The sequence below is a fragment of the Acidovorax sp. GW821-FHT10E04 genome (genome assembly GCF_059415185.1).
The window spans coordinates 859,733-916,851 of sequence record NZ_JBWKMT010000002.1 but is presented as its reverse complement, the minus strand read 5'-3'; the positions used below and the strand labels follow the sequence as shown (position 1 = coordinate 916,851).

The 57,119-nt window shown below is 64.1% G+C and carries 50 protein-coding genes and 5 pseudogenes (1 of these 55 cut by a window edge); 40 read left to right on the top strand and 15 right to left on the bottom strand.

The features are described from left to right. The 6 genes from AC07OC_RS09320 to AC07OC_RS09295 all read left to right on the top strand — a co-directional run. On the top strand, nucleotides 1-473 hold the 3' portion of the coding sequence (locus tag AC07OC_RS09320) for a response regulator transcription factor (protein WP_494600982.1). It extends 205 nt beyond the left edge of the window; the window shows 473 of its 678 coding nt (coding positions 206-678); its start codon lies beyond the left edge, outside the window; its stop codon occupies nucleotides 471-473. Between the two features lie 11 nt (nucleotides 474-484). Next, entirely contained in the window at nucleotides 485-2,461 is a 1,977-nt protein-coding gene (locus tag AC07OC_RS09315; RefSeq protein ID WP_494600980.1) for a sensor histidine kinase, read from the top strand. A 107-nt stretch (nucleotides 2,462-2,568) separates the two neighbouring features. Then, complete coding sequence (locus AC07OC_RS09310) at nucleotides 2,569-3,246, top strand: hypothetical protein (RefSeq protein WP_494600978.1); 678 nt, start codon at nucleotides 2,569-2,571, stop codon at nucleotides 3,244-3,246. Continuing rightward, a complete protein-coding gene (locus AC07OC_RS09305) occupies nucleotides 3,243-3,791 on the top strand; it encodes a hypothetical protein (RefSeq protein ID WP_494600976.1) in 549 nt (182 codons plus the stop codon). The genes AC07OC_RS09310 and AC07OC_RS09305 overlap by 4 nt, the downstream gene beginning before the upstream one ends. Then, nucleotides 3,788-4,114: a DUF7716 domain-containing protein gene (locus AC07OC_RS09300; RefSeq protein ID WP_494600974.1), complete on the top strand. Its 327-nt coding sequence runs from the start codon at nucleotides 3,788-3,790 to the stop codon at nucleotides 4,112-4,114. Before AC07OC_RS09305 ends, AC07OC_RS09300 begins: the two co-directional genes overlap by 4 nt. After that, nucleotides 4,111-5,127, top strand: a complete 1,017-nt coding sequence (locus AC07OC_RS09295) for a hypothetical protein (RefSeq protein ID WP_369643929.1) — start codon at nucleotides 4,111-4,113, stop codon at nucleotides 5,125-5,127. Before AC07OC_RS09300 ends, AC07OC_RS09295 begins: the two co-directional genes overlap by 4 nt. 98 nt (nucleotides 5,128-5,225) lie before the next feature. Here the strand turns inward: AC07OC_RS09295 and AC07OC_RS09290 are convergent, their stop codons facing one another. Next, complete coding sequence (locus tag AC07OC_RS09290) at nucleotides 5,226-6,248, bottom strand: hypothetical protein (protein ID WP_369643930.1); 1,023 nt, start codon at nucleotides 6,246-6,248, stop codon at nucleotides 5,226-5,228. 97 nt (nucleotides 6,249-6,345) lie between these two features. Then, nucleotides 6,346-6,801 carry a hypothetical protein gene (locus AC07OC_RS09285; protein WP_494600971.1) on the bottom strand — a complete coding sequence of 152 codons (456 nt, stop codon included), beginning with the start codon at nucleotides 6,799-6,801 and terminating at the stop codon, nucleotides 6,346-6,348. A gap of 251 nt (nucleotides 6,802-7,052) precedes the next feature. Between AC07OC_RS09285 and AC07OC_RS09280 the strand changes: the two genes are divergently transcribed. From AC07OC_RS09280 to AC07OC_RS09240, 9 genes are all read left to right on the top strand, one after another. Continuing rightward, nucleotides 7,053-7,787: a hypothetical protein gene (locus AC07OC_RS09280; protein ID WP_494598427.1), complete on the top strand. Its 735-nt coding sequence runs from the start codon at nucleotides 7,053-7,055 to the stop codon at nucleotides 7,785-7,787. 57 nt (nucleotides 7,788-7,844) lie between these two features. Further along, nucleotides 7,845-8,441, top strand: coding sequence for a hypothetical protein (locus tag AC07OC_RS09275; RefSeq protein WP_369643933.1), 597 nt, complete (start codon nucleotides 7,845-7,847; stop codon nucleotides 8,439-8,441). A gap of 36 nt (nucleotides 8,442-8,477) precedes the next feature. After that, a complete protein-coding gene (locus AC07OC_RS09270) occupies nucleotides 8,478-9,464 on the top strand; it encodes a hypothetical protein (protein ID WP_494600969.1) in 987 nt (328 codons plus the stop codon). A 15-nt stretch (nucleotides 9,465-9,479) separates the two neighbouring features. Beyond that, the gene (locus tag AC07OC_RS09265; RefSeq protein ID WP_494598429.1) at nucleotides 9,480-10,028 is read left to right on the top strand and encodes a DUF4303 domain-containing protein; all 549 of its coding nucleotides are present in this window, start codon (nucleotides 9,480-9,482) and stop codon (nucleotides 10,026-10,028) included. A 40-nt stretch (nucleotides 10,029-10,068) separates the two neighbouring features. Continuing rightward, nucleotides 10,069-10,560: a hypothetical protein gene (locus AC07OC_RS09260; RefSeq protein ID WP_494600967.1), complete on the top strand. Its 492-nt coding sequence runs from the start codon at nucleotides 10,069-10,071 to the stop codon at nucleotides 10,558-10,560. Next, nucleotides 10,557-11,510 (top strand): SMI1/KNR4 family protein, encoded by a 954-nt coding sequence (locus tag AC07OC_RS09255; RefSeq protein WP_369643937.1) that lies wholly within the window; start codon nucleotides 10,557-10,559, stop codon nucleotides 11,508-11,510. Before AC07OC_RS09260 ends, AC07OC_RS09255 begins: the two co-directional genes overlap by 4 nt. Before the next feature lie 61 nt (nucleotides 11,511-11,571). Continuing rightward, on the top strand, nucleotides 11,572-12,240 hold the full coding sequence (locus tag AC07OC_RS09250; RefSeq protein ID WP_494600965.1) for a hypothetical protein: 669 nt from the start codon (nucleotides 11,572-11,574) through the stop codon (nucleotides 12,238-12,240). A gap of 44 nt (nucleotides 12,241-12,284) precedes the next feature. Then, a complete protein-coding gene (locus tag AC07OC_RS09245) occupies nucleotides 12,285-12,605 on the top strand; it encodes a hypothetical protein (protein WP_494600963.1) in 321 nt (106 codons plus the stop codon). After that, nucleotides 12,602-13,060 carry a hypothetical protein gene (locus tag AC07OC_RS09240; RefSeq protein ID WP_494600961.1) on the top strand — a complete coding sequence of 153 codons (459 nt, stop codon included), beginning with the start codon at nucleotides 12,602-12,604 and terminating at the stop codon, nucleotides 13,058-13,060. Before AC07OC_RS09245 ends, AC07OC_RS09240 begins: the two co-directional genes overlap by 4 nt. A gap of 224 nt (nucleotides 13,061-13,284) precedes the next feature. Here the strand turns inward: AC07OC_RS09240 and AC07OC_RS09235 are convergent, their stop codons facing one another. Beyond that, a complete protein-coding gene (locus AC07OC_RS09235; RefSeq protein WP_494600959.1) occupies nucleotides 13,285-13,767 on the bottom strand; it encodes a hypothetical protein in 483 nt (160 codons plus the stop codon). Nucleotides 13,768-13,796: 29 nt separating this feature from the next. On the opposite strand from AC07OC_RS09235, the gene AC07OC_RS09230 reads away from it, so the two are divergent. From AC07OC_RS09230 to AC07OC_RS09215, 4 genes are all read left to right on the top strand, one after another. Further along, nucleotides 13,797-14,624: a YwqG family protein gene (locus tag AC07OC_RS09230; protein WP_494600957.1), complete on the top strand. Its 828-nt coding sequence runs from the start codon at nucleotides 13,797-13,799 to the stop codon at nucleotides 14,622-14,624. Between the two features lie 327 nt (nucleotides 14,625-14,951). Further along, nucleotides 14,952-15,173, top strand: a complete 222-nt coding sequence (locus AC07OC_RS09225) for a hypothetical protein (RefSeq protein ID WP_494598436.1) — start codon at nucleotides 14,952-14,954, stop codon at nucleotides 15,171-15,173. Nucleotides 15,174-15,210: 37 nt separating this feature from the next. Beyond that, entirely contained in the window at nucleotides 15,211-15,774 is a 564-nt protein-coding gene (locus AC07OC_RS09220) for a hypothetical protein (protein WP_494598437.1), read from the top strand. A 58-nt stretch (nucleotides 15,775-15,832) separates the two neighbouring features. Further along, nucleotides 15,833-17,077 carry a DMP19 family protein gene (locus AC07OC_RS09215; RefSeq protein WP_494598438.1) on the top strand — a complete coding sequence of 415 codons (1,245 nt, stop codon included), beginning with the start codon at nucleotides 15,833-15,835 and terminating at the stop codon, nucleotides 17,075-17,077. Nucleotides 17,078-17,160: 83 nt separating this feature from the next. Here AC07OC_RS09215 and AC07OC_RS09210 read toward each other — a convergent pair whose 3' ends face one another. Next, on the bottom strand, nucleotides 17,161-21,936 hold the full coding sequence (locus tag AC07OC_RS09210; RefSeq protein ID WP_494598439.1) for a beta strand repeat-containing protein: 4,776 nt from the start codon (nucleotides 21,934-21,936) through the stop codon (nucleotides 17,161-17,163). A gap of 539 nt (nucleotides 21,937-22,475) precedes the next feature. Here AC07OC_RS09210 and AC07OC_RS09205 point away from each other — a divergent pair. From AC07OC_RS09205 to AC07OC_RS09185, 5 genes and pseudogenes are all read left to right on the top strand, one after another. After that, a pseudogene (locus tag AC07OC_RS09205) lies at nucleotides 22,476-22,720 on the top strand (IS3 family transposase); the annotation flags it as partial. 22 nt (nucleotides 22,721-22,742) lie between these two features. Further along, nucleotides 22,743-22,874, top strand: a complete 132-nt coding sequence (locus tag AC07OC_RS09200; protein ID WP_494598440.1) for a hypothetical protein — start codon at nucleotides 22,743-22,745, stop codon at nucleotides 22,872-22,874. Between the two features lie 279 nt (nucleotides 22,875-23,153). Further along, nucleotides 23,154-23,367 (top strand): annotated as a pseudogene (locus tag AC07OC_RS09195) (transposase domain-containing protein); the annotation flags it as partial. A gap of 340 nt (nucleotides 23,368-23,707) precedes the next feature. Next, nucleotides 23,708-24,196, top strand: a complete 489-nt coding sequence (locus AC07OC_RS09190) for an ASCH domain-containing protein (RefSeq protein WP_369643947.1) — start codon at nucleotides 23,708-23,710, stop codon at nucleotides 24,194-24,196. A 91-nt stretch (nucleotides 24,197-24,287) separates the two neighbouring features. Beyond that, nucleotides 24,288-25,436 (top strand): annotated as a pseudogene (locus tag AC07OC_RS09185) (IS3 family transposase). A gap of 38 nt (nucleotides 25,437-25,474) precedes the next feature. On the opposite strand, the gene AC07OC_RS09180 reads toward AC07OC_RS09185, so the two are convergent. Then, nucleotides 25,475-26,464: a helix-turn-helix domain-containing protein gene (locus AC07OC_RS09180; RefSeq protein WP_494597050.1), complete on the bottom strand. Its 990-nt coding sequence runs from the start codon at nucleotides 26,462-26,464 to the stop codon at nucleotides 25,475-25,477. 225 nt (nucleotides 26,465-26,689) lie between these two features. Here AC07OC_RS09180 and AC07OC_RS09175 point away from each other — a divergent pair, with 225 nt between their 5' ends. The 5 genes and pseudogenes from AC07OC_RS09175 to AC07OC_RS09155 form a co-directional block, all read left to right on the top strand. Next, complete coding sequence (locus AC07OC_RS09175; protein ID WP_494600955.1) at nucleotides 26,690-28,672, top strand: IPTL-CTERM sorting domain-containing protein; 1,983 nt, start codon at nucleotides 26,690-26,692, stop codon at nucleotides 28,670-28,672. A 58-nt stretch (nucleotides 28,673-28,730) separates the two neighbouring features. Beyond that, entirely contained in the window at nucleotides 28,731-30,380 is a 1,650-nt protein-coding gene (locus AC07OC_RS09170) for an IPTL-CTERM sorting domain-containing protein (protein ID WP_494597054.1), read from the top strand. Nucleotides 30,381-30,507: 127 nt separating this feature from the next. Beyond that, on the top strand, nucleotides 30,508-30,750 hold the full coding sequence (locus tag AC07OC_RS09165; protein ID WP_369643951.1) for a hypothetical protein: 243 nt from the start codon (nucleotides 30,508-30,510) through the stop codon (nucleotides 30,748-30,750). Nucleotides 30,751-30,753: 3 nt separating this feature from the next. Continuing rightward, entirely contained in the window at nucleotides 30,754-31,662 is a 909-nt protein-coding gene (locus AC07OC_RS09160; RefSeq protein ID WP_494601009.1) for an Lcl C-terminal domain-containing protein, read from the top strand. 335 nt (nucleotides 31,663-31,997) lie between these two features. Further along, nucleotides 31,998-32,194, top strand: a pseudogene (locus AC07OC_RS09155) (IS3 family transposase); the annotation flags it as partial. A gap of 142 nt (nucleotides 32,195-32,336) precedes the next feature. Here AC07OC_RS09155 and AC07OC_RS09150 read toward each other — a convergent pair. Next, nucleotides 32,337-33,380 (bottom strand): GlxA family transcriptional regulator, encoded by a 1,044-nt coding sequence (locus tag AC07OC_RS09150; protein WP_494600953.1) that lies wholly within the window; start codon nucleotides 33,378-33,380, stop codon nucleotides 32,337-32,339. A gap of 693 nt (nucleotides 33,381-34,073) precedes the next feature. Between AC07OC_RS09150 and AC07OC_RS09145 the strand changes: the two genes are divergently transcribed. Further along, nucleotides 34,074-35,825 (top strand): methyl-accepting chemotaxis protein, encoded by a 1,752-nt coding sequence (locus AC07OC_RS09145; RefSeq protein WP_494600951.1) that lies wholly within the window; start codon nucleotides 34,074-34,076, stop codon nucleotides 35,823-35,825. Nucleotides 35,826-36,098: 273 nt separating this feature from the next. On the opposite strand, the gene AC07OC_RS09140 is transcribed toward AC07OC_RS09145, so the two are convergent. After that, on the bottom strand, nucleotides 36,099-37,007 hold the full coding sequence (locus tag AC07OC_RS09140) for a bestrophin family protein (protein ID WP_494600949.1): 909 nt from the start codon (nucleotides 37,005-37,007) through the stop codon (nucleotides 36,099-36,101). Nucleotides 37,008-37,337: 330 nt separating this feature from the next. Here AC07OC_RS09140 and AC07OC_RS09135 point away from each other — a divergent pair, with 330 nt between their 5' ends. Together AC07OC_RS09135 and AC07OC_RS09130 are read left to right on the top strand one after the other, a co-directional pair. Continuing rightward, a complete protein-coding gene (locus AC07OC_RS09135) occupies nucleotides 37,338-37,973 on the top strand; it encodes an FABP family protein (RefSeq protein ID WP_494600948.1) in 636 nt (211 codons plus the stop codon). A 373-nt stretch (nucleotides 37,974-38,346) separates the two neighbouring features. Continuing rightward, nucleotides 38,347-38,591, top strand: a pseudogene (locus AC07OC_RS09130) (DUF3363 domain-containing protein); the annotation flags it as partial. Between the two features lie 177 nt (nucleotides 38,592-38,768). Here AC07OC_RS09130 and AC07OC_RS09125 read toward each other — a convergent pair. From AC07OC_RS09125 to AC07OC_RS09090, 8 genes are all read right to left on the bottom strand, one after another. Further along, entirely contained in the window at nucleotides 38,769-39,686 is a 918-nt protein-coding gene (locus AC07OC_RS09125) for a leucine-rich repeat domain-containing protein (protein WP_494600946.1), read from the bottom strand. A 70-nt stretch (nucleotides 39,687-39,756) separates the two neighbouring features. After that, the gene (locus AC07OC_RS09120; protein WP_494600944.1) at nucleotides 39,757-40,677 is read right to left on the bottom strand and encodes an IPTL-CTERM sorting domain-containing protein; all 921 of its coding nucleotides are present in this window, start codon (nucleotides 40,675-40,677) and stop codon (nucleotides 39,757-39,759) included. Between the two features lie 151 nt (nucleotides 40,678-40,828). Then, a complete protein-coding gene (locus AC07OC_RS09115) occupies nucleotides 40,829-41,809 on the bottom strand; it encodes a helix-turn-helix transcriptional regulator (protein WP_494600942.1) in 981 nt (326 codons plus the stop codon). Between the two features lie 340 nt (nucleotides 41,810-42,149). Further along, the gene (locus AC07OC_RS09110) at nucleotides 42,150-42,788 is read right to left on the bottom strand and encodes a response regulator (RefSeq protein ID WP_369643960.1); all 639 of its coding nucleotides are present in this window, start codon (nucleotides 42,786-42,788) and stop codon (nucleotides 42,150-42,152) included. Next, complete coding sequence (locus AC07OC_RS09105) at nucleotides 42,785-43,846, bottom strand: PAS domain-containing sensor histidine kinase (protein WP_494600940.1); 1,062 nt, start codon at nucleotides 43,844-43,846, stop codon at nucleotides 42,785-42,787. The genes AC07OC_RS09110 and AC07OC_RS09105 overlap by 4 nt, the downstream gene beginning before the upstream one ends. Nucleotides 43,847-43,902: 56 nt before the next feature. Next, entirely contained in the window at nucleotides 43,903-45,408 is a 1,506-nt protein-coding gene (locus AC07OC_RS09100) for a methyl-accepting chemotaxis protein (RefSeq protein ID WP_494597070.1), read from the bottom strand. Nucleotides 45,409-45,459: 51 nt separating this feature from the next. Continuing rightward, nucleotides 45,460-46,419: a porin gene (locus AC07OC_RS09095; RefSeq protein WP_494600938.1), complete on the bottom strand. Its 960-nt coding sequence runs from the start codon at nucleotides 46,417-46,419 to the stop codon at nucleotides 45,460-45,462. 131 nt (nucleotides 46,420-46,550) lie between these two features. Next, complete coding sequence (locus AC07OC_RS09090; protein WP_494600936.1) at nucleotides 46,551-48,221, bottom strand: long-chain-fatty-acid--CoA ligase; 1,671 nt, start codon at nucleotides 48,219-48,221, stop codon at nucleotides 46,551-46,553. Nucleotides 48,222-48,433: 212 nt separating this feature from the next. Here AC07OC_RS09090 and AC07OC_RS09085 point away from each other — a divergent pair, with 212 nt between their 5' ends. The 8 genes from AC07OC_RS09085 to AC07OC_RS09050 all read left to right on the top strand — a co-directional run bounded on the left by AC07OC_RS09085 (nucleotide 48,434) and on the right by AC07OC_RS09050 (nucleotide 57,038). Then, on the top strand, nucleotides 48,434-49,573 hold the full coding sequence (locus AC07OC_RS09085; RefSeq protein WP_494597075.1) for an ABC transporter substrate-binding protein: 1,140 nt from the start codon (nucleotides 48,434-48,436) through the stop codon (nucleotides 49,571-49,573). A gap of 231 nt (nucleotides 49,574-49,804) precedes the next feature. Next, on the top strand, nucleotides 49,805-50,689 hold the full coding sequence (locus tag AC07OC_RS09080) for an alpha/beta fold hydrolase (RefSeq protein ID WP_494600934.1): 885 nt from the start codon (nucleotides 49,805-49,807) through the stop codon (nucleotides 50,687-50,689). Nucleotides 50,690-50,832: 143 nt separating this feature from the next. Then, nucleotides 50,833-51,918, top strand: coding sequence for an ABC transporter substrate-binding protein (locus AC07OC_RS09075; RefSeq protein WP_494600932.1), 1,086 nt, complete (start codon nucleotides 50,833-50,835; stop codon nucleotides 51,916-51,918). 15 nt (nucleotides 51,919-51,933) lie between these two features. Further along, the gene (locus tag AC07OC_RS09070) at nucleotides 51,934-53,463 is read left to right on the top strand and encodes a sugar ABC transporter ATP-binding protein (protein ID WP_494600930.1); all 1,530 of its coding nucleotides are present in this window, start codon (nucleotides 51,934-51,936) and stop codon (nucleotides 53,461-53,463) included. After that, the gene (locus AC07OC_RS09065; protein ID WP_494600928.1) at nucleotides 53,460-54,386 is read left to right on the top strand and encodes an ABC transporter permease; all 927 of its coding nucleotides are present in this window, start codon (nucleotides 53,460-53,462) and stop codon (nucleotides 54,384-54,386) included. The genes AC07OC_RS09070 and AC07OC_RS09065 overlap by 4 nt, the downstream gene beginning before the upstream one ends. Nucleotides 54,387-54,406: 20 nt before the next feature. Then, nucleotides 54,407-55,384: an ABC transporter permease gene (locus tag AC07OC_RS09060; protein ID WP_494600926.1), complete on the top strand. Its 978-nt coding sequence runs from the start codon at nucleotides 54,407-54,409 to the stop codon at nucleotides 55,382-55,384. After that, entirely contained in the window at nucleotides 55,354-56,238 is an 885-nt protein-coding gene (locus AC07OC_RS09055) for an SDR family oxidoreductase (RefSeq protein WP_494600924.1), read from the top strand. Before AC07OC_RS09060 ends, AC07OC_RS09055 begins: the two co-directional genes overlap by 31 nt. 470 nt (nucleotides 56,239-56,708) lie before the next feature. Further along, on the top strand, nucleotides 56,709-57,038 hold the full coding sequence (locus AC07OC_RS09050; RefSeq protein ID WP_494597088.1) for a hypothetical protein: 330 nt from the start codon (nucleotides 56,709-56,711) through the stop codon (nucleotides 57,036-57,038). Nucleotides 57,039-57,119 lie beyond the last annotated feature (81 nt).

The following is a 57,119-nucleotide window of genomic DNA, read 5'->3' as shown; positions in this document are numbered from 1 at the left end:
GCCTTGACGTGCTGCCCGCTCTGCAGGCGCGCTGGCCCGCGGCGGCGACCATGGTCAGCACCATGTTCGGCGACGAGGCGCACGTGCTGCACGCCATCGAGGCCGGGGCCATGGGCTACCTGCTCAAGGACCTGCCGCCCCAGGCCGTTCTGGACGAGGTGCGCAGCCTGCACGCGGGCGGCAGCCCCATCAACCCGCTGGTGGCGCGCAAGCTGCTGGTACGCCAGCGCCTCCACGCCCTGCCCTCCCTGCCGCCGCCCGCCCCGGCGCAGATCGACGCCGCCCCCTCCGCGCGCGAGGTCGAACTGCTGCGCCTGGTGGCGCACGGTCACTCGGTGGACGAAGTGGCCCAGGCCATGGGCGTGTCGCGAAACACGGTGCGCACCTTCGTGCGGCGCGTGTACGTCAAGCTGCAGGTGACGACCCGCGCCGAAGCCGTCACCACCGCGCTGCGTCAAGGTTGGCTGGAGTGACCCGCCAATCCATGAAAAATCGGGCCCTGGCGCTTATCCAGAAAGCGCTGGCAGCTCTCTTTTTGATAGTTTTCTGCCACCTGGCCCAGGCCGCCACCTCCGCCCACCTGGCGGCAGCGCAGACTTGGCAGTCGCCCAGTGCCGCCTGGGCGCCGCCGCCCTCGCTGCACGCGGCAGACGACGCGGTGCTGGCCTCCGGCACGCCCTGGCAGGCGGTCAACCTGCCACACGCAGTGCCGCGATCCCTGCGCGTGCTCGATCCGGCGCTGGCCAGCGGCGCGCCCGTGGTGCAGTGGTGGCGCCTGTCGCTGCCCGCCAGCGCGCTCGCCGCCACGGCGCAGGGCACACGCCTGTACATCCCGCGCTGGCAGACCATCGGGACGCTGGCGGTGTACGTGCAGGGGCGCTTGGTCTGGCAGTCGCGCGGCGACCGGCCCTGGAACAGCTTCAACGACCCCATCTGGATCAGCCTGAGCGCCCTGCCTCATGAAGCCGCGCACACCGGCGACCTGCAAGTGCACCTGCGCATGGCCAGCCAGCAGGGCGTGGGCGGTGCGCTGTCGTCGTTGTGGGTCGGCCCCACGACGGAACTGCTCACACCCTGGCGCTGGCGCATGTTCTGGCAGACGGGGCTGGTGTCGTACTGGCGCGCCGCCTTCCTGCTGATGAGCCTGTTCGCGCTGGCGCTGTGGTTCAAGTACCGGCGCAGCCAGCAGGGCGAAGTGCGCCTGTTCCTGCTGTTCTTCGCCATGGCGGCCTGCCAGTCGGTGGCCGCGCTGCCCTACTTGGTGGACAGCGAGGGGCTGGACATGGACTTCGCCTGGTTCACCTGGATCGCCATGGCCGCGCAGTTGGCCGCGCTGGGCTGCATGGTGTGCTTCCTGTGCCTGGCTCACGGCCAGCGCTGGCCCCGCGGGGGCCGGGCGCTGGCGCTGTACCTGGCGGCGGCGGCCCTCGCCGCGCTGCCGTCGTGGTGGCCCGCCTACACCGCCACGCTGCCGCTGCTGCGCCTGCTGATGGTGCCGCCCACGCTGCTGCTGCTCACGGTGGCCGCCGTGGGGGCCTGGCGGCTGCGCAGCGCCAGCAACCTGCTGCTGGCCGCCTGGGGCGCCATGGTGGCACCCATCAGCCTGCACGACATGGCCATGCAGAACTACTGGGGCAACATCGAAGGCATCTACCTCACGCCCTATGTCAGCGTGGGCCTGTTCACGCTGTTCCTGGTCCTCGCGTTCTCGCGCTACAGCCACGCGCAAGACCAGGCCGCCCGCGCCCGCGCCACCCTGGCCGAACGCCTGGCCGCGCAGGAGCACGAACTGGGCCGCACCCACGAGCGCCTGCGCACCGCCGAGCGCGAGCAGACCCTGATGCTGGAGCGCCAGCGCCTCATGCGCGAGATGCACGACGGCGTCGGCGCGTCGCTGACCAGCGCGCTGCGCCTGGTGCAGCACGGCCAGGCCCGCCACCAGCCGGTAGACGTGGCCCAGGTCCTCAAGGAGTGCATCGACGACCTGAAGATCTCCATCGACTCGCTCGAACCCGTGGACGCCGACCTGCTGGCCCTGCTGGCGGGCCTGCGCTTTCGGCTGGAGCAGCGCCTGGGCGAGGCCGGCATCACCCTGTACTGGCGCACCAGCGACGTGCCCGCCCTGCCCTGGCTTGATGCACAGAACGCCCTGCACGTGCTGCGCATCCTTCAGGAGGTGCTGACCAACATCGTCAAGCACAGCGGCGCCACGGCCATCACCGTCTCCACGGCCGAGGCCGCCCAAGGAATAGATCCCGGTGTGCCCGGCGTGCAGGTGTGTGTGCACGACAATGGCCGCCCTTTCTTGCCTCCCGACGCCCTGCCCCCCGGCCGCCGGGGCCTGGGCAACGTACGCAGCCGCACGCTGGCCCTGGGAGGGCACTGTGGCTGGCAGCCCCTGCAGCCCTCCGCGCAAGGCACGGTGTTCACTCTATGGCTGCCGCTGCGGCGAGGTGGATGAGCACTGCATGGCAGTAACACGTTGTCATTTTTTTGTACTTTTAGCAATCTGGCGTCTACGGCATCAGCCAGCGGCACTGCTGCCCCAGTTTTCACAAGGAGCCTTGCATGGTCCCCGCCCGTCACCGCCTGATCCCCCTGCACGACGCCATGGCCGAGTTCGGCCTGCAAGCCCTGTTCCATCGTGACGGGGGCTATGACGCGATGGAAGACACGGTGAACCCGCCGGAGTACGGCAGCCCGCCGATGGCCCTGGTGTTCGATGGCGACACGCGCCTGACGGAGACCTTCGATGCCGGGGCGGCGTTCCACAAACGGCAAGGCCTGATGGATGGCCCGATCACCCCGCTGGAAGAACTGCTGGGCCGGGCCTGCACTGTGGTCGTCAACGGCAGCCTGCAGGCGCCACGCATCGACACGCGCGGCTGCCAGGCGCTGTTTGTGTTCGGCAGCGTGCGCTGCGGCGCGATCGAGTTCTGGCAAGGCGACTTTGTCTGGATCGCGGGCGACCTGAACGCCACGCGCGCCGTGCTGGCCACCGCCGGGCATGACGACCCGGATCGGGCGGACTACGTGGGCCGCAGCTACGCCTGCGTGCAGGGCAGCGTGCATGCCCCGCGCGTGCAGACCTGGTTCATGGGCCTGGGCCACCTGAACTGGCGCGAGGGCAGCGGCGCGCAGTTCTGCGAGGGCGTGGAGTACACAGACCAGGATCACCTCTGGAAAACCGACCCGGTCTGGCTGCGCCGCAACGGTATCGACGATGCGCTGGGAGCATGCGCATGAACCAAGAATGCCCCGCCGTCATGGCAAATTGGATTTCCGAGCTTGGCATCAAGACCGAGGCTACCGCCTGGTCGGTCGGCTTCACCCTGTCCACCGCACCCATCGACCACTGGTTCTACAAGCGCAACGCGTTGAAGCCAGAGGACATCCAGCTCAGTCTCATCGTCCCCAGCTACGGGCTGTGGCGTGCCGAACTGAGCAGGTACGACGGCTTGTTCGTAGCCCAATGGCGACCCAATGGAGACTTCCGTATCGACTCACAGCAAATGAAATACCGGCGGCTTGTCAAATGGCCAGCACTGGACTCGTTGTTCGACTTTCCTCATTGGGTGGAACGCATTGAAAAGGCGCTCTCCATCACATTCATTCGCCATGTGAACCTGGGCACCAATGGGTATGTCGATCTCGATGCGTGGGCATCGGAGAGCAGCCCAAAAATCCAACACTGGCTCGGCCCCTGCGCCGACACGATGGGCACGTATCTCAACGCACCAGAAACCGACGATGGCTCATCCTTAGGCCACGCAATGGGCAACACACCATGACCACACCACCGCTACACCCCCTGCGCCAGATCCTTCGCCAACCCGAAGCCCACGCGGGCTGGCTGTACCTGCGGCCGGGCGAATGGACGCTGGACACGCAAGGCTTCTTCTACGACGCCGACCTGGATCTATCGCCCAAAGACGAGGCCGCTGTGCGCGCCGCATTCGAGGCCGCAGGCTGGCAATGCACGCTGAGCCGCGAGGACATCGAGGACGCCATTGCCAACACAGAGGATCAGCCCGGATCACCCACCGAAGCCGAACTGCTGCAAGCCGTGCGCTATTTCTTCGACCACGATGCCTTCATGGAGTGGCCTGAATGAGCGCCCCACAGCAACTGCGCCACTTCGAGATCGTGGATTGCGCCGTGCGCAGCGCCGAGCACTTCTACCTGCTGGGCTCGCACATCCATCAGCTCGACGAAGACTGCGATGACGACGGCGGCGACCTCGCTGCCCCCACGGACCCGGAGCCGGATCTGCGCGAAGCCATGCGCGTGGCGGTGTATTTCCCGCAACGATCGACAGAGAAACAATGGGCCTTCCGCACGGTACGCCACATCGAATTCATGCGCGGCGCGGTGGCGCATGCACCGCAGGCACAGTGGATCAGCGTCAGCATCGACGGCCAGGTCTATGCGCTGGGCGGCGGCGTGTCGGCGATGGAGCAGCGCATTCCCGAGCACCGGTGCGGGCCGTTGCGCGGTTCTGTACGCCAAGTGGTGGAGATCGACGGCCACGCCCATGCAGTGCAGGCCCATCGCGGCCTGTGCCGCCGCCTCGGCCCCGACCACTGGAAGACGCTGTGCGCCGACCTGCCGCCCGGCCCGCTGGACGGCGGCGATGCCGCAGGCTTCCGGTGTGCGGCGGGCAGTTCGGCGTCGGACATCTACGCAGGCGGCGATGGCGGCGACCTGTGGCATTTTGACGGTGTGCGCTGGCGCCAACAGCCCTTCCCCGATGAAGCCATCGACCTGCTGTGCTGCCCAGCGCCCGGTGATGTGGTCGCGGCATGCCGCTCGAGTGCCGTCTATCGCAGCACGGGCAACGGCTGGCGCAAGCTCGGTGCGAGCGGCGTGGGGCCGTACCGCAGCATGGTTTCGTACCAGGGCGCGGTGTGGTGTTCGTCTGATGCGGGCATCTGGCGCATCGACGGGGACCGCATCGGCAGGGTCACGCTGCCCGATGGCATCAGTGCGAATGCGGGGCTGCTGGCGGCGAGGGACGGTGTGCTGCTGGTGGCGGGCAAGCACGGGGCCGCGTACCTGCAAGACGGCATGTGGCGCGAGTTTCTGAGCTTTGGATCCGGTGCCAAGGCCGCAACACCGCGCCGGTAGCACGCGACACGGCAAACCGGCCGACGAGACGCTGCTTCTTCAGGGTGCAGGGGGGCGTTGACATCGACTTTCCTGTACCTGACCGCCAACCAGCGGCATCAAGCCCCCGGATGTTCCTTCTGGCTGCGCTCGGCCATTGCCGCATGGTGGAAAACAAGCTGCCAGCGACCGTCCTGCAGCAGCGCCGCGCCGTGGAAACCAGCCAGCAGGAGAATGCCTGCCCGCGAAGACAGGTGGCCGGCACAAACGGATATTTCCGCTGGCAGCTCGGCCTGGGCGATGCCTTGTTCGCTGACCCACCAGACGCCGTAGTCGCTGGTGGCCCAGACCTTGCCGTCATGCCAGACCAGATCGCGGAACGGCAGCGCCAGCCCGGGCTCGGCGATGCAGCGCCATTCATCACCACGGCCAACGAAGGTGATGCCCTCGTAGCCGCTGATGTACACCTTGCCGTCGCCGGCGCAGCACACGGTGCGAAGCGACTGCTTGCCGGGAAAGCCGATGCGACGCCAGTCCCCTCCACCGTAGTGCCAGACATCGCCTTGGTCACCCACGGCATAGATGTCGTTGGCGCCAAAACCGTCGATGGCGCGGAAACCGACGTTGCCGCTGCCGAACTCATGCGCTGACAGCGGAAAACGGCCCGTCTCCCAGTGCCACTGCCCGATTCCACGGCGTACCCCGACCGTGCGATTGCCGCCGCACAGATAAAGATGCCCATCGATGTTGTGCAGCTGGTTCACGGCGCCGTAGCGGCCCTTGCGCTCGAACGGTATGGCACCTTCGCGCCCCTTCGAGCCGCTGCCGATGGCATAGACCTCGCCCCCGACATCGACGGCGACGAGCTTGTCCTCGGGCTGGCTGGCAAATTCGGCGATGGTGATGTCCATGCCTTTGTTCCAGCTGTGCGTCCAGCGCTTGTCGCCGCTCTGGTCAGGCCGCCAGACCACGACGCGCTGGATTAGCGCACTCGCATCGGGATCATGCCCTTCGGGTTGGTAGCCCGGGCGCTGCGTGTAGTCCTCCTGGGCGATGAAATAGAGGTAGCCCGCACTGCGCACTACGCAGTCAACGATGTTGTAGCCCAGAAAATTCTTGCGAAACTCTGCTGTCGTCAGCATGGCTCACGACCTCCTTCGTATATTTGATTTCATCGTGAAGTAATCTGCAGTTGCATGTGTGCACTGCGCACTGGAAAATCATGCAGCACTACCGTAGCTATGCCCCAAAATGCTTGCGGCGCGCATCCAAAATAGCGAATACCTTGTCGATACTCGCCTGAGATTCCGGAATATCGGCATAAGTGGCCTCGTCAGGAAACAAGTCATCCAGATCGAGGTGGTAACGGTATTCCCAGCCGGGCCTGAGGTATTTGAGCGCGAACGATCGGCCACGCTCGTTGAAGTGGCTCGGCCTTACGCCTTCTCCGAAAAAAGAACGTGCATCCCGGACCATATCGGCGAAGGAAGCATCCACCCGAAGATGGCTATTCGAGAGGCGAACAGAAAGCTCCTCTTCCAGCAATCCGCGCGAGCATGACCACAGCAGAAACAATGCGCCATCTATGCCCGTGGCTGGATGGCCGTTCTCATCGGCAATAAAAATGACCTGCATGTCGTTCATGCCCGACCCATACTCGGCCATCAACTGATTAAGAAGGTTCGACAAATTCATATCTTCAAGCCTTTCAAAATTTCAAAAACGCATAGAACTCAGCCAGCCACAGTCAGCTCGCGCAATTCCTGGGGGTTCATGGGGCTCTGAAAAAACCGCTGAAGCGTTTGATAGCATGGTGCCAGAACCATTCAGGAGCAGCGGCCGATGCGCAAGAACTACGCTCGTCGTCGTCGCACTATGTCGGGAGGCAAACGGTGATTCAACAACTGCTGGCTCTCTGTTGCCTCGCCACTACCGGAGCCCACGCCATGGCCAGCGACTTCCAGCCCATCGCGCGCCTGGACTGCCCGGGCGGCGAATTCATCGCCGATGCTCGCCCCTGGGGCGAGAACGAGGCCGGCGGCTCGCGTGCCGAACTGCGCTACCGCTACCGGGGCGTGGTGCTGGCCGCCATTCGCTACGAGGCGTACTACAAGAACCTCGAACCCTGGCTGCGCCAGGGCAGCCCGCGCATCTACAACCTGGGCCTGAACCTGGATACCAGCGGCGCTAGCAAGACCAGCGGCTACGACCAGGGCGACACACTGTACCTGCCGCCCTCGGCGTTCTCGCAGGCCGAGGTGGAGGGCCTGTTCGACTGCCTACACCGGCACCAGGCCGCGCTGCGCGACAGCTTCGAGCGCACCGAGATCACCAGCAGCACCCTGCTGGGCTTGATGAAGACGCGCACCGGCACAGGCCGCAACGGCGTGGCGCGGCTGGTGCATGCGGATGCGCCGATCACGGCCCTCTACGGCAGCGGCTGGCTGCTGATCGTGGTGGAGCGCGGCGGCCGCGTGCTGGTGCACGCCAACCTGACGGCCAACAACCCGGCCGAATCGGCAGTGTGGGGCGAAGTCATGCCCGGAAAACCGCCTGTGCTGCGCGCCCGGCGCGAACTGCGCTTTGACGGCCAGATGCACGACGGCGCCCTGTTGCTGAACGAGCCTGAGACGAGCACCGGCCGGCGGCTGCGAAACGACTTCCGCGTGGAGTGGCAATAAAAACCGCCTCTAGCACCCGCCCATCTATCGCAAGCAGCTATCAAATTGGAAGCATCGATGCCTGCCCTCGAAGCATTCAAGCAAACCGTTGCCCGCACCGACACCCTTCCCGCAGACCTGGAAATGCTGGCCTTGCACACGCTGCAAGGCGGCGCAGGCCCCTTTCATGGCATTGACCTGCTCGCCCTGATGCCGGGGGAAGAAGACGTGGCCAATGACATCTCCTACCTCAGTGAAGACGAGTTAAAAGACCCCGACCTGCAGAGCAACATCGAAGCCATGCGGGAAGTCACCGCGCTGGCGCGCTTCGTTGCGAAGGATGGCCAAAGCAACCTGTACGGCTACTGGCTGGGCCAGCCCGCGCGCCCGCTGCACGAGGCTGCCATCGTCATGCTCGACAACGAAGGGCAGTTCTCGCTGCGGGCCGGCGGCAGTCTTATCGAGGGGGTCTGCGGGGAGCAGTGCGACAAGAAGACTTTTGAGGCGCTGAAACTACGGTTCGAGGCGCTGGGCATCACGTTCCAGGCCCAGAACTGGAACGACTGGGCCAGATCGTGTGAACACTTGCGGCAAACCAGCGATCACCCGGACGCGCTGCACAAGGTGTTCTACAACCAGCACCGGCAACGGCGCGGGCTGGAGCCCATTGAATGACGTCGCCGACGGAATGTGAAAACGATTCCAAACCACATGGCAAAAATCAGCAACACCCCATTCATCGCGCGCCCGCAGTGGAGAACGCACTACCAAGGCTGGCATATTGTCGATTGCGCCGTGCGCGACAGGAACATCGTCTATCTGCTGGCGCGGCCCGATCTGGATGAGGAAAAGCAGTCCAAAACCTGGGACCACGACATCGGCACGCGCCTGCTGTCGATCTATCTGGACGAGCAGAACCCAGAGAAGCGCCATGGCTGGAGCGAGCTGGACGGCTTCAACCGGCCGCGCTGCGGCGTGTCGCACCAGCCCATCGCACAGGCACTGGTCGTCGCGCGCAACAACGAAGGCAGCGTCTATGCCATTGGCGGCGGCAAGCCCGGCGCCATGGAGAACATCGGCACCGATCTCAACCCGATCACCATGCGGGTCAAGTGCATCGGCGGCTACGCATATTCCGTCGGCCGCAACCGCAAGATCTTCAAGCGCGTGGCGCCGGGGCGCTGGGAGCGCATGGAGGGTCTGCCCAAGCCGGGCGATGAGGACTTCAGCGCCGTCGGCTTCAACGACATGGACGGGCTCAGCGAGCAGGAGCTGTATGCCGTCGGCGCGGGCGGCGATGTCTGGCGCTATGACGGCAAACGATGGACACACTGCGATTTTCCCAGCAAGGAGCAACTGGGCACCGTCACCGTCGGCCAGGATGGCAAGGTGTACATCAGCGGGGAAGGCGGCAATCTCTGGATCGGTGCCAAGGACACCTGGACGCAGGTGCACCAGGGCAACTCCAGTTTGCTGAACAACAGCGCGGTATGGTTCGAGAACCAGTTGTGGTTGTGCTCGGACTACCAACTGCGCGTGTGGGACGGCAGGGAAGTGCGCCGCCTGCGCCACGGCGGCGCGGATGTCGTCCACACCGGCCACATGGACGCGCGCGACGGGCTACTGGTGATCGCGGGCCTGTACGAAGTCCATGCCTATGACGGCAAGACGTGGAAGACGCTGGTGGCACCGTATTGATCACCTTCAGAAAGAATGACGATGAACCGCGAAGATTTAACCAGGGACATCACGGAAGCCGCCCGGCGCTCCTTCTCCGCCCTGCTGGCGCAGCACGGCAACGAGAGCTTCTACGCCTTTGCCCTCTACACCGACGAGGACTGCTACACCGTGGTGCCCGCGGCCAACTCGCTGGAGCGGCACCGCGAGAAGCTCGCGGAGATGGATGACGATGACGACCAGGCCGCCTACTACCAATGGGCCAGCGCCGAGTGGGCCTACGAGGGCTTCGCTGCCGAGCCGTTCAACCCCATCTGCGATCAACTGGCAGCGGCCTGCCAGGCGGTATCCGGCGACGCGGCTGCATTCGCCTCATTCAAGGCCGGCGTCCGCCAGGCCATGACCGATGCCATGCGCCGCCTCGATGAAGAAGGCTTTTTTGGCACGCACCGCGCCAGGGCTGTGCTGTTCATCACTTCGTCCGATTTTGACGAAGCCTCCGGCATGGAGCGCCGCTCGGCCCTCGCGCTGAACCCGCCGGAGTGCTCGGTGGATTTTCTGGCGTGGAACGGGGCAGCGGAGTGAACGCCCAGGGCGGGCTTTCGACCCCCACTAGGAAACAGCCATGACACCCAGCCCGTGGGCCGCATTCCTGGCCATCACCGGTTTTGAAGCGCTGCTGCGCGACCTCACCCAGCACACGCTGACCGAAGCACGCCGCGCCTGGCCGGGCGCGCCTGCCGGCTTTGCCTTCAACTGCAGCGCGGCGTGGAGTGACGTGCATATCAGCCTGGCTTACGACCCGGCGCGCGCCGCCATGGAGCCATCCGACTGGGAACATGAATGCGCCGAGGCCGAGCTGCCCGCAAGCGCCGCACTCTGGCGCGCGCGCTACGAGCCCGTGCGCGAACGCTACGAGGCCGAGCGTGAGCGGCACGCCAATTACCCGAAGCACTTTCTCGACACCCTGCGCCACCTGCTGGCCCGCATGGAACGCGATGGCGCGTTTGCCGATGCACCCGGCATCCGCCTGCTGGTGACCGAGGTGGACGCCGACACGGTCGCCGAAGAAGCCGCGTTGGCGCAGGTGCGACGAAACCATGGAACCCCCACATGAGCCAAGCCCCCATGAACACTCCCCACGGATTTTCCGAAGCCGATATCCACGCCCTGCGCGCGCACGGCATCGAGCTGTTCGCTGGGCGGCTCATCTTCGCCGCCCAGCCTCCGATGGATGAAGACGCCATCGCCGCCGTGCAGGCCCATTGCGCCGGGCCGCTGCCACCCGCGCTGCTGGCGCTGTGGCGGCAAACTGCGGGCGGGCGGCTGGACTACAACCTGAGCGTGGAGGTGACCACCAGCGAAGGCCCGCGCATCGAGGCCGTGAGCTGGTGCGAGCTGTTCTACAACGGCAGCGATTTCTACCGCGACCTGCAGGGCTGGATCGAAAACGAAGAAGAACAAGCCTGGGAGACCGCCGAGGACGCGGGCGAAGAGTGGAGCGGCAAACTGGCCTACCTGCCCATCGGCGGATTTGAATACTGCGACCGCATCTACGCCGTGACTTCGCCCGGCGCCCCCGACGATGGCGGCATGCTGGCCTGGAAGATGGGCCTGCCGCCCGCCTGGGCGCCCGCGCTGACCGAAGACGCCGTGGCCACCTTCGCGCCCAGCCTGCTCGCCGCATTCGCATGCCTGGCGCTGCACGGCGACCCGCTGGCCTCCAACGGCGAATACGGCGCCGGGTCGGAGCTGCTGGCCTACCTGGACACCTGCCGCAGCAATGGCCTGCCCGCGCCGCTGGCCGATGCGCTGCTGGCCTTCTACCTGCGCGCCCGCATCGACTGGCGCGCCCTGCTGCAAGCCGGCACGCTGCCCGCGCACCCCTACGCCGTGCGCGTGGCCCTGCGCCACGCGGTGGAGCAGGACGATGCCGCGCTGCTGCGCCACATCCACGCCAGCGGCGCACGCCTGGACGGACTGGTGGCGGGCGGCGACAACGCCTTGCAGCACGCGCGTTTCCTGAAGAAAACCAGCGCGATCACTGCGCTAGAGGGCTTGATGTGAAAAAAGGCTGTAGCGCCCGTCCATCAAGCGCAAGCAGCTATCCATAGCGAAGCAAATTCTGATGAAGAACACCCTCCTCGCATTCACACTGGCCGCATTCAGCAACCTGCCCAGCGCTGCACAAACCACCGCGCCGACAGCCATCCACGTCGCCGCTTGCGGCCTCGAATTCGATATGCCCGCAGGCTACAAGATCACCCGCCCGCAGCGCCAGGCCGACGCCCGCTACGACCAGAGCTGCGCGTTCGACATTGTCAAAACCAAGCCCGGGCCGCCCCTGCGCGGCGAATGCAAGGACGAGCAGGAGGGCGGCCAGCCGCCCTACCACGTGTGCGACTGGGAGGTCAACGCCGGCCCGCCCACGCCCAGCGTGCGGGTGGCGCGCATACGGCCCGGCACGCACGCGTGGCTGGACTCGTTCACGCGCACGGACGACGGCCGCTGGATGGTGCCCAACGCCCACGCGGGCGACCAGCCCGCCGAGGCCTTCAGCTTCTTCGGCAAACCTGCGTGGAAGGGCGAACACGTCGTGCGCATGTTCTGGTGGCGCACGCGCACCAAGAACTACACCGGCATCTACGCCGGTTCGGGCGGCGCCGACGTCACCCTGGTGCAGCTCGCGCCCGACCTGTTCGTGCAACTGGCCAACCCGCCAGACGATGCCCAAGGCGGCTGCCAGACCTTCTGCGCCAGCCTGCGCCTGGGCGCGCGGGCGCAGGATTTACCATGAACATTGCAAAGAAGCCTTCAATGTCTCAGCAGGAGACCTGAACCATGGAACTGCCCGACGACATCCACGCCTATCTGGCCGCCACCTTCGTACCCGCTGACCGCGAGCAGGCCGCCTTGCTGCTGGCCAGCGCCCGCACCGAGGACGGCAGCGAGCCCACAGCCCGCCTGCTGCGCTGCGCCGCCTTCGCCAGCGACGGCCAATTGGCACGCCTGCGCTACTGGGTGTCGTACATGGCGCTGGACTGGCGCGACGGGGTGGTGGCGGGCGAATGCGTGCAGCAAGACGGCGTGCCCGCCCACGCCAGGGACTTCAACAAGCCGCTCGCTCCGGACGAAAGACGCGCATGCCCGAGTCCTGCATGAACCTGCGTGGCTTGGTGCTGGTGGCCAGTTTCTGGCCCAACCTGGCGGCAGCTGCTGGCCCGCCTACGGCTGCGGACCGAGCCTGTCTGCGGCTGGTCGAAGCGGCCCAGGCCCGGCAACTGGCCGGCGCCGGTAAGAACGCCGGTAGGAGTGCCGGCAAAAGCGGCCAATACGTTTGCGAGCGCCAGCCGCAGGCCTCCGCGCGTTTCGTGTTCGCGCTGCGCTGGCGCAGCAACGGCCTGCCGGCAGCAGGCAGCAACCTGGTCGGCTACTACCTTGTCGATACGGCCAGCGGCCGCATCCATGCCTGGAATCTGGGCGAGGATCAACCTGGTGAAGCCCTGGCCGCTGTTCCTGTGGCGAACCCGCCGCGCGGCCCATCGAGCGATTGCCCCGGCCCCTGCGCTATCCAGGGCTTGCCACCCGCGCCTGCGCGCACGGGCCGCACGCCATGAGCGCGAGCGGGGAAATCCCAAACGGACAGGAAGGCGCCTTGCGCCTGCGCATTCCGCACGATTTCGCCATGCTGGGCGGCGCCAGCGAAGCTTTCGTGGACGGATTCGTGCGGCTGGCCGAGGACGACAAGGGGGTGCTGGTGAGGCTGCTGCGTGACGACGCGCGCAATGCGCAGGCCACGGCGGGCAGCGTGCTCTACGCCGCCCGTCGCGGCGGCGGGCATTCAGGCGCACGCCGCGTAGCGCACCCACCCGCCGCCCAACCCGGTGCGCGGCTCGTAGCCCACCCAGACCTCGCCCCAGCCATAACGGCCCGCAGCCCAGCCGCGCGCGGCCAGCCAGTCGCGCAGGGCCTGGGCGCGCCGCCGCTCCTTGCGCTCCGACCATTCGTTCCAGTCACGGCCATAACGACTATCGTCATCGTGGAACAGAAGGCATTCGGACAACGCGCCCCGGAAGAACGCCAGCTCGATGCCCACGATGAAGCCGCCATCGCTCCAAGGCACGAGCCGGTACCAGGTCCAGTCAGACTCCTGCACCACCGCCCTGGACGCACGCGGCACCACGACCAGCGCCGCGTGGCGGTCCAGCAAGACAGCTTCCTCCAGACCGCATGCAATGCGCAGCCCATCCGGGTGGTGCAGTTCAAAGGCAGGGGTCAGCGACCGAGCGGAGGAGTCTTCGGGATAACGGGGTGTTGTATTCATGGGGTCGGCTCCATCCCGGTTCATTTTGCATGTTGAAATGGCCAGAGCACTGGCCACCAGCCATTCGCAGGAATGACCGGCACGGCGCGCCCCCCGACAAGCCATGTCGCCGCCCCCTCTGCGGCCTGTCTTCCTCAGATAAAGCAAAGGTTGTCCATATGCTGAGTCGCTATCCCCGATTTCGCAACGGCGCATCGCACGGCCTGGTTCATAAGTTGGGCGGCTTGCCCTGGGGCCTGCCCACCCGGTTGTGGCCGGTTTGCGAGGAGTGCGGGCGGCCCATGAGCCATTTGGGGCAGTTCCCGGCCCGTTCTACCGATGCGGATGCACCGGTGTTGCCTTTGGGAGCAGACGAAGTGCTGTTTCTTTTCAAATGCGAATGGGACAGCGTGTGCAGCTTCTGGGAGTCCGATGGCGGGGCAAACCGGGTCTTGTGCCTGCCACGCAGTGAGTTGGGCGACGCGCCGGCCCAGCCGCCCGCCTCGCCCAACGGCGCGCCCGAATTGCTGCCCGAATGGGGCGTGGCGCACTGGCTCGCGCAGGATGATGGCGCACCGGCTGACCTGGAAGATGCCTTCTACGACTATGGGCGCCACACGGACCTGCCCGATGACATCGCCCATCCCCACTACTGGGCTGCCGAATGGCGCACCAAGGTGGGCGGCGTTCCCTATTGGACGGGCAACGGCGCGCAAGGCATACCGCCGGGGCGCCTGCTGCTGCAGATCTACAACTGCGTACCAATAGAGGGTGGCGGTTTTGAAGAAGTCGCCAATTTCTGCTCCGATGGCACGGCGTTTGTCTTTATCGATAGTTCCCAGTCACCGCCAGCCTTCGCAATGATCATCAACCGCTGAACTCTGCAAATGCCCGCGCTGGGCGCGCCCCCCAGACTGTTTCTGCATGAATATTTTACCCATGAAAACATGGCTCCAGCGCTTATCCACCAAGCGCAAGCAGCTATGAAAAATGATTAAAATACCATGAGATACAAAGCCTGGGAATACGCACTGCACCGCCGCGGACGAGGCTGCGCTGGTGAAGAACGTCAACGCCTTCCTCGCCAGCCAGGGCTGGCGCAAGCTCTACCGCAAGGTACCCAGCGGCATCCGCAACCCCGACCGCGCGAGCGAGGAGCCGCAATACAGCCACTACTACTGCCGGTTCCTCAAGCAGCGTCCGAAATGGTATTTCGACCTGTACCCCAACGCCGACGCGTCTGGCCGATCGCGCTTTCCCGCCCCCCCGGGGCGAGCTGGACACTGTTCGTCAACTACCCCGGCCATGAACACGACCGGCCCGAGGACACGGCGCAGCTCGACGCCTTCCGCGAACGCCTCGCCACCGCCACCGGCTTTGCCGCCACGCTGCTGCATGCGTACCAGCCGGGCGAAGATCGCCAGTGAACCCGCCCCTTCTGTGCCGACGATCCCAACAGCTGCCGTGACCGTGATCGTCGATAGATTTGCCGTCGCCACACTTGCAGACCTCCGCGCGCTGGACCGCAGCGCGGCGCTTGCCGTCGTCGCTTCGTTCGTGCTGCGGCAGCAGGGCAGCGTGCGCGCGTTCGACCAGCAGCACCGCACGCGCTTGGGCGACACCTTCCTTGCTTGCGTCGATGTGGCCGGCCGCGTTGCCAGCATGCCTGCGGCCGTGCCGCATGAGCGCATTGCCGCACTCCTGGCGGCCGCCTACGGCGAGGCTCCGGATTCGGACGACTATCCCGGCCTGGTGGCACTGCAAGCCCAGCACGCCATGGCCAGTGCCCACTATCTGCTGCGCTTTTGCATTGACGCCGACTTCGGCCATCTGCGCTGGGCGCTGGAGAAAGCGCTGGAAAGCATCGACGCGGTGCGGGTCGCGCGAAACCCTGGCCAGCCGGAGAGCGCGGCATTCGGGCACGAAGTGCGCGCACTGGAAACGCTGGTGCGCATGGCGCGCAACATGCCCCGAATCGACGCGACGGGTCTTCGCACCTTGCAGGACAACGCCCAGGCCCGGCCATAGGCACTAATTTCCATGGTCAAAATGGCCTCTACCGCTTATCCACCAAGCAAATCCTCCCATGGCGTACACCAACCACCTCCCCTCCATCGACTGGCTCGCACTGCTGCGGCGGGCTCCGTATTTCAGCGCGGCCATCGTGGATGCCCTGTGCGACGCGGACCCGTCAGCGTTCGCGCCCCACCTGCGCGCCGTCTATTGCTTCGACCTGTTCGACGCGCAGGTCTCCAATGGCGGCGTGGATCAGTACTTCGACAACGTGGCCGCGCACCTGGACGATGCAAACGCGGTGCCGGGCCTCATCGCCGCCAACCCCGTCTATGCGCCCGCGCTGCCGCTGATCGAGGAAGCGCATGCGATCTGGAATGCCGTGGCAGATGCCTATCCAGAGGACGAAGACGAAGATGAGGAAGACGAAGACGCCTGGGATGCTTACCAGGATCGTCTCGCCCCGCACGAAGACCGCCTGCAGGCCATCGCCACCGAATTCTTCGCCCTGCACCACGCCATCCGCCAGCGGCTGGAGCAGGACATCGTGCGCGACCCGCACCGCTACTTCGCCATCGCGCCCGTGCCCGGCCTGCGCGGCAGCGGCGTGGAGCACATCGCGCTCGCGGGCGGCGCGCACCGCCTGCGTTTCGAGGATGGCTTTCCCATCGGCCCCAACACCTTCGAGAACGAGGGCGGCGGCTGCGACGTCGTCTGGTTCTCACGCGATCGCATGCTGCTGCAGTGCGAGACAGCGGGCTGGGCCGAGCAGCGCAACCGCCACTGGATCCACTACCCAAGCCAGTCGAGCGGCAGCTGGACTTCTGGTTCTGGCGAAGACGCGACAGTGCGCAACGACCGCTTGGCGCTGGGCCTGGGCCACCACGGCCTGCACGAGACCTTTCTCCCCAGTGGCCAGCGCGAGAGCGCCGCGCTGCACTGGCACGGCAAGGAGTTGTGCAGCGAACATTTCCACCCCGATGGCTCGCCGCTGCTGCGCATCGAGCCGCACGGCAGCGGCCAGCGCTGGCTGCGCTACTGGCCCGGCGGCGCGCTCAACACCGAAAGCCTGCAGGAGCGCGACGGCCGCGACCGTTATCTACGCTGCCTGGACGAGCACGGCACCGATCTGGCGCCGGGCGGCAACGGCCGCCTGCGCGAAGTGCTGGGGCAACTTGGCGAGATCGTGCAGTGGCGCGAAGGCGAACTCGTGAACGGTTTCCTGCACGGCCCCGTGCGGCGCATGGCCTGCCGGCCCGATGGCAGCGGGGAGCGCGAGACTGAGCGCACCTTCTACAAGAGCGGCAAAGCGCAGTAACGCGCCAGCACGGGCAGGCGCTATTTTTTTATAGCTATCAGCGCGTTCTATAAAAGCGCTGGAGGTTAATTTTTCTTGAAACCCTAAAAGCAGGCGGCTGCGCCCGTGGTGAAGCTGGTTGGCGTCGTGGCGGACGTCAGGGCGTTGGTGTTGGCCCCATTCAGGTAATTGACGACATCGACGGGAGTTGTCCCTGCCAGGAAACGCACGCGGAATTGATCTCCCGCGCCGCCCGGCGGAAACATGCGCAGCCGGATGCTTCCGGAAGTGATGTCGTCCCACCACTGGCTGCTGATGTTGTTGCCGGTGATCTCTGCACACAAGGTACTGGCGAAGGCATTCGTGGCCGATTGCATGAAGATCGCATGGCCAACGCGGGTTCCCAAGCCTCCGCCATCAGGCGTGCCAAAAGTATTGTTCGTGGCCACCACCCCCACCTGGTCGCTTCGCTGCACCAACACCTCCATGCCGCGTTGGACGATGTTCTGGAACATGTTGTTTGTCACGGTCATCTGCATGCCGCCGCTGGTGCCATCGTTGGTGATGGACAGGCCATTGGTACCAGCCGCATTCGTACCCGATCCGACCGTTCCATTGCCGACGGTGTTGTTGCTGTACACCCCCTTGTACAGGCCCGTGGCGTTCGCGCCCTTGCGGAAGGTGGTGGGCGTGAAGCCGCTCGTGACCGTGCCGTTCACCGTGATGGTGTTGTTGACGACGCTGGCGTCCATGGTGGCCGCGTTGTCGGTCAGCATCTGCACGGCCCCGGAGTTGTTGGTGAAGGTGTTGCCATTGCCCGCACCCAAAGCACCCAGGTCAATGGCCACCTGGGCGTTGCCAATGCCCTGGCCGGTGAAGGCCGTCGCGAAATTGTTGCGGAACAGCGAGCCGGTGAAGCTGCCGTTCACGACCGCCGTGCCCTGGCCCACGAACAGGACGCCCTGTGCGGAAGTCGATACCTGGGGACCCAGGCCCTCAAAGGTATTGCCGTTCGCGGTCAGGTTCAGCGTGCCCGCGCTGTTCTGCACCTCGAACTGGCGGTGGTAGCTGTTCTTGAACGTGGAGTTGGTGATGGTCACCGTGCCCGTCAGGTTGACGAATTGCACGCCGTCCTCCAGGTTCTCGTTGCCCACGCTGTCCACCGTCACGCCGGTCATGGCCAGCCCGTTCACGTTGTTGCCGTTGATGCCGATCTGCTGGCCACCCGTGACGGTGGTGCCGATGAGCGACACGTTGGTCACGCCCTCCAGGTGAATGCCCGCGCCGCAGTTGGTGTTGGTGCCGTTCAGTGCATCGCCGCAGATGGCGGCCGTTTCCTGGTTGGTACCATTGTTGTTGAACGCCATGTAGTTCAGCGTCAGGTCGCGGGTGTTCTGAAACCAGCCGCCGCGCTGGGTCTTGTTGGCAATGGTGCCGCCGCTGCCCGCCACGGTGCCGACGCCGGTCACGCGCAGGCCGTTGAAATTGCCGGTATCCCTCAGCGTAATGCCGCCAAGCGTGCCGCCCGTGCTGTTCAGGGACTCGAAGGTAAGCCCTGCCGGGCCGATGGTGGTGGCGTTGACGTAGAGCACAGGCCCCGTCCCGGTGGAGATAGTATTGCCGGGGCCCTGCACCGTGACCGTGCCGCCGCTGTTGGCCGAGAAGCCCGCGCCGCTGGTAGTGGTGATAGCCATGCCGCCGCCCACGAAGTCGGCGCTGACGTTGGTGAACACGACGGCATGGTTGCCGCCGGTGTTGAAGTTGACCCCGCTCACCGTGATTCCCGCGGCGCCGGGCACGCCCGACAAGGTGCCCGCCAGCGTGGGCCGGCTGCCCGCCGGGATGGACAGGCCGCCCACCGCCAGCGCGGCCCCCGCGCCCACCAGTTTCTGATTGGCCTGAAGGTTGAACGCCCCAGTCGTCGTGCCTGCGCCGCTGTGCACGTAGACGGTGTGGCCCGGCTGGCCCAGGCTGCTGGGCAGGCTGTTGAGCGGCGCGTGGGAACGGCCATTGCCGCCGCCCGGCGCCGCGCTGTTGACGTACCACACCATGTTGCCCACGTTGAAGGTGATGGTGGCCGTGCGCGACACGCCGCCGGACGCGCCGGTGTAGGTGAACGCATCCGCGCCGGTGAAGCCCACGGGCGGCGTGTAGGTGAATCGGCCCGCCGCATCGATGGTGACCGATCCACCTTGGGTCGTGCCCCCGCTGCCAGCAGCCACGGTGATCGCCACATTCGACGCATCATTGCTCAGCACACCCGCCGCTGCCGAGGTGTAGGGCGTGCCCGGCGCGGAATGCGCCTCCGCCACCAGTTGCGTATTGCCCACCACGGCGTAGCTGTCGTTCACCAGGTTGGGGCCGACCGCAAAGCTCTGCTGCACCTGGGGCGCGGGCAACCAGCCGCCGCCTCCAGGCTGGTTGGCGTTGATGGTGCACGTGCCCGTGCCGCCGAAACTGACTGTGTTGCCCGCAATGGAACACACCGAGGCGCTGGCGGCATCGACGGTGAGTGCCACCGCCATGCCCGAGGTGGCCGTGGCCGTGGCGTTGTAGCTGCCCCCGTAGACCGCCGCCGTGGGCGCGGTGGAGGTAAAGGTTATGGCCTGCGGAGCGAACACGGTGAACGCCTGCTGCACCTGCGGGGCGGCGTTGTAGTTGGCGTTGCCCGCCTGGTTGGCGCTGACGGTGCAGGTGCCCGCCGTGTTGAACGTCACCGTGCCCGTTCCGCTGCAGGCCCCCGAGCCGGTGATCGTGACCGGCAGGCTCGACGTGGCCGTGGCCGCCGCCGCGTAGGTACCGCCCACGGTCCCGCTGGCGGGTGCGGTGGACGTGAAGCTGATCGTCTGGTCGCTCTTGGTCACGCTGAACGACTGCTGCACCTGCGCAGCGGCGGCGTAGTCCGCATTGCCCCCCTGGTCGGCCCGCACGGTGCAGGTGCCCGCCCCGACAAAGCTCACCACGTTGGTCGCCACGGTACATACCGCCGGGGAGCCGCTGCTGAAAGTGACGGGCGCGAGGCCCGAGGATGCGGTGGCGGCCACGATATAGGTGGCGCCGCCCACCTTGGCATCCGCCGGGGCGGTGCTGGTGAAAGCCACGGTCTGGCTGGCTGGGTTCACGGTCAGCGTGAAGTTCTGCGTGGGGGACGAGCCCGCCAGGTTGGTGGCGGTGAATGTCAACGCATGCGTCCCCGCCGCGCCGCTGCCCAGCGGGGGCGTGCCGCTAAGCGTGCCGGTACCGTTGCTGTTGTCCACGAAAGACATGCCGCCTGGCAGCGCAACGCCGCCGCGGGCGATGACCGGGTGCGGGTAGCCGCTGGTGGCCACGGTGAACGAGCAGGCAGCGCCCAGGGTGCAGGCCATGGCGTTGGCGCTGGTGACGGCGGGTGCCTCATTCACGGTGAGGGTGAAGTTCTGCACCGTATTGGGAGTGATGCCGTTGGCCGCCGTGAGGGTGAGCGGGTACGCCCCACCCGTGCCCGGCACTGGCGTCCCCGCTAGCGTGGCAGTGAGTGGCGTGCCGGGGCCGTTGTAGACAAAGCTAACGCCCGTGGGCAGCGTGCCCGTCTGGGCGATACCCGTCGTGGCCGGCGTCGCCGTGGTCTGTACGGTGAAACTGCCCGGGGTACCCGCGGCGAATGCGGTGGTGTTGGCGCTGGTGAACACCGGCGACCCGCCCAGGGTCAGCGTGAAGCTCTGCGTGGTGTCGCCCGCGCTGTTGCTGGCGCGCAGCGGACACACGTAGCTGCCGCTGTCCCCCCCCGCCGGAGTGCCGCTGAAGGTGGCGGTGTTGCTGCCGCTGGTGCCAGCGAAGCTAATACTGGCGGGCAATGCGGGCACACAGGCGCCGCCGTCGATGGTGATGGTGGCGCCGGGCGCGGCCGTGGCTGTTACGGTGAAGGTGCCGGCCTGGCCGGTGAGGAACGTCGTGGCATTGGCGCTGGTGATGGCGGGTGCGAGCTGCACCGTGAGCGACACGGTAGCGGGGGCCGAATCCAGCGTGCCGTCGTTGGCCTTGAACGTGAAGCTGTCTGCGCCACCGTAGCCGGCGTTGGCCGTGTAGGTGACGTTGGGCGGCGAGCCGGAGAGCACCCCATGGGCCGGAGGCGTGATCACAGCGTAGGTGAGTGTGGCGTTTTCATAGTCGCTGCCGCTGAGCGAGAGCACCTTGCCCACACCCGCCACGGCGGTGGCGGACTGCGCTTGGGCGACGGGCGGTGCGTTCAGGGCCACGTCCACACGCAGGAACAGCAAGCCGGGCTCGGAAGTCGCGTAGAGCGCTCTGATGTCGGTACCAGTCCCTCCCACCACGTCACCGGCCGCATCACTGGCGAGTGCAGGCACGCCCGTCCAGTCGGCTACCAGCCCGTCTCGCACGATGGCGGCCAGCAGTTGGCCTGAAATCGCCACCGCCAGCAACGCGACTCCCAGGCGGTGCAGCCCCGCCCAGCCCTGGCGCCGCGCTAGCCATAGCGCGGCTGCCAGCAGCAGGGCCGTAGCCAGCAGCGCGGGCATGCTCATTGTGGGAATGCTCGTAGCTCCGGGTGGTGGGGGAGCAAGCAAGATGGGTCCTAGCAAGGCGTCTTCACCCATGACGCCGCCCGAGCCCGCCGCAAACAGGCCCACCCGCATCTGCGGCCCGACGCCCGGGGGCAGTTGCTCGGACCGAATGTAGGTCTCCACCGCCGCCGTGCCTGCCGCCCCCATGCCAGGCGCGATCGGCGTGGGCGTGTTATCCACCACCTGAGCGGGTCCCAGGCTACCGCCTGCGCATGCCTGCACACTGATGGACTGCGTGTGGTATCCCGTATCGTCCGCTTCCACGACGGTGATCAACACACGTTCGGCCCCGACGAAGCTACCTGCGGTCCTGGTCACAGTGCAGCCGGTCCCTGGATTGTTGTCGGTGTCAAGAAGAAGAGTCAGCGTGGTCGTAGCCGCCATCGTTGGCATAGCCCAGGAGAGGAGCAGGCAGGCCAATGCGGCAATCATCTGCCTGCTCCAGCGAGAGCTAGTGCTTTCCTCATCCCGGCACGCGTGGCTGCGGCTGGTCAACTTCATGAACCGAAGTGAGTTCCACTGTTTAGCCATGAGCATTGCCCCTCCGATAATCGTGTAGTAATTTTTTGGCTCACATGCCGCGACATGAGCAGCATGTGCGAGCCGGCCGATCCCGCGCTGAAGCCGACTGAAGCTCCAGCAGCGCTATTTGCACTAGGCGCCGCAATTTGCACGTCATAGCATTTGAATATTCGGGTCCAAATGCTCAACACCTCGCAGCAGGCCCCTAGGAAAAACCCAATCGTAACCACCTGTTTTAGACGTTGTCAAAAAAAATGCAATGACAAAATAGCCGTAAATTCGGCCTCATTTGGAATGCAAGGCTGATTGAAATCTCACAAAGGGCGTCGAGCACAGTGATGCATGGAAAGGTCGTACGCACCACCACTGGCGATACCAAAGCCCATGCCCTCTAGACCGGGTCAACCGGCAGTTCCGGGTCGAGCGGCCGACCATTGGTGAGTCAGCGACTTCATGTACGTCTCGACTTGGCAAGGCTGGCTGTACGCAGCCTTCGTCATCGGCGTATTTGCCAAGCGCACCGTGAGCTGGCGGGTAAGCATGTCCAATGCACACACACTTCGTTCTTGATGCGCGCGAGTAGGCCCTGTCTGGCAGCCAGCTTGGCCAAGGACAGCACCGTGGCCCATGCGCGGCTCAACGCGTGGGCGGCCGGCAAGAAGCGAGCCGAGGGCAAGGTGACCGCTCCACTCAGCCTCATAAACAATGACCGGCCGGAGTTCGTGCCGGCCTGAGGTCAAGTCCTCAATAAAAATCAGGATCTAACGCCAGTCCATCAATCGCTGGCAGCCATCAAAACAATAGTTAACCAGCCCTGCGGCGGCATGCTGCACCCCAGCCTGCCAGCAGCGTGGAGAGCAAGGCCAGACATGTCCAGTACAGCGTGGGGATGGCGGCAGGCTGTGCGCCGCCGCCAGGTGGCGCCACCACGGACAGCGGTGCCTCGAACGCACCGATGTCGCACGCCGGGCCTATGGGCGCGTCACCCCGCGCTGATTAGAGAATCGTATGGCCCGATTGCGCCAGGATGTTCGAACTGGCTATTCGCCGGCTCACTTCGAGTAGGACTGCGTGCCGCGTTCATCATGACACCTAGTTCACTCCGCGCGACTCAACGGACACGGTCCGTAGGCATACCTGCACGATGTCCTGGAGCGTCTGCCTAGGCAGCCGGCCAGCCGCGTCGATGAGCCCTTACCGCACCGGTGGCGCCGGATCGTCGATTGAATGACCGCTCGCCACCGTTGTGAAAGCAAGCGGCAACGGGCCCGAAGCCGACGCTGGCCCCCATTCCCCTAAGCGGTCATTGATTCGTACCCCAGTTGCTTGCGGCCCAAAAGCGACTGTCGAGAGACCTGCCTTAGCAAATTCGCAGGCTATAGTTGGGCCAGATGAAGCCTGCGGGGTTTGCGGGAATTTCTACACCTGAATGTTTGAGCAGCCCTGCGCTTGCAAACCCAGGCTGCAAGCCGCTTTCAGGAGGAAAAATTGTCCAGAGTATCCCGAACAATCCAGTTTATTCCCCAGGTTTTGCGGTCTAAGTTACGTTAGGCCGCACACTTTCAGCATGATGGTGATCCCCGCAAATGTCCAATCCATGTGGCGCGAGTACTTGGACATCGTTCGTGATGTCGAGGAAAGTCGCTTCTATGAGGCTTTCTCCTTCGGCGACTCTCCTGCAATGGCAGACGAACTCGGACAGTTGGTTCTAAGTCGCATAAAGCGGGCGACCGCCGGCTCCGTCTGGTCGTATGAAGATGCCGGGAAGCCAATTCCGAAGAAAGGCGATCTCAGTGTTGTCACTGACTCCAGCGGAAAGCCGTTATGCATCATCGAAACCATTCAAGTCGATATAGTTCCCTTTGATCGAGTTACATCTGAGTTCGCGTCCATTGAGGGAGAAGGTGATGGTTCTCTCACGTATTGGCGGGACGCGCACAGAGCTTACTTCACGCGGGAATGCGCTTCTTCCATGCGCGTCTTTTCTGACTCTATTCCCTTGGCCTGTGAGCAGTTCAAGGTGGTTTATCCGCTGCCAGCGCAAAGTGCCGGTTAGCTTAAGCGCTAAGCGTTGAGCGTCCGCTTGAATCGCCCCGGGTTTTCTAGACACCTCTGAGCCTCAAACCTGAGGCCCAATAGGAGGTGCCATGAGTAAGCAAAGATACCCCGAAGAATTCAAGACCGAAGCGGTCAAACAGATCACCGAGCGTGGCCACAAGGTGGCCGACGTATCCGCCAGGCTTGGTGTTAGCCAGCACAGCCTGTATCAGTGGATCAAGGCCCATCGAATGCCCGCAGCGCAACATCAAGCGCAGGGGTCACAGGCGGATGAGCTGCGCAAACTGAAGGCCGAGCTCAAACGTGTGACCGAGGAGCGCGACATCCTAAAAAAGGCCGCAGCGTACTTTGCCAAGCAGTCCGGGTGAGGTACGCATTCATCGAGCGGCATGAACACCAGCACAGCGTTCGCCGCATGTGCAAGCTCATGACCGTGCACCCCAGCGGCTACTACGCCTGGAAGTGCGATGCGGTGAGTTCTCGTGGCAAGGACGATCAACGCTTGTGGCCTGCTCAAGCACGCGTGGCTGGAGAGTGGCGGCGTCTATGGCTATCGCAGGCTCACGATGGACATGCTCGACCTGGGAGAGCGCTGCGGCAAGCACCGCGTGGCCCGATTGCTCAAGCTTGAAGGCCTGCGTTCACAAACTGGCTATCGACGCCGACCTGGCCCGCGTGGCGCCAAGCCAGCGGTGGTGGCACCAAACCATCTGCAGCGCCAGTTCAATGTCAGCGAGCCCAATCAGTCATGGGTGACCGACATCACCTACATCCGCACCCATGAAGGCTGGTTGTACCTGAGCGCCGTCATCGACCTGTTCTCCAGGCAGGTGATCGGCTGGTCCATGGGGCACCGCATCGACACTGAGTTAGTGCTCAACGCGCTGCTGATGGCATTGTGGCGCCGGCAACCCAAAGCCGCTGTCACCGTCCACTCTGATCAGGGCAGTCAGTTCACTGGGCATGCATGGCAAGACTTCCTGCGCGCTCACAACCTGGTTTCCAGCATGAGCCGTCGGGGCAATTGCCATGACAACGCCGTGGCCGAAAGCTTCTTCCAACTTTTGAAACGAGAGCGAATCCGCCGCCAGATCTACCCAACCCGCGATCAAGCCAGAGCCGATGTCTTCAATTACATCGAGATGTTTTACAACCCTAAGCGACGCCACGGCACTGCCGGAGATACTTCACCGGTAGAGTTCGAAAGACGCCATTTCCAACGGCTCAAAAGTGTCTAGGGAATCCGGGGCGATTCAGTTAGTGCCCTCAGGCCGACTCACTGCGGCCTCCATCGTGCCTCGCCCGGCGTCACACCGTAGTGCTGCTTGAACGCCCGGCCCAGAGCCGACGCCTCTGAAAACCCACAGGCACATGCAACGACCTCGATGCTCATTCCCGCGTTACGTGGCTCCTTCAGCATGGCATGGGCAGCTTGGAGGCGGGTGTGGCGCAGGGTTTCTTCGTAGCTGGTACCTGCCGATGCCAGCACGCGCTGCAACTGACGTGCCGATATGCCCTGGCGTGCAGCGAGCGATTGCAGACTCAGGCGGCTGGTGGCCAGGTGAGCGGCCATGTCGGCACGTACAGCCCGCAGCCTCACCGCAGCCAGACTATTCTCCTCAGCCCAGGCAGCATAGTCGGGCGACTGGCCCATGGCCACGGCCAGCATGTCCTGCAGCTGGCGCACTACCAACTGCTGGCTGCCGGCCCCTTCCAGGGGCTCTGATTCGATCAGTTTACCGTAGCGCTGCAGCAGGCCCAGCATGGGCGTGGGGCGCAGAGCCAGCATGGGGGCTTCACCTAGGCGCGGCAACATGCGCTCCATCTCGGAATGCGGCACGCGCAGGGCCCACGATGCACCTGCCTGCTCCATCACGATCTGCATAGGCCTCGCCTGCGATAGCAGGGCCGCCTCGCCCGGCCGCACGCGCAGTGCATCACGGCCTGGCTGACCGATGGTCATGCCCACTGAGGGCATCACCAGCATCAAATCGTCCTGCCCGTCCTTGCAAAAGGCCGCCGTGCGCGTGCTGCTTACGGCGCTGGCCTGTGAACTGCCCCAACTGGCACCCGGCAAGGTGCGCAGCCCAGCCTCGTAATGCAGCGGCTGGTTCTGGTGGACGGGGGCAACATCCACCCGCATCAAGCCGGCCAGGTAGTCGCGCATGGCCTTCAAATTCCGGTCGCCGGGCATGCCGGACAGGCGCAGCGTCGCCGTAGGGGCCGCCGCTTCTGCGGTCTGGGGTGAGTCTACAGAGGGGCTCATGCGCCGCTCCTTTCCTGTTGTGTTTCCGGTTCGGATACCTGCACAAATTGTCGCAAATAGGGCGTGTCGTGTGGCGTCATTTCCTTGGCGTTTGCCGTCATTGCCGCAGCCCTGGGGGCACTGAAAAATCTGTGGATTGAGCCCTGTCACATATCAACGGCTATCAAGATAGTTAGCTTGATGCGCATGAATGGCGGGCGCTAGAGCAAGAAAAAAGTACACCTTATGACATGCCGCCCCCTGTCCTCGACGCTGCTGCTCGCCAGCCTGTTCTGCGCCTCTGCGGGGGCCGCCACGGTCATCGTCACCAATGTGGGCGACGCACCGCTGGGCGGCGCGGTGAATTGCAATCCCGGCAGCGCCACTTGTACGCTACGCGCGGCCATCGAGCAGGCGAACGCCAACATCGACGCGGACACCATCGCCTTCAACTTTGGCGGAACGCCCACCACCATCAGTCCCGCCACGCCGCTGCCCGCTATCGCCTCCCAAGTCACCATCGACGGCTACACCAACGGCGGCACCCCCAACAGCGCCGCCACGGGAACGAACGCGGTCATCACCGTGCGCATCGATGGCGCGAATGCCGGCGCCGACACATTCGGCATTCATCTGCGGCCCGGCGCATCCGACTCGGTGGTGCGCGGCCTGGCCATCACACGCTTCGGCCATGCGGGCATGCTGGTCACTTCCAACCAGACCTACGACGTGTACCGGGTGCAGGTTCTTGGCAACTTCATCGGCACCGACGGCAGCGGGTCGCCGGACGACGCGGCCGGCCTGCTCGCCAACCGGCACGGAATCTACGTAGCCAACTACGCCCAGAGCACCTCGGTCGGCGATGGCTCCCCCGCCGGGCGCAACCTGGTCGTGGCCCGCACCGATGGCATAGGCATCGCCGCCTCCGACAGGGTGCTGGGCACCCGTATCCACGACAACCTCATCGGCACCGGGCGCAGCGGCAACCAATTGCGTGGCGACGCGGCCACCGGCGTCCAAGTCTATGGTAGCAACAGCGTCACCATCCGCACCAACGTGATCGGCGCGCGCCAGACGGGCATCGACATCGTCAACGAGAGCGACAGCAACGACATCCAGGCCAACCGCATCGGCGTGGGCGCCGACGGCGCCTCGCCCATCGGCGGCAGCGGCCACGGCGTGTTCATCCGCAATCAGCAAAACATCAACCAATCCTTCCCCTGGCACAACCGCGTGGGTGGCGCGGGCGCGAGCGAGGGCAACACGATCGCCCACTGGGGCGGCAGCGGCATCCGCGTGGAGCACAACCTCTTGCAGGTGAAAAACCCTCAGGGCAATAATTGGCGCGGCAACAGCATCTACAGCAACGGCGCCTTGGGCATCGAGCTGATCGACCCTGCCAACCCAGCCGCCGTGGGCTCCGACCCCGCGCAGCCCCAGCCCATCTGGGCGGTGCGCCAACCCATGATCGCCAGCACCACCGGCAGCGCCGCCGGCACGCAAATCTACGCCACGCTGATGGACAGCCAATCGCCCAGCGCCGTCTACCGCGTGGAGGCCTTCGCCAACACCGCCTGCGATGCCAGCGGCTATGGCGAGGGCCAGGTCTTCCTGGGCGCGGCCGACGTGCAGACCCACCCCAGCGGCGGCTGGGCCGGGACGCTGGCCTTTGCCGCCCTGCCCGCCGGCCACACCCATGTGGCGCTGACGGCCACCCTCATCGGCAAGAACGGCTACGCGGAGAGCTCCGAGTTCTCGCGGTGCGTGGCCGTGCAGGTGCAAGGCGGCGCGGGCGGCGACGCCACGCCGCCCGCAGTGACGCCGGGCAGCGCCAGTGTGCCGGTGAACCAACCCTTCAGCCACACCCTGGCGCAGTACGTGACGGCCACCGACGGCGACGCTCTCCAGCCCTACGCGCTGCTCGGCACGCTACCGCCGGGCGCGGCCTTCAATGCCGCCACAGGCCAGCTCACCGGCACGCCCACCGCGCCTGGCACCTACCCGCTGATGTTGTCCGCCACCGACAAGGACGGCACCGCCAGCGCGGTGTTCACGCTGACAGTGACGGGCACTGGCAATCCAGGCGGGCCGGGTGGGCCAGGCAACCCAGGTGGCGCCGTGGCCGTGCCCACGCTGGGCCACGCCGCCTTGGCGCTGCTCTCTGGCCTGCTGGGCGCTCTGGGCCTGTGCCACCGATTCACTATCAAAAAGAGAGCTATTCGCGTCTGATGGACAAGCGCTAGTACCCAAAAACACTCAAAAAAGGCCTACTGAGGAGGAACCATCCATGCAAACCATCCGCACCCTGTCCGCCGCGCTGCTGCTCGCGTACCTGTTCTGCCCCCCTGCGGGGGCGGCTACCTTCGTTGTCAACGAAGAAGGTGACGGCATCGACACTAGTCTGGGCGACGGCCTGTGCACCACCACGGTCGGCCACTGCTCGCTGCGCGCGGCCCTGCTGGAATCCTCCATGCACGCAGGCCCCCACCGCATCGAATTCAACGTCCCCACCGCGCCCAACACGCCCGCCGTCATTGCGCCCAACTCGCCCCTGCCCGTCATTGCCAGGCTCATCGTGATCGATGGCACCACGCAGCCTGGCTCCAGCGCCAACACGCTGGCGGTGGGCAACAACGCCGTCGTCAACGTGCGGCTGCACGGGGCCAACGCGGGCGCGGCAAACGGCCTGCGGTTCGACGCGGGCGCGTCCAACTCGGTGGTGCGCGGCCTGGCGATCACGGGTTTTCAGAACAACGGCATCGTTCTGAACGGGCTGAACGTGCCGGGCGGCCTGAGCGGGGTGACCATTGCGGGCAACTTCATCGGCACCGACGGCTCGGGCTCCATCGCCGATGCCACGGGCACGCTGGCCAACACGCGGGGCATCTTCATCTACGACGGCGCTGCCAACACCATGGTGGGCGGCAGCGCCCCCGCTGACCGCAACCTGATCGTGAGCGGTTCCCTCAGCTTCGGCATTTCGGTGAGCTCCACCTCCACCGGCACCCAGGTGCGGGGCAACTACATCGGCACCAACCGCGCGGGCCTGCTGCGCGTCGGCACCTATGTGGGGGTGGCCGTTGACGCATCGGGCGGCAGCGGCCTCTATGGCAACGTGATCGGCGCCATCGACACGGGGGTGCTCCTGTATGGCGGCGTCAGTGGCGTTTCCTTGCAGGGCAACGCCATCGGCGTGGGGGCGGACGGCGCGGCCAACATCGCGGGCTCCGGCAGCGGCGTGTACATCACCAACGGCGGAACGGCCTGGAGCCCATCGCTCATCCGCGTGGGCGGCGCCGACCCCGGCGAGGGCAACACCATTGCCCACTGGGGCGGCAACGGCGTGCGCGTGGAGCGCAACGATGCGGGCGCGCCCGACCTGCATTACCACAGCATCCGGGGCAACAGCATCCACAGCAACGCGCTGGCGGGCATCGAGCTGATCGACACCGCTGGCGGCAGCGTCACGGTGAACAGCGGCCAGCCCGCCCCCGCCATCACCAGCACAACGGGCAATGCGCAGGGCACAGTGGTGAACTTCAGCCTTGCCAACGCGGCTGCCAATGCCACACATATCTACGAGGTATTCAGCAACGCCACTTGCACGCCCCAGGGGCGTACCTACCTGGGCGGGCTGCAAGCGGGTACCGACGGCAGCGGCACCTACACCGGCAGCATCAACCTGCCGGCCGTGCCAGCAGGGAGTTTCCTGACCATGACGGCCACGCACAACTTCGGCGGCAACAACCAGTTGGAGACTTCCGAGTTCTCGGGCTGCGTGCAGGTGCAGGCCGGCCCGGGCGGCCCCGGCGGCAATCCGGGCGGTCCCGGTGGCCCCGCCGCCATCCCCACACTGGGCCATGCGGGGCTGGCGCTGCTGTCTGGCCTGCTGGCAGGCGCGGGCGCGCTGCAGCGGCGCAAACGAGGTTGTGAATAGAAAGTGGTTGAAGCGCCTCCTCAGCGGGCGCCAAAAGCTATCAGATCGGTACCTGACCGATCATGTGGGCGGCTCGAAATCTCTGGCGGCCCCAAGCCCCAGCGCGGGCATCCGCAAAAGCATCTGCGTGCCCCTCCGCGACACCGTCGATTCGGTGCAGCATATGGACGCCACGGGCAGACGCGCGCCGGCGCCCGGCCCCGTCAACCCCTGGGGCTTCTTCGGCGCCATCATCTGCTACGTGCCCATCAGCAGCACGTCCACCGGCTTCGACACGTTCACCTACACCGCCATCGATGTCGATGACAACGAGAGCGCGCCCGTCTCGGTGACGATCGAAGTTTTCGAGGTCAAGGTACCACCGATATGAAGTATCCAACCGCCGCCGCCCCGGCCCTGCTGGCCTGCACTGCCCAGGCCGCCCCGCTGCAATGGGACGCCTGCCCCTGGGGCCAGACCTCATCGGGCAGCGCCTGCACCGGCACGCCCGCGCTGCTCACTTGGCAGCAGGCAGCAGGCCAACGCCGCGCTCCACCAAGGCCAAACCGACTGGCGAGTGTCCAACCGCACCGAGCTGGAATCCACCGTGGACTCGGCCGCGCCGGGCGCAGGCACCTTCTGGTCGTCCACCAACTCCCACCCCGCGCCCGCCCAAGCGTGGGGCGTGGATTGTTGCGACAGCGCCTCGCACCCCGCCGCCAAGACCGCCGCCCTGGCCTTGCGCCTTGTTCGCGACGGCACGGCCGCGCAAGCCTTCCAGTCGCCCGGCCCCGCCACCACGCCCGCGCTGCCCCTGCCCAGCCAGCCGGGCCAGACGGCGCAGGCCGTGGTGACGGGTGGCGGGGCGGGCTGCGGCTTTACCCACGCGCAGTTCGTGGCCGCGTCCACCGCGGCCCCGCCCCCTGCCAGCGTGAAGTTGGCGGCTGACCTGTTCGATCTCATCCTCGAAGGCTGCACGCCCAGCCGCACGGTGCAGATCACCATCACCTCCCCGCATGCAATGGCCGCCAACCAGTTCTGGAAGCACGGCCCCACGCCCGGCCAGGGCGCGCACTGGTACGCCTCCCCGCGAGCCACGATCAGCGGCTCTGCGGTGGTGCTGACCCTGACCAACGGCGCGCTGGGCGACGGCGACCTGGACGCGACCAATGGCCGTATCGTGGATGCAAGTGCGCCTGCGATGCCGGTCGCCCCGGCGACCATCCCCACGCTGTCGCTGTGGGGCCTGCTGCTCCTATCGACGCTGTTGGGGCTGGTAACGTGGCGATGGCGACGCGCGTAGATCGCTATATTGTTGATCTCCACGCAAGCCGAACCCAGCGGCGATGCGGAAAAAAAACATGAACTACTAGGAGGTAGTTCACATATTCGTACAGAGACAGAATTCGCGCCAGATAAGCCATACGTCAAATGTTACAACCTTGTCAGGCCAGACCGCCGTCGGCAGGGCTACCCAGAAGGAGGCGGCTGTTGACCACTATCTTTCTCACAATCTCTGCATTGTTGCCACCGTAAGGGCGCAGGGCTACACTGGTCGTAGGATGTTGACTGCATGTAGTTGCGAGACGCTTCCTGAAAGCAGGAAGACCGTGTTGACCGGTAAAGATTCTCTGAGACATAGGGACGCATCGGTACGCGGAGCGCGTCAATATGATGCTCGATGCTTTCATCGAAAAGATGGCAGGCGGCAACAGACGGCCGTGGTGCTCACTATCGCTGGCAGGCTGGCTATCGCGGATCGCAGATGTGAAGCTCATTTGCTCGATGTCACGCAAGGGGTGCTCGCCGGACACGCAGCCTGCGGAGGCCTCTTCTTGCTGACCTCGTGCAGCCTGACGGATTCGTGGACGTTGAGGAACTCACCATGCAGCCTGCCATTGAGTTTCGGTTTTCTCGGTGACCGATCCATTCGGGCTGTTCCCAAGCGAGTCAATGCGCTATAGGCCTCATCTAGGTTCACGATACTACGCTCCGATTCGTGCTGTCCGAGATCAATCCGTCGCTCTTTCGATATTCTCCAGGCGTTACGCCCCAATGCTTTTTAAACCCACGCTGAAGCGTGTCTACCGAATCCAGTCCACACCGATGGGCAATTTGATCAATGCTCCAATCCGTCTCGCGCAGTAGCAATGCGGCATGGCTCAAGCGGGTTGTCAGCACGTACTTCGACGGACTACTCCCGGTAGCCCGCTGAAACAACCGCGTGAGATGCCGCGGACTGAGGGATATATGCTCTGCCATGGTCTCCACGCTCAGGTCGTTGGCCAGGTTCTGGTAAATCCAGGCCAGCAAATCCCTCATTGTGTCGCTGGCTTGCGCCTGGGTGTTCAGGAGCGGACTCATCTGCGGAGACTGGCCAGGGCGCATTCCTGACAGCACCAAGAGACGCGCAATTTGTGATGCGCAGTCCCTACCCAGGTCCTCTTCAACCAACGCAAGCGAAAGATCAATCCCCGTCAGGATTCCGGCGGAGGTCCAGACGTTTCCATCACGCACAAATATCTGGTCGCTGACCACTGTCGTGCCAGGGCACAGACGTTGAAGCAGTCCACAGGCACTCCAATGGGTCGTGCAGCGTCGTTCTTGTAGTACGTTGGAATGCGCAAGCGCAAACGCTCCAGTACACACACTCGTCACTCGGCGAGCACTGGATGCAACTGCCTTTATCCATTCAGAGAGATCACTACGTTGCAGTTCATGGAGCACCACATCCTCATGCCCTCCGGCAATGATGAGCGTATCGATCGATCGAGGATCAATCGCAGCCCAAGGTGCGTCGGGCAGGATCGCAAGTCCAGCATTGGAGTTGACGGCCTTGTCATGCGCCGCGAGCACGCGCAGCGCGTAGCTTCCCGGAAGCCAGACGTTCGCCTTGCTAAAGACGCTCAGGGGACCTGCAATGTCAAGCAATTCCACCCCGTCAAAAACCACCACGGCCACCTGTCTTGCCGACCCAACATTGGCTGATTCTGCGGCAATTTTGTCATTGATATTTCTCATGGCCGACTCTACAAACAAGCTGTTGCTGATGGATTTCTTTGCATAGGACTAGTGCGCATTTCAACACCAAATCGCGTCCTGCCGGTCCAAATCTGATAGATATGAATACGCGTTTTCTGAACGCATTTCCTCCAAGGGGAAAGCAGTGCAAGCGCGATGAGGGTGGTTCAAAATTGGCAGTGCAAACAACGGTTGCACTGCTGTTTCGGAATTCCAAGATATCTACGACAACAGGAAATCCGATGGAAAAACACAGATGTGGGCACGCTGCTGCAAAGGACGGATCGTGCGATGTAGGCAGCCGCCACGGGCAAGAGGCGCGTTGGCACAGCAACTCAATGCCGAACCAAAAAAAGCCAGGCCACTCGTACACACCTCCATGCCGCTGGAAGTGCTGCTCCCCGGCGGTTGCACGTTGGGCACGTATTGGATCGCGCCCGCTCGGCCCGCTACAAGGTTCTGGAAGAAACCTAGGTGCAGATCATCATTTGACACAGAAAAGTCGGTCCGAGGCGCCACCAAAGGCCCTCCCAATCATGCAGTTCAAAGGCAACGGCATGCGAACCAGTGAATCTCCTGCCGGTTTAAGGAGATCGAAGTGCTGGTGAACAGGAACGAGAGTGGACAGGTCAAGGGTGTTCCACCACAGGAACGAATGGCAGCCAAATCCAATAAACAACAATGGAGGGAAGAATGAATCGTCTGAGTATTTCCACTCGGCTTGTGGCAGCTTTCTCAGCCATGGTGCTTCTGCTTATTATTCTGGGGGGCGTTGCATTAGCACGATCAGCAAGCCAACACACAGAGCTCAATGACATCGTCACCAGGCGGATTCCCATTACCAAATCCATGGGCGCGCTGGCGGATGGAGTAAACGTTCAAGCCATCCAGTTTCGGAATCTTGCGCTGTCGACATCCGACACCGTCGTCAAGCCATCTCTGGAACGAGTGGCGGGTGCGCGGGCATCGATTGCAAAGGAACTTCCTACACTCACCGACTTGATCCGATCTGAGAAAGGGAAAGAGATCCTGGCTCGCATGCAGCAGCACCGAACGGGCTTCCTGGGGTTGGGCGACGAGTACATCAGCTTGATTCAGAAGGGAGAGAGGGACGAGGCGTTGAAGTTGCTTCAAGATCGACTTCGGCCTGTGCAACTGGAGTACCAGAAGACGATCCAGGAACAGGTCGACTACCAAGCCCAGGTCACTGCGGCCGCTGGCGAGCGGGCGGAGGCTGCGGCCAGATCCTTGGAACGCGATGTATGGATCACCGGTGCGATAGCAGTTGGATTGGCGATCTTCTTGGCGATCACCATCATCCGCTCCATCATCCGCCCGCTGGCACAGGCAGTGGAAGCGGCGGACCGTGTCGCGAATGGTGACCTCAGCGGCCATATCAGCGTGAAGACAACGGACGAGACGGGTCAGTTGTTGAGCGCGCTACATCGCATGCAGCAGAGTCTGGTGAATACCGTCAGCGCAGTACGGCAAAACGCTGAAGGCGTGGCATCAGCCAGTTCGCAAATAGCCTCGGGCAACAACGATCTTTCAGCCCGGACGGAACAGCAGGCCAGCGCATTGGAAGAAACCGCCGCATCCATGGAAGAACTGGGTTCCACCGTGCGCCAAAACGCGGACAACGCCCGCGAGGCCAACCAGTTGGCAGTGAATGCATCCACCGTGGCGGTGCAGGGTGGCGACGTAGTGGCTGAAGTAGTCGAAACCATGAAGGGCATCAACGACAGCAGCAAACAGATTGCAGACATCATCAGTGTGATTGACGGCATCGCTTTTCAGACGAACATCCTGGCCTTGAACGCTGCGGTGGAAGCAGCCCGGGCGGGCGAACAAGGCCGTGGCTTTGCCGTGGTGGCCGGTGAAGTCCGCAGCTTGGCTGGCCGCAGCGCCGACGCCGCCAAAGAAATAAAAAGCCTTATCACCGCCAGCGTGGAACGGGTCGAGCAAGGCACCCTTCTGGTAGACAAGGCAGGGACAACGATGACCGAAGTGGTCACATCCATCAGGCGGGTCACAGACATCATGGGTGAGATCAGTGCGGCCAGCAGTGAACAAAGCGCAGGCGTCGGCCAGGTGGGAGAAGCCGTCACGCAGATGGACCAGGTAACTCAGCAAAACGCGGCGCTGGTGGAGGAGATGGCCGCAGCAGCCAGCGCACTGAACGCCCAGGCGGGGGAACTGGTCCGTGCTGTAGCGGTGTTTAAGCTGCCAAACAACGGTAGAAGTGACAGTTCCATCAGTTCCCCAACATCCCCTCAACAGAACAAACCTCCAGCGATGCCGCTGCCAGCCCTGCGTGCGGTACCAACCGCTCCTGTGACTAGTCGCGTGGCCGTGCTAAAAACAGGGCAGCGTGCCTCCGCCATTCCACAGGACCAAGCCGTGAAACATCCTTCAGGCAGAAATGAGGAATGGGAGAATTTTTAGAAGGAGACGGATGATGTCGGCAGAGATTTTCTCCGCTTGCTTCTCACGCCACTCTTCATCGCATCCTGCTTGCGCTGGATTTTCACTTTCTTCCCAGAGGACCGTGCGAAAGCATGCAGAGTTCATCGAAACCAGGGGCGTATCGGAAGCGCTGCCTAGACTCAGGAGAGTGAGAACTCCAGGGACGTCGTGCGCCATGCCGGCATGAAGTTGTACAAGGACAAGAAACGACGCAAGGCCCGGGTCTTCAAAAAAATGTCCCGACAAGCCCGATCAAGTCAAGATGATTTCTGCGGCATCGGGCTTCTCGAGCAACTGCTCACCAAGCATCTCACGAAGAGATTCCTCGATCATGCTGGACATTGCATCCAGAGCAAGGTCGTTCGGAGCCATCCCAAATGGCTCCTCGATCTCCGCCGCCACAGCCTCCAAAGCAAAGAAAGTGTATGCAATGAATCCCGCGACAACGGGAGTCATGGCCCCAATGGAGTCAACCAGACCAAAGGGTAGAAGCAGGCAATAGGTAAAGACTGTTCTATGAATCAGTACGGAATATGTGAACGGAATCGGTGTGTTGGCAATCCTTTCACAGCCGCCGAGTGCATCGCAGAGGTGGGTCATAGAGGATTCCATGACCGGGACGAGCACCGGCGACAGTACACCTTCCTGGCGTTTTTCACGAACCCAATGGCTTGCGTGAAGCAGCAGTGCAGCCGGTTTGTAGCGCAAATTCTGCAAGCGGGCACAATCACTGTCCGAGAGCAGGCGCCGAAGATCAGGGGAAGGGTCACTGCCGCGCAACTGATGTCTCAGAGCATGGACAAAGGCAATCAGATACATCGCGAAGTCGCGCGTATGTGATGGATCATCGATGTGTGTAAGGGCTTGCCGAACCAACGAGCGTGTGTCATTCAACAGGACCCCCCACAACATGCGTGCCTCCCAGTAGCGCGCATAGCTTGTACTGTTGCGAAACCCCAAGAATATTGCCAGAGTCAGGCCGATCAGCGAAAACGGCACGAAGGTCAGCTGGATTTTCCACTGAAGAAGTTGCCCGTGGCACATCGTCACGAGCACCGCGAATCCCGTCGCTGCAACCAGTTGAGGGGCGATGTCAGGCAGGACCGACCCTCGTAGCACAAACAGCATACGCAGCCAGTGAGGACGTGGACGGACGATCACGATGAGTAGAAAAATAGAACCTGTGAAGCCACCAGAAGCCTAGCATTCATCGCAAAAGCTTATCTCGTGTTGTGGAGAGGGCATCCCGATCAGCTAACCGGATGCCCCTTACCTCTGGCTTGAGGTTGTCAGTTTGACACTGGAGAAGCATGCTGCCCGCAGCTGATCCTGATATGGGGCACAACTGGCACTCGCATCCCAGCAACAAACGCCCGTTGTACGTCATTGTCCCTCGGATGGTTCGCAGGACGAGAAGGGGCGATTTCGTATCCAGCGATACTCATGCAAGCAACAATTGAACCACCGACGACCTCAACCATTGCCTCACCCATGCCCAATTTTCCCGAAGATATTTACACGGAACCCTCCAATCTGGATGGAGATACCCTCGCCAACCTCGGACCGTTGCGCAGAATGGCGGGCGTTTGGCGTGGCGAGAAAGGCATTGATGTCAAACCCAAGGCACAAGGGCCAAAGACACAGGTCTACGTCGAGCACTATGAGTTGCAACCGATAGACCCTCAAACCAATGGCCCACAGGTCCTGTATGGCCTGAGATACCACACCTACATTCACAAGCCAGGCCTGAAGAAGATGTATCACGACCAAGTGGGCTACTGGTTGTGGGAGCCCGCCACCCAAACTGTCATACATACCCTGGCAATCCCACGGGGCCAAATCGCCATGGCAAGCGGCCAAACGAGCGCAGAGTCAGATAGCTTCGAACTCTCAGCCACGCACGGAAGTCTGGTGAACGGGATCGTGTCCAACCCATTCATTGAGCATGCATTCACTACCATGGAGTGGCGTATCAAGGTCATGTTCAACGCTGATGGGACTTGGTCCTACGATCAAGACACGGTAATGCAAATCAAGGGCTTGGTCGAACCTTTTCACCACACCGATCGCAACACCCTCACGAAAATCGCCGAGGCGACACCGAATCCATTGGCCGTCGGGAACTGATCGGCAGACCTCGGTCTTGAACCGACCCGCAAACTTCGGCGCGATTCGGTCGCCTCAGCAGCAAATGCTCATGAATGGGGTTACGAGACAGCGCTGTGCGATGGATTGCCTCGTGGAGGAACAGGTGCCGACGCTGTACGCCCCCTCCCCTTCTCGCACACCAATGGCGTGGCAGTTCTGCAGATGACATCTCAAAGGGATTGCAGTGGGCGAGGCCAATTGACTGCGCACGCGCGCAAAACCGAATCCGCCCTCTACAAGGACGGACCTGGCGCGATGAAGGGCACGCTGGAGCCCACAGCTACTAGATTCTCAATGGGAGAGTTGCTTCAGATGGCGGTGGGCTCTTTCCGGTTAGGAGCAGCCCCAGGGGCGCGGCCAATGTGTGGTCTTGGTGCGCAACCTACTGGGCACACTGCGCAATCGCGAATTAGCGCAGTCCACCAGGGACATTGCCTCCGAAACTGACTTGGAGTGCCCCCTAGCCGACGGCCAGCGTACAGCTGGCATCTACCGCTGCAGCGTGATGCTCTCCAGTGCCGCTATGCGATGCTCGATGACGGTAAGGCGTTCAGCTTGGTACCCTGGAGGCCCGTGATCGAGCAACGACTGGGCGGGTAATTTGCCGCAACGATGCAAGGCGGCGGAGTCGTATATGGAAAACTGGACACTACGGGGTCCGGAGGATGGTCTGCTCGGAGCCGGCTCGCTGGCCGTGCATCCGCGGGCGCTGCGGGTGGTCCTGTTGCACGCGGTAGTGCAGGATGACGTCGAACTGCTGGAGGCCAAAATGCTTCAAACCCGCTGGCGCCGCAGCGCCACGAAGCCGAGCGTGGCGGCGGCCAGCGACAGCAGCGCCAGCGCCCACTCGCCCAGCGTGGGGACGGGGGTGATGCCCAGGCCGGGCGGCGGCGGGGTGCAGGCGGCGTGCCAGGGCGTCTCGCCCGTGGCCACGTTCCAGTCGTTGCTGACGGAGGGCGTGAGGTGGTTGGGGCAGAGCTGCGAATCGTTGGTGAGCAGCGAATTGGGCGCTGCGGGCACGGGACCGGTGAGCAGGTTGTCGTTCACATACAGGCGCTGCAAACCCGGGGGCAGCGTGGGAATGCTGCCCGTGAGCTGGTTGTAGCCCAGGCCCAGTTGCTCCAGCGCGGGCGCGCCGGCCAGCGAGGGGATGGCCCCCGTGAACTGGTTTTGGCGCAGCCCCACCACCCGCAGCGCCGGCAGGTTCTCGAATGGCGGGAGGCTGCCGCTGAACTGGTTGTTGAGGGCGTAGTACCACTGCAAGTGCTGCAGCCCAGCGGGCGCGGGCAACGCACCTGTGAACTGGTTGTTGCCGATACTAAAGAACTCCAATTGCGCCAGGCCCGCGATGGCCGGCACGGGGCCAGCCAGTTGGTTGTTGTACAGCTCGATGGCCTGCAGGTCCGGCAGAGCCGACCAGTCGGGCAGCGGCGTGTTCGCGGGACTGACCAGGTGGTTGGACGAGAACTCCAGCCTCGTGACGGTGTCGCCCGTGCAGACCACGCCGTACCAGGTGCACTCGGTGCCGACGGCGCCGCCCCAGTTGTCCTGCTGTGTCCAGTCCACGCCGCCGGTGGCGGCGTAAAAGTCCAACAGGTATTGCCGCTGCGATGCGGGAATGTCGGCCTGGGCACTGCCTGCGGCCAGCAGGGCAATGAGGGCAAGAAAACGGCGGAGTAAAGAGGCTGTCATGGTGATGGTTCTTCTATGAAATAGATAGCTGCTTGTGCTTTGTGGGGGGGCGCTGGAGCCCAATAAGGCTTCAGACCCTACGCCGCTGCAGCGCGCCCAGGCCCAGCGCGGCGGCGGTGAACGCGAGAAGAACCAGTGCCCATTCGCCCAGCGTGGGCACGGCAGTGGTGCCGCCCAGCCCCGGCGGCGGGGCGGTGCAGTTGTCGTACCAGGGTGTTTCGCTTGTGGCCGCATCCCACGCCGGGCTGTTCGAGGGCGTGAGGTAGTTGGGGCAGAGGTGCGAGTCGCCGGCGTCCAGCGCGTTGGGGGCAGCGGGTACGGGGCCGGTGAGTTGGTTGTTGCTCACGTTCAGCCGAAGCAGCCCCGGCGGCAGGACGGGGACGCCGCCCGTTAGCTGGTTGTTCTGCAGGGCCAAGATTTCCAGGGTGGACACGCCGGTGAGCGGTGGAATGGGACCGGTCAGCTGGTTGTCGCGCGCCGTGAATCGGGTGAGCGCCGGGAGGTCGGAAAGCGCCGGAATGCTGCCGCTGAACTGGTTCGCGTTGACGTTGTAGGCATCCAGGTGCTGCAGTCCGGCAGGGGTGGGCAGCGCACCGGTGAACTGGTTGACGGCGAGGTTGAAGTCCTGCAACTGCGCAAGGCCCGCAATGGCGGGCGCGGGGCCCGTCAATTGGTTGTTGCCCAGGGCGATTCTTTGCAGGTCAGGCAGCGCCGCCCAGTCGGGCACGGGAACGCCCACGGAATTGACCAAGTGATTGCTGCTCAAATGCAGCTCAGTGACGGTGGTGGCACCCCCATCGCACGTCACGCCGTGCCAATTGCACTCGGTGCCTGCGCCGCCGCCCCAGCCGGTGTTGTCGATCCAGGTGGGGCCACCGGTGGCAGCATACAAATCCAGCAGGTACTGCCGCTGCGATGCAGGGATGGCGGCCTGTACGCTGCCTGCGGCCAGCAGGGCGAGGATGATGGAAAGGCCGCTGAAACGGCGCAAAGGACGAAAAGGGCGAAGAAATGTGCTTGTCATGGCACAGCCTATTCTGGGAAAAGGGCTGTGCGGTGTCGTTGTCGGCAACGACAAATGACTGGTTCAAAACGACATAAAGAGCAAAGGCTCCGGGCGTCGCGTGCGCAACGCGCAATACTCAACCTGCGTTGCGCACCTCGGTCGGCGTCATGCCGAAGCGCCGCTTGAAGGCCCTGCTGAAGGCGGAGAAGTCGTCGAAGCCGTTGTCTTGCACGATCTGCAGCACCAGGCGGTGGCGCTGGCGGGGATCGGCCAGCGCGGCGCGCACGCGGTCGAGCCGTGCGTCGCGCACGAAGTCGGAAAAGCAGGTGCCCTCGCGCGCGAACAGGCGCTGCACCTGGCGCGGAGTGAGGTGGTGCCGGCGCGCGATCTGCGCCAGGCTCAGTTCATGCTGGTCAATGCTCGCGAGGATGTCGCGCCGAATCAGTGCCAGGCGCGGTACGTGCAGTGCATCGCTCTCGGGCGGCTGCTCGCTTCGCGCGACAGGCGCGAGCATACGGGCCATCAGCTCCAGCAGGTGCGACTGGGCCGATTGCAGCAGCGGTAAGGACAAGGCGGGGTCACCGGGCATGCTGGCAAGCAGTTGTGCATAGCCCATGGCGAGAGCGGGTTCGGGCATGTCTGGGGGCAGTAAGCGCAGAGGGGCTTCTTCCAGCCCCGGCACCTGCTGCGCCAGAGCGGAATGAGGCACCAGAATGGCAGCGCTGCAACCGCCGTGGGGCGTGATGTATTCGTGCACGCGCGCTTTGGAGATGATGCCGAATCTGCCGTTCGAAAGGTCAATGCTTTCACGCGGCGTGTGGACGGTGCTGCGGCTCCAGCTCACCCCCAGGTACACGTCGTCAGCACCATCGCGCAGCATCTCGGGCGAGCGCCAGATGTGCATGGGCGTGTGCTCGGTGCGCACGTACACGCAGTCGTCGCCCAGAGGCATGACGGTAGCTGACAGATCCAGCGGAACCGCGCCCTCGCAAGGCCACAGATCCACGCGCATGACCTCGCGGCCCAGCAGTTCGCGCACTGCATCGGCTTTGTCGCGCCCGGCGTAGTCGCACGAGGACAGGCGCATTCTCTGAGGAACGGCGAGCGTTTCAGGCATGGTGGCTCCAGGGAATGATCACCGCAGTGTAGATGCCCGCTGGTAGTGGTCGGCCGGATGGGGTTGTGCGGCAAGTGCTCCGGGCGTCTGCTTTAACAATCAGACTGCTGGCAACTATCCGGTAATAGTACGCATTCGTAAAGACTGAGCAAGTGCCCGCAACCAGCCTTGAGCAGGCCTGCTTGACCGCCAGCCATCAAGGTATCACAGCGCGTACTTTGAATAGCTGACCATCCCCAGCAAATAGTGGAAATTGCGGCCCCATTGACGCCAACACGCGATAAGTACTTCTCCGCCTCAAAAGTACTGCGCGAACCATCCGCGCCGAGAGCGGTCTGTACTACCCATGAACGATCTTATGCCGGATCGCATACATCACGAGTTCGGCGTTGCTCTCAACCCCCAGCTTGCGAAGAATGCGCGTTCGGCTGGAACTCACCGTCTTCACGCTGATGAACATCTTTTTGCCGATTTCAGTCAAGGAAATGCCTTGAGCAATCATGAGCATGATCTGGTGCTCGCGGGCGGACAGCTTGTGGTGCGGCGGCTGGTCGTCGTCTGCACTGGCCGTCTGCAGCAGTAGCCGCTGAGCCGCGATGCTGCTGAGGTAACGCCTGCCAGCGGCCACCTCGCGGATGGCGTGGATCAGTTCCTCGGCCTCGGCATCCTTGGTGAGATATCCACTGGCGCCCGCGCGCAGCGCCACCACGGCGTACTGCTCGGCCGGGTACATCGATAGCAGCAGCACCGGCATCTTCGGAAACTCGGCGCGAAGCGACGGCATGGCCTCCAATCCGCTGCGCCCTGCCATGCTCACATCCAGCAACACGACTTCAAAAGGGGCGCCCCGCAGCTTGGCCAACATTTCACCCACATCGCGCGCTTCATCCTCCACGCGCATGTCCGCTTCGTCCGAAAGCAGCTTGCGCAGCCCCGATCGGAAGATGGTGTGGTCATCAACAACGAGGACTCTGATCATGGTGTCACGGGTATTGAAAGGTGAAGGCTCGTGCCCGCCCCAGGCGCGCACTGCAGATCCAGGGTGCCGCCCAACTCACGTGCCCGCTCTTTCATGCCAAGCAGGCCTCGAGCATCACTGCGGTGGGGGCCTGCGGCGAGGCCCACACCATCATCGCGGATCTCCAGCGACAGCCGATTGGGCGCCTCCTGCCGCAAGGACACCCAAACCTTCCCGGCACGAGCGTGTTTGGCAATGTTGATCAGTGCCTCCTGGAAGATGCGAAACACACTGGTCGCACGGTCGATCTCCAGCCCCTCCAGCGTGTCCGAGGTTTCCCACTGGCATTGCAGCGCATGCCGCGCCGCAAACTGGCGCAGCTCGCGCTGCATGGCCGAGGCCAGCCCCAAGTGGTCGAGCCCGCTGGGCCGCAACTCCTCGGACATCTCCCGCACCGACTGGATGGCCTGGCGCGTGATGTGCATGAGGTCCGCAGCGATCTCCTGGAGCGCAGGATCGTTGACCCGACGCTGCACGCGCTGAGCGTTCATCTTGATGGAGGCCAGCAGCCCGCCCAGCACATCGTGCAGCTCACGCGCGAACAGGGTCCGCTGGCGCTCGCGCTCCTGGTTGATGTGCGCAGCCAGTTGCTGCAGATCGTTGCGCGCCTGGCGCAGCTCTTCTTCGCGCAGGGTCTGCTCGGTTACATCAATGCCCACCCCCATCACCGCAGGTCGGCCCCGGTAGGCCATGCGCGAACCATGCACCTCAAGCAGCACGATACGCCCCTGTTTGTGAATGGCAGGGGTGATGTAGCGCACGCTGTCGATCTCACCTGCGATCCGCTGGTGGTACATCTTCAGCGTGTAGTCGATGGACGATGGAGGGACGAGGTCGCGCAGCGACATGCCGACGATCTCGGAACGGCTGCGCCCGAAGAACTGGGCCCAGGTCTCGTTCGAGTACACGAAGATTTCATCCTGTATGACATAGATGCCCGTGATCGACTGCTCGACGATCGCTTTGAATGACAGGTCCAGATAGTCATCTGCGGTCGAAGGTGGAAGCTGGAGCTGCATGGGTCGGTCGTGGCGGGATCAATACAGGACAACGGTAGGGGGCGGGCGCTCTCGCGTCAAGCGGTGATCGTGGGGGTGACATAAGATCCGCAGGTCACCACCAGGTCACCATGGCGTTCGAAGTAAGCGGACTTGGTCATCGCCTCCTGCGTGAGCGGGTGCAGCCAACGATAGCTCACATGGCCACTACCCTGGCGCCGCGCGCTGGCGACGATCTCGGCCACGAAATGCTTGCCATCCAGATCCTTGAAGTTGCGGCCATCTACACCGACCAATCGGGTGTTAGTGCCATGGGCAACACAGTGAACGTCAGTCGAGTACAACACTAGGTAAAGGTCCCGGTCGATGAGTTCGACGTTCTGAGGGGTGTTGACCTGTTCAATCAGTGCGGCGCCGCCACGGCTCCGTAGTATCCCTACGGCCCGCTGCACGAGAGCCTTTGCATCATCTGCGCTGGCATGGGCTTGGGTTCCCAGGTCGAAAGACGCCACCGATTGCACCAGTTGCAGTGCCTGCTGGTGCAGCGCTGCGACCGGTTCGGCAGCATTGCGACTGAGCGATGCGTTCTGACGCGTCAGCACATCCAGATCCGCGATAGACGCACCAATTGCATGCATGCCTGCCGTTTGCTGCCGGACCGCCGTAGCCATGGCCTCGATGATGCTCGCCACCTGCTGTACGCCGTCCAGCAGTCCCGCCATGGTCCGGCCTGTCTGTCCGGCCATCTCGGCACCGGCATCAACACTGCGGGCCGACCCTTCGATGAGGGTGCGCACCTCGCGAGAGGCTGCGGCGGAGCGCGTTGCGAGGTTGCGCACCTCGTTGGCCACTACGGCAAACCCTCGCCCCGCGTCCCCCGCCCGTGCAGCCTCTACCGCAGCGTTGAGTGCAAGGATGTTGGTCTGAAACGCGATGTTGTCGATCAGGCTGATGATCTCGCCAATCTTGCGCGAGCTGCCTGTGATGCTGCCCATGGTTTCCACCAGCCGTTGGATCACCTGTGCGCCTTGCTTCGCTTGCTCCAGCACGCCGTTGGCTATGTGGTGCCCCCGTTGGGCATCATCGGCATTGGCCTGCAGGGCTGGTGCCAACTGCTCCATAGAGCCGTTGACATCGTCTATCGACGACGCCAACGTGCTCATCATGGCGGCAAAGCGCGTGTGGTCGCTGCCCACATGGCCCGAAGATGTCGCGATGGCCAATGTGCCTGCATGCACATCGCGCACCACGGCAGCCATGCGCTGCTGAAGCGCGGCCAGATCCTGAAGCAGCGGTTCCGCCGGGTCTGCACCGCGCGGATCTTGCGGCGGTGCCTCCAGCGCGCCCGCCACCAACTGCTGCACCTGCCTACGTGCCTGTGCCAGACGACCGGCGTTCCGGGCCGATCGAATGGCCAGCCCAGCATAGCAACAGCCGGCAAGCACAAGGCAAGCCATGACCCCCAGCTGCATCTGGCTTGGCGGTGCCATCGCCAATGCGGCAACTCCCCCCACCACGGAGAAAGCCGCAAGCGCATGCGCCGCCACACCAGCACGATCATTCCAAACTGTGAGCAACCCCATGGAATGTTCCGATCCTTTTCCGGGAACCATGTCTTGGAAGCGGTCTGACACTCAGAACACGTGCTGCAAGCCTACCTCGTAGCCGCTCTTGCGCGCGGGTGCCTTGCTGTCATGCGCGAAAGTTGTGTATACGCTGGTGCGCTTGGACAGGAAGTGGTGATAACCCAGCGCCAACTTCTGCGAGGCAACCACATCGGCGCGCTTGTAGTGCCCGAAGCTGGCCCGGAACTGGCCCGTGCCCACAGGGACCACCGACGACAGGGCCCATGTGCGCACGCTGGCATCGGTGTGGTCCGTACCACCAGCCACCATGGCGTTAAGCGTGAACGCGGCAAAGTCATAGCCACCGAACAGCGTGGCGAGCTTGGAACGCCCGTCGGCGGGCTTCTCGTAGCCGAAGCGCAGTTGCCAGGGGCCCGGCGCAAAAGCCAGTGCATACGAGTACGGCGTCTTGTGCGGAGTGCCCGACCAGCCAGGATTGGCGTCCTTGGCCGCCACCTGCGCCGTGAACGAGAAGGCACCCGCGTCGTAAGCATAGGTGGCAGCATCGTTGTACCAAAGGTTGCCGATATAACCCGTACCTGCTGCAAAGCCGTTTGTGGTGTTGTCCCAGAACCAGGGGTCCACCAGGAGCTGCGGCAGCAGCGCCGCCGTCATCTGCCGCCCCAGCGTGAGTGAACCCCAGCCTCCGCGCAGGGCCACAGACGACTCCTGCGTCCAGTAGGTGCCTGCAGGAGAGTTGAGCACCGCGCCAGGCGCGTTGGTCGTACCACTGTCGGCGTTGATCCGGGTCGCCAGCTTGAAGCTGGCCAGCATGCCGCCACCCAGGTCTTCAGTGCCAGCAAACGTGAGGTGGCTCATGGAGCCCGTCCCCATGCGCGTCTGTCCGGCCCCAATGTCTTTTCCCACGTTCAGGTCGATGCGCCCCGACAGTGTGATGTTGGACTGCGCGAAGGCCGACGTGCTGGCAAGCAATAGGGCCGCGGCGGGCAGTGTGATGCGGGCAATCATGGCGTGTGGTCTCCTTCCCTTCGAGGGATCTGTTGTGGTTAAGTAAAAATGAGGGGACAGCCTGCTGCGCCCCACGGGTCGTGGGGCCTGCGGGACCGTTGGCGCAAGAACTCCAGCGCGGGGGTACGGCCTCAGGCCAAGGCCGTCAGGGGTTCGTGCGCTGGCGCCTGTGCAAATTTCTGGCGCAGGACTTTCTTGTCGAACTTGCCCACACTGGTCTTGTCGATGGCTTCGACAAAATGGATGCGGTCGGGTACGGCATAGCGGGGGATCAGGCCTTGCTCGACATGCTCCAGCACCAAGGTGCGCAGGGCCTGCTCGGTGGCAGACCCATTGCCAGGGCGTTGCACCACCACGGCGATGGGCCGCTCACCCCAGCGTTCGCAAGGAGCGGCCACCACGGCGGCCTCGGCAACACCCGGGTGGGAGGCCAAGAGCTGCTCCAGGTCGAGCGAAGACACCCACTCGCCCCCGGTCTTGATCACGTCCTTGATGCGGTCTACTAACCGCAGACAGCCGCTGGCATCGATGCGGCCCATGTCTTGGGTGTGCAGGTAGCCACCTTGCCAAAGGGCTTCCGACGCCTCGGCATTGCCCCGATAGCCCTGCGTGAGCCAGGGCGCACGCACCACCACCTCCCCCACGGCTTTGCCGTCGCGGGGTAGCGCGTGCAGGGATTCATCCACTACCCGTAGGTCCACCAGCGGCACACTCCAGCCTGCAGTCAGGCGGAAGTCATCGGGCACATCCAGGCCCGGCTGCGCGGGATGCTGCGCCAGCGTGAGGAGCGGACAGGTTTCCGACATGCCATAGCCCGTGAAGATGTCGATACCCTGTGCCAGCGCCTCCTTGCACAGGTGGGGCGGCATCACCGAACCGCCCGAGACGATCTTCCAGCCTTCAAACCGGCGCCCTTGGGCAGCAGCCAGCACCATCTGCAGCACAGTGGGCACGCCGTGCGAAAACGTCACGCCTTCGCGCGCCACCAGGTCCACGATGTGCTCAGCCCGGAAGCGGCCCGGATACACCTGCTTGACCCCCATCAGCGTGGCCACGAACGGCAGACCCCAGGCGTGCACATGGAACATCGGCGTGAGCGGCAGATACACGTCGCCGCGGTGAAAACGCTGGTGCTGCGGGCTGGATGCCAGGCCTGACGCCGCCGCCAGCGTGTGGAGCACGATCTGGCGGTGGCTGAAATACACCGCCTTGGGAAGACCCGTGGTACCGGTGGTGTAGAACGTGGTGGCCAGCGTGTTTTCGTCAAAGTCGCGGAACTCAAAGGCCGTAGGCTGCACGGCCATCAGCGACTCGTACTCACCCACCGTCGGCAGCGGCGTTTGTGCGGGTTGCGCATCCTGTAGCAGCACGATGCGCCGGAGTTGCGGCAGGCGTGGGTGGATGACTTCAAGCACCGGCAGGAAGTCGGCATGCACCAGCAGCGTGGTAGTACCACTGTGGTCCAGCGCATAGGCGATCTGCTCGTTCGACAGCCGGATGTTCACCATCATCAGCGCGGCGCCCATCATGGGCACGGCAAAGTAGCTCTCCAGGTAGCGGTGGCTGTCCCAGTCCATCACCGCCACCACATCACCCGCCCCCACACCCAGCGACTGCAGCATATGGGCCTGCTGCGCAATGCGGCCCGCAAAACCCCGGTAGGTGGTTCGAAACAGATCGCGGTACACGATCTCCTGATCCGGCGCGTTGGCCAGCGGGGTGTGCAGTAGCTGCTTGATGAGCAATGGGTAGCTGTAAGCGGACGGGGTGCGCTCGATCACGCGGTCTTGGGGTGTCTGCACGCTGGTCTCCTGGCGTTCTTTTGTAAGAGTGCGCCGAGCGTAGGCAAAGGGCTGCGATCTGGATGCCAGAAATTTCTGTACGACAGAGCAGATAAGTCCATACCGCAGAGCGGGTCCATGGCAGAAAACCCTGGCGTGCCGGACGGAAAAATCCCGCAGACGCCCGCCGCCTACGCACCCAGCATCGCGCACCACAACACAAGGAGACATAGGTGGAGCAAATTTTCTGGCGCAGGCTGGTTGTTATCGGGGGGCTGTGCGGGGCCCTGTCAGTGGGCGCGGCACCCGTGGCGGAGCTGGTGGTGGGGCAGTCGCTGCCACTATCGGGCGAGCAAGCTGCGCTGGGGCGGCAGTTGAGGCTGGGCGCCGATCTATGGTTCGCCCATGTCAACGCCACCGGCGGTATCCAGGGCACACCAATCCGCCATGTGGTGCTGGATGACGCCTTCGATCCACCCAGCGTGGTGCGCAACACGCGCCAGCTGGTGCAGCAGGAGCAGGCGTCCCTGCTGATGGGCTACCCACTCGCGCAGGGCGTGCGCGCCCTGCTGGCGCAGAAGCTCCTAGTGGCGTCGGGCGTGCCACTGCTCGCACCCGCCACTGGGGCGGAGTGGCTGCGCGAGCCAGTGCATCCCCAGGTATTCCACGTGCGCACCGGCCACGCAGGCGAGGCCGAGCACCTAGCCGGACACCTGGCCACGCTGGGGGCACGCCGCATCACCATGGTGCACGCGGCCGACGAGGACGGCCTCGGTGCCCTCGAAGCCTTGCGCACAGCACTTACCCGCAAGGGACTCACCCTGGCAGGAGCCGCCACCCTCGGCCCGGAAGGATTCGACGCCGCTGTGACGGCCCTGCGGGCGTTGCGGCCCGAGGCCATTGTGCTCATGGCGTCCACACGCCAGGTCGCCGCATTCGCCAAAGCGTACCGAGGCACGGGCGGAACGGCACAACTGCTGAGCTTTGCGCGGGCCGACCACCAGGAAGTGCTGGCCCAGGTCGGCTCCACTGTGGCACGGGGGATGGGCTTCACGCAGGTTGTGCCTTATCCCTACGGAGGTGCCCGGCCGCTGGTGCGCGAATACCGGGCTCTGCTGGCCACCTACGGGCCCATGGACGCCGCTCCCAGCTACGCGGGCTTCGAGGCGTTCATTGCCGCCAAGGTGCTGGTGGAGGCCCTGCGGCGCGCAGGGGGCACGGCCTGGACGCCAGGCCGCGTGGCTACCGCACTGGAACAACTGGGCACGCTTGACCTGGGCGGTTTTGTGGTGCGCTATGGCCGGGACGAGCGCCAGGGCGGGCGCTATGTGGATTTCACCGTGCTGGGCAGCGAAGGGCAGCTGCTGCGCTGACACCGATGGGTGCATCGGATGCCCTGCAGCAAAAAAAACAATAGCAATAAATCGAATGCAGACGATCACAAAAGCCGTTTTCTCTCGCACTCCACATACCAGAGCAGCCATTGCGCGAAACACAGCAGGCAGAAAATTCCCTCAACGCCCGGGGAATTTTCTGGCTGACGGTGCGCAATGGCGCGATCTACGATGCGCCGGCCAGACAACGAAAAAAATCGAAGGAGACATATGAGCACAACGAACACCAACGAAACGCGCTTCAGCGTGGCAGCAGCCGATGGCCATGCCATTGAAGCGTATGCCTGGGCCACGCCAGCCGCTTTCGCCGCACCCCGCGCCGTGGTGCAACTGGTGCACGGCATGTCCGAGCATATTCGCCGCTACCGCCATGTGGCCCAGGCGCTGGCGGCACAAGGCTACGTGGTGTACGGCAGCGAGCACCGGGGGCATGGCCAGTCGGCTTTTGATGCAGGCACGGCCGGCGATTTTGGCCCGCGCGGTTTTGCGGCCTTGGTGGACGACATGGCTGCAGTGACCCGTGCGCTTCGAGAGCGCCATCCCGGCCTGCCTGTCATCATGGTGGCGCACAGCATGGGTTCGATGGCGGCACAGGTCTATCTGATCGAGCACTCTGCACTGGTCGATGCGGTCGCGCTATCGGGTACCGTCGCGCTGGAAATGCTGGATGTGCGCACCTCGGGTTGGACGCCCGAGACGGCCAACGCCAGCGTGGGCACACCGATCACGCCCGCCGACTGGCTCAGCCGCGATCCCAGCGTGCCAGCGGCTTTCATTGCCGACCCGCTGTGTGGCACGCCATTGACCCTGGAGTCGCTATTCTCTATCTTCGACGTGGGCAACCGCACGGCGGACACGGCGCTGTATGCAGCCGTGCGCAAGGACTTGCCGCTGTACCTTTTCACCGGCGACCGCGATCCGGTGAACGCCTGCTTGGCCTGGTTCGATCCGCTGGTGAACCGTCTGCGCTGCGCGGGCTTTCGCGATGTGTCCACCCACGTGTACGGCGGCGCGCGCCATGAGGTACTCAACGAGACTAACCGCGAAGAGGTGATTGCCAACCTCATCGCTTGGATACGACGCGCAGCGGGCTAAGGCCGCGCCAATGCATGCGCCTTGACCAGGCGCCTGCTCCCTCATTTTGATCTCTACCTGACGAGGGGCCCCGGGGGCCGCACGCGGGCCCCTGCACGCCTTTTTTTCCGCCGTTCTTTCATACCCACAACAGGAGACACACCATGCTTGCATCCACAAAATTCCGCTGGAAGAAAACCCTGGCAGCCCTGGCACTGGCCGGCCTGGCCGCCGCACAGGCCGCGCATGCGGCCGAGGTCGAACTGCTGCCGCCCGGTCTGCTCACGGCCACGACGGCCGAGCAGACCAAGCCCGGCCAGTACAAGAAGGCCGGGCCCTGGCGCATTGGTGTCTCATGGGCCGGCATGGGTAACAGCTGGATCGTGCAGCTCATCGCCGAGATGCGCCACGCCGCTGCACAGGACAAGAACATTGGTGAGTTCATCTTCACTGAGGCCAATTGGCAGCCCGCCAAGCAGGTGGCTGACGTGGAAGATCTGATGACCAAGAAGGTGGACCTGCTCATCATCGGCCCGATCTCGCAGGCCATCGGAGCGCCACTGATCGAGAAGGCCGCCAAGGCAGGTATCCCAGTGGTCACGCTGGGCTCATATGGCCGCGCCGTGCCTTCCACCACCGAGATATGGGCGGGCGGCCGCATTTTTGGTCAGCAGGGCGGCGAGTTTTTGCGCAAGGAGTTGGGCGGCAAGGGCAATCTCTGGGTGTTCCGAGGCATTGCGGGCGTGGATGAAGAGCAGCAGCGCTACGACGGACTGAAGAAAGCCATTGAAGGCAGCAACCTCAAGATCACCAACGAAGTTTTTGGCGACTGGAACTACGCCAAGGCCAAGCAGATCTGCGAGAACCTGGTGCTCTCGGGCCAGCCGGTGGATGGCATCTGGTTCTCGGGCGCCGAGATGACTCGCGCGTGCATCGACGTGTTCAAGGAGGCAGGCAAGCCGCTGGTGCCCATGACGGGCGAGGCCAACAACGGCTTTCTGCGAGTGTGGAAGCAAGCGGGTGTGAAGACCGTGGCACCTATCGTGACGCCGGGCCTGGGCACTGCCGTGGTGCGCGCATCGAGCGCGCTGCTAGAGGGCAAACCACTGTACCGCTCGTACTTCTCGATGCCGGCACCGATTGCGCGGGACCAGCTCGACAAATTCTTCCGCCCTGAGCTGAACGACTCCTACTGGATGCCCACGGTGCTGCCCGAAGCCAAGATCGTGGAAACCTACCGCAGCAAGTAACAGGAAGCGCGCACCATGACGATCAAGGAGCGCCAGCCCCTGGTGGAGCTGCGCGGCGTGAGCAAGTCGTTCGGCCAGAACGCTGCGCTCAAGTCGGTCAGCCTGATGGGCTGGCCTGGCTCAATCCATGCCGTGACCGGCGAGAACGGCGCGGGAAAGTCCACGCTGATGAAACTGCTGGCCGGGGTGCACCAGCCCGACAGCGGCGAGATCCTGCTCCAGGGTCGCCGCGCGGCGCTGGGAACGCCCGCCAAGGCGCGCCGCGCGGGTGTGTCCACCGTGTTCCAGGAGCTGACCATCCTGCCCAACCTCACAGTGGCCGAGAACCTGTGCCTGGGGCGCGAGCTGACGCGCGGTGGCTTGCTGAACCTGCGCGCGCTGCGGCATGAGGCCATGCTGGTGCTCCAACGCACCGGCATCGGGCTCGGCCCCGACCGGCTGTGCGGCACCCTCAGCGTGGGTGAACAACAGTTGCTGGAGATTGCCAAGGGCCTGCATTCCGAGGCTGATATCTTCATCTTCGACGAACCCACTGCACCGCTGAACCGCGCAGAGGTGGACCAACTCGAATCACTGCTGCGCGCGCTAAAAGAACAGGGCAAGCTGATCTTCTATATCAGCCACCGGCTTGAAGAAATCTTCCGCTTCTGCGACACCGTGACGGTGCTCAAGGACGGCGCGCATGTGGCCACACAGCCCATCGGAAGCCTCACTCCCGCTGCCTTGGTGGCTCTGATGGTGGGGCGCGAGCTGGAAGCACTGTTCCCCGAACGCCCGGCACACATACCCGGGAAGCCTGCGCTGCAAGTGAAACAGCTCACCGCCACACCCCACAGTCCGGCCGTTTCGTTCACGCTGCACAGGGGTGAGATCGTGGGCATTGCCGGGCTCGAAGGTCAGGGCCAGCGCGAGATCATCCGCTGCCTGGCAGGGGCCCAGGAGCCCAACGGCGGCAGCGTGCGTGTGTCGGCAGACGATGGCCGGATCGCCACTGTTGCGCCAGGAAGCGTGGCCGCCGCCGTACGGAGCGGTGTGGCCCTTCTGCCCGAAGACCGCAAGGGCGAAGGGCTGTACCTCGACCTTTCCATCGAAGACAACATCTGGCTCGGCCCCTTGCGCCAGACCCCGCTGTGGCGCCGGGCGCCTCGCGACCCGGACCTGGTGAGCCGGTTGGCCGAGCGCATGGGACTGCGCACGCCCCCAGCGCAGCCTGTGGGCTCCCTTTCCGGCGGCAACCAGCAGAAGGCCATGCTAGGCCGCTGGCTGGCGGCCAACGTGCAGATTCTGCTGGTCGAGCAGCCCACGCGCGGCGTCGATGTGGGCGCCAAGGCTGAAATCTATGAGCTGCTCCGCCGCTTCACGGCCGAGGGAGGTGCCATCCTGGCCGTCTCTGGCGACCTGCCCGAGCTGATCGGCCTGTGCGACCGCATCCTGGTCGTGCGTGGTGGCGCCATTGTGGCCGACGTGCCCGGACACAGCGCCACCGAAGAACTGCTGCTGGGCCACGCGCTGCGCAGCGAATCCCCCTACAAGGCCACAGCATGACCACTCTGAATCCGGCCCGTACGGGCCTGACGCGCTACACCCTTGGCCTACCCGTCGTGCTGGTGTTGCTGCTTGCCGCCACTCAGGCAGACTTCCGCTCCACTCAAAACCTTCTGAACTTCAGTGGCCAGATCGGCGCGCTGCTCATCGTGGCGGTGGGGCAGCTATTTGTCACGCTGGTGGCGGGCATCGACCTGTCGGTGGGTTCGGTGATGAGCTTGGCGTCCGCCTTCGCCGCCACCCAGAACGATCCACTGGCCGCCGTCGCCATGGCGACCGCCCTGGGGGTTGCAGTGGGAACGGTCAACGGCATGGGCGTGGCCATGGCGGGCGTGCACCCGCTGGTGATGACACTGAGCACCGCAACTTTTCTGCAAGGCCTGGCTTACGTGGTGCTGCCGATTCCTGGCGGCACCATCGCGCCCGCCATGACAGCGGCTGCGACGGGCGAGGCGGCAGGCATCCCGGCACCACTGTTGTGGTGTGCGACTGCAGCGCTGGCAGCCAGCATCGTGCTGCGCCGGACCCGTTTTGGCGCGCACCTGTTCGCAGTGGGTGGCCACCCGCGCAGCGCCTACCTCAATGGCGTGCGCGTGAAATCCGTGGTGGTGGGAGCTTATGTGTGGTGCTCGGTTGCGGCAGCGTGGGCGGGACTGTTCCTGGCCGCGCGCGTGGCGGCCGGAGACCCGGCGCTGGGGGCGTCTTATGCGCTGGAATCCGTAGCGGCCGTAGCCCTGGGGGGCGTGCAACTGACAGGCGGCACCGGCAGCGTGGCTGGCGTGGTGGCCGGGGTGCTGAGTCTGGGACTGATGACCAATGGTCTCAACCTATTTGGTGTGTCGCCCTTCATGCGCGGGGTGTTGACCGGTGTCTTGTTGCTTGCGGCCGTGAGCCTGCAGCGCCGGCGCATCGTAGGAATGTGAGTTCGCCCATGTCTTCATCCATGTCCCTATCCTCCTCCCCCGGGCTGGCGTACCGCCTGCAACAGGCGATGACATTCATCCTGGCGCTGCCACCCGCTTATCTGGGCACCGTGGTGCTTCTGGTCAGCGCAGCGGCCTTGAGACCCAACCTGCTTTCTCCGTTCTTACTGCTGCTCATCTTGCGCCAAGCGGCGCCGCTGGGCTTTGCCGCCATCGGGCAGTCTCTGGTGATGCGCTGCCGCTCGCTCGACCTGTCCTCAGGTGGTGTGATTGCGGTGGTGTCTTACCTGTTGACCAGCGGAGTGATGCCCTTGCCCTGGCCCATCGCATTGCCGCTGTGCATTCTGTTTGGTGCGCTGGTCGGGGCGTTCAACGGTTTGTTGATCGTGCGGCTGCGCGCTTCCGCGGTCATCGTCACGCTGGCCGTGTCGATGATTCTGTCGGGCACCGTGATTGCGCTGAGCCAGTTCCATGCCGTGGGCGATGCGCCCGACATCCTGCGTTCCATGGGCCGCGCGCGTGTGGCCGGGGTGCCGCTGGTGCCCTTGCTCTGGATTGCAACCCTGGTGCCGCTGGCACTGTGGCTACGCCACAGTGCTTTTGGTCGCGTGCTTGATGCCGTGGGCGCCAACCCGCGTGCTGCGGGCCTGTCGGGACTGCCGCACCTGCAAGTGGTGTTTGTGGCGCATGTCACCTCGGGCGCCATGTCGGCCCTCAGCGGTGTGATGCTCCTGGGCTTTGTGGGCGTGGGCAACGTCAAGCTGGGGGCGGATCTGGCCCTCAACGCGCTGGCGGCGTCCATCCTGGGCGGAATCAACTTCGGTAGCGGGCGCGGCGGCATGCTGGGCCCGGCGGTTGCGGCGTTCATGCTGGTTTTTCTCTTCAACTTCCTCACCAGCCTGGGCCTAGGCGAGCCCGGCAAGCTGATGCTGCAGGGCACCCTGATCGGGGCGGCGGCACTGGCCTATTGCTTGCGCCACAAAGACTCGGCGCACTGATTTCACATAACCCAAAGAAGCTCAATATGGCAGATGTTTTCAAAGATGGCTTGCTGCGCGGGCAGCACGCACTGATCACGGGTGGCGGTAGCGGAATCAACCGACGTATCGCCGAACGTTTTGCGGCCCAAGGGGCAGCGGTGTCCATCGTGGGGCGCAGCCTGGAGCGGGCCGAAGGCGCTGCCGCCGCCATCCGCACAGTGGGCGGGCAAGCGCAGGGTATGTCGGCGGACGTGCGCGATTTCGACGCTCTAGCCGGCTCCTTCAGCCAGGCACACGCAGCTTTTGGCCCGGTGGACATTTGCATTGCAGGCGCAGCGGGTAACTTCGTTGCCGAGGCCGCCAATCTGTCATCCAATGGCTTCCGGACAGTAGTGGACATCGACCTTGTCGGCACCTGGAACACCTTCCGCGCCGTGCTGGCGTTGCTGCGCGAAGGACGATCCAATCTGCTGGCCGTCTCCGCAGTCCAATCGGTGATGCCCATGGCCACACAAGCGCATGTGTGCGCGGCCAAGGCAGGCATCGACATGCTGGTGCGCACGCTGTCCATCGAATGGGCGCAGCGTGGTGTGCGCTGTAACGCCATCGCACCCGGCCCGGTGGCGGATACCGAAGGCATGAGGCGCCTTGCGCCTGAGGGTGACGCGAGCTGGGCGCGCGTGCTGGCGGGCATTCCCATGGCGCGAGCCGCAGACGCGAATGAAATTGCAGACTTGGCACTGTTCCTGTGCAGCGGCGCTGCCCGCTACATCCACGGCACCGTGATCACCATCGACGGTGGGCAGACCAACCTGGGCTCACTGCCGTTTGGCAATGCGCTGCTTGAGTCGTTGAAGCCGTCTCCCTCCTGAATATAGGCGTCAGTATGGTTCTCGTACTCTACTCATAGTCCCTAGCTTGAGCCAAATCCGCTTCGCCCATGTTCGCTATGCAGCGTCTCCAGCCCTTCGCTCACAACAGCCGAATTCACGCTGCCGGCCAGTTTCAGGCCACTGAGGAATGCAGTCAGCTAGTTCGCTGCTCCCTAACGCAACTAGCCGAGTTGGAAGGCTTCCCCAAGACTCTCTGGTCGATCCCAAATACTTTCAATCACATATCACCATTGCGAGTTGAACCTCAGTTTCACCATCGATTCAAGTAGCCCCCTCCCCACCCGGCACGCCCCAGCAGCGCTGCCGGGCGCTATGCCGTCGCGGTAGCGCCAGAACTATCCGCAGTCCCTCCCCCAAGCTCCGCGTGCCCAGCACCCGGGGCTTTTTCTTTGTCCGTCCGTTCCGTCGTTCTTCCGTCCTTCACATCACACAACCCAAGGAGATTCCCCGTGCCCAGTTGCCCCCAATGCCAATCCCCTCGCATCGAAACCCTCGACCGCGGCCGCACCACAGGCGCCGCCATCGGTGCTGTTGCCGGTGCAGCCAGCGGCGCCGCAGCCGCCCTGCGCACCGCCCCACTCGGCGCCACCTATGGTTCGCTTGTCGGCCCCGCAGGAACCGTCCTCGGTGCCGTCGCCGGGGCCGCCATGGGCGGCCTGAGCGGCGGCGCCGTCGGCTGCGAGATCGGCAGTCAGATCGGCAAGGCCGTCGACCAGAACTGTCTCAAGAACCACCAATGCCTGGAGTGCGGGTACCGCTTCCGGGATCCGTACGCCTGAGCGTTCGCCTTTTTGCCCTTATCGCGCTCTTCAGGCTTGTCACTTTTCTCACTTCCCTCCCCTCGTTCTCTTTTCATTCAT

Excerpts from the sequence above, each read along its gene's own strand:
- AC07OC_RS09150 (WP_494600953.1), bottom strand. The coding sequence starts at position 33,380 with ATGAGAAATATCAATGACAAAATTGCCGCAGAATCAGCCAATGTTGGG.
- AC07OC_RS09245 (WP_494600963.1), top strand. The coding sequence starts at position 12,285 with ATGGAACTGCCCGACGACATCCACGCCTATCTGGCCGCCACCTTCGTA.
- AC07OC_RS09190 (WP_369643947.1), top strand. The coding sequence starts at position 23,708 with ATGATGGTGATCCCCGCAAATGTCCAATCCATGTGGCGCGAGTACTTG.
- AC07OC_RS09315 (WP_494600980.1), top strand. The coding sequence starts at position 485 with ATGAAAAATCGGGCCCTGGCGCTTATCCAGAAAGCGCTGGCAGCTCTC.
- AC07OC_RS09070 (WP_494600930.1), top strand. The coding sequence starts at position 51,934 with ATGACGATCAAGGAGCGCCAGCCCCTGGTGGAGCTGCGCGGCGTGAGC.
- AC07OC_RS09280 (WP_494598427.1), top strand. The coding sequence starts at position 7,053 with ATGGCCAGCGACTTCCAGCCCATCGCGCGCCTGGACTGCCCGGGCGGC.
- AC07OC_RS09115 (WP_494600942.1), bottom strand. The coding sequence starts at position 41,809 with ATGCCTGAAACGCTCGCCGTTCCTCAGAGAATGCGCCTGTCCTCGTGC.
- AC07OC_RS09230 (WP_494600957.1), top strand. The coding sequence starts at position 13,797 with ATGTTGAAATGGCCAGAGCACTGGCCACCAGCCATTCGCAGGAATGAC.
- AC07OC_RS09065 (WP_494600928.1), top strand. The coding sequence starts at position 53,460 with ATGACCACTCTGAATCCGGCCCGTACGGGCCTGACGCGCTACACCCTT.
- AC07OC_RS09110 (WP_369643960.1), bottom strand. The coding sequence starts at position 42,788 with ATGATCAGAGTCCTCGTTGTTGATGACCACACCATCTTCCGATCGGGG.
- AC07OC_RS09060 (WP_494600926.1), top strand. The coding sequence starts at position 54,407 with ATGTCCCTATCCTCCTCCCCCGGGCTGGCGTACCGCCTGCAACAGGCG.
- AC07OC_RS09270 (WP_494600969.1), top strand. The coding sequence starts at position 8,478 with ATGGCAAAAATCAGCAACACCCCATTCATCGCGCGCCCGCAGTGGAGA.
- AC07OC_RS09170 (WP_494597054.1), top strand. The coding sequence starts at position 28,731 with ATGCAAACCATCCGCACCCTGTCCGCCGCGCTGCTGCTCGCGTACCTG.
- AC07OC_RS09105 (WP_494600940.1), bottom strand. The coding sequence starts at position 43,846 with ATGCAGCTCCAGCTTCCACCTTCGACCGCAGATGACTATCTGGACCTG.
- AC07OC_RS09295 (WP_369643929.1), top strand. The coding sequence starts at position 4,111 with ATGAGCGCCCCACAGCAACTGCGCCACTTCGAGATCGTGGATTGCGCC.
- AC07OC_RS09255 (WP_369643937.1), top strand. The coding sequence starts at position 10,557 with ATGAGCCAAGCCCCCATGAACACTCCCCACGGATTTTCCGAAGCCGAT.
- AC07OC_RS09135 (WP_494600948.1), top strand. The coding sequence starts at position 37,338 with ATGCCCAATTTTCCCGAAGATATTTACACGGAACCCTCCAATCTGGAT.
- AC07OC_RS09215 (WP_494598438.1), top strand. The coding sequence starts at position 15,833 with ATGGCGTACACCAACCACCTCCCCTCCATCGACTGGCTCGCACTGCTG.
- AC07OC_RS09125 (WP_494600946.1), bottom strand. The coding sequence starts at position 39,686 with ATGACAGCCTCTTTACTCCGCCGTTTTCTTGCCCTCATTGCCCTGCTG.
- AC07OC_RS09310 (WP_494600978.1), top strand. The coding sequence starts at position 2,569 with ATGGTCCCCGCCCGTCACCGCCTGATCCCCCTGCACGACGCCATGGCC.
- AC07OC_RS09275 (WP_369643933.1), top strand. The coding sequence starts at position 7,845 with ATGCCTGCCCTCGAAGCATTCAAGCAAACCGTTGCCCGCACCGACACC.
- AC07OC_RS09095 (WP_494600938.1), bottom strand. The coding sequence starts at position 46,419 with ATGATTGCCCGCATCACACTGCCCGCCGCGGCCCTATTGCTTGCCAGC.
- AC07OC_RS09250 (WP_494600965.1), top strand. The coding sequence starts at position 11,572 with ATGAAGAACACCCTCCTCGCATTCACACTGGCCGCATTCAGCAACCTG.
- AC07OC_RS09285 (WP_494600971.1), bottom strand. The coding sequence starts at position 6,801 with ATGAATTTGTCGAACCTTCTTAATCAGTTGATGGCCGAGTATGGGTCG.
- AC07OC_RS09175 (WP_494600955.1), top strand. The coding sequence starts at position 26,690 with ATGACATGCCGCCCCCTGTCCTCGACGCTGCTGCTCGCCAGCCTGTTC.
- AC07OC_RS09260 (WP_494600967.1), top strand. The coding sequence starts at position 10,069 with ATGACACCCAGCCCGTGGGCCGCATTCCTGGCCATCACCGGTTTTGAA.
- AC07OC_RS09180 (WP_494597050.1), bottom strand. The coding sequence starts at position 26,464 with ATGAGCCCCTCTGTAGACTCACCCCAGACCGCAGAAGCGGCGGCCCCT.
- AC07OC_RS09290 (WP_369643930.1), bottom strand. The coding sequence starts at position 6,248 with ATGCTGACGACAGCAGAGTTTCGCAAGAATTTTCTGGGCTACAACATC.
- AC07OC_RS09100 (WP_494597070.1), bottom strand. The coding sequence starts at position 45,408 with ATGGGGTTGCTCACAGTTTGGAATGATCGTGCTGGTGTGGCGGCGCAT.
- AC07OC_RS09225 (WP_494598436.1), top strand. The coding sequence starts at position 14,952 with ATGGTATTTCGACCTGTACCCCAACGCCGACGCGTCTGGCCGATCGCG.
- AC07OC_RS09240 (WP_494600961.1), top strand. The coding sequence starts at position 12,602 with ATGAACCTGCGTGGCTTGGTGCTGGTGGCCAGTTTCTGGCCCAACCTG.
- AC07OC_RS09145 (WP_494600951.1), top strand. The coding sequence starts at position 34,074 with ATGAATCGTCTGAGTATTTCCACTCGGCTTGTGGCAGCTTTCTCAGCC.
- AC07OC_RS09300 (WP_494600974.1), top strand. The coding sequence starts at position 3,788 with ATGACCACACCACCGCTACACCCCCTGCGCCAGATCCTTCGCCAACCC.
- AC07OC_RS09075 (WP_494600932.1), top strand. The coding sequence starts at position 50,833 with ATGCTTGCATCCACAAAATTCCGCTGGAAGAAAACCCTGGCAGCCCTG.
- AC07OC_RS09235 (WP_494600959.1), bottom strand. The coding sequence starts at position 13,767 with ATGAATACAACACCCCGTTATCCCGAAGACTCCTCCGCTCGGTCGCTG.
- AC07OC_RS09080 (WP_494600934.1), top strand. The coding sequence starts at position 49,805 with ATGAGCACAACGAACACCAACGAAACGCGCTTCAGCGTGGCAGCAGCC.
- AC07OC_RS09265 (WP_494598429.1), top strand. The coding sequence starts at position 9,480 with ATGACGATGAACCGCGAAGATTTAACCAGGGACATCACGGAAGCCGCC.
- AC07OC_RS09305 (WP_494600976.1), top strand. The coding sequence starts at position 3,243 with ATGAACCAAGAATGCCCCGCCGTCATGGCAAATTGGATTTCCGAGCTT.